General features: G+C 74.7%; 60 protein-coding genes (2 of these 60 cut by a window edge). 24 read left to right on the top strand and 36 right to left on the bottom strand.

What is annotated here, in order from left to right:
* The 8 genes from PHK61_RS02545 to PHK61_RS02510 all read right to left on the bottom strand — a co-directional run.
* Window positions 1–239, bottom strand: the beginning of a protein-coding gene (locus PHK61_RS02545) for an RNA polymerase sigma factor (RefSeq protein WP_274279408.1). The gene continues 979 nt to the left of window position 1, outside the view; the window shows 239 of its 1218 coding nt (coding positions 1–239); it begins with the start codon at window positions 237–239; the stop codon falls past the left edge of the window.
* A 62-nt stretch (window positions 240–301) separates the two neighbouring features.
* The gene (locus tag PHK61_RS02540; RefSeq protein WP_337993909.1) at window positions 302–715 is read right to left on the bottom strand and encodes a YciI family protein; all 414 of its coding nucleotides are present in this window, start codon (window positions 713–715) and stop codon (window positions 302–304) included.
* A gap of 40 nt (window positions 716–755) precedes the next feature.
* Complete coding sequence (locus PHK61_RS02535; protein WP_274279384.1) at window positions 756–1190, bottom strand: YciI family protein; 435 nt, start codon at window positions 1188–1190, stop codon at window positions 756–758.
* A 135-nt stretch (window positions 1191–1325) separates the two neighbouring features.
* The gene (gene hisH / locus PHK61_RS02530; protein WP_274279383.1) at window positions 1326–2000 is read right to left on the bottom strand and encodes an imidazole glycerol phosphate synthase subunit HisH; all 675 of its coding nucleotides are present in this window, start codon (window positions 1998–2000) and stop codon (window positions 1326–1328) included.
* Entirely contained in the window at window positions 1997–2653 is a 657-nt protein-coding gene (locus PHK61_RS02525; RefSeq protein WP_274279382.1) for a class I SAM-dependent DNA methyltransferase, read from the bottom strand. Before PHK61_RS02525 ends, hisH begins: the two co-directional genes overlap by 4 nt.
* A 115-nt stretch (window positions 2654–2768) precedes the next feature.
* Complete coding sequence (locus PHK61_RS02520; RefSeq protein ID WP_274279381.1) at window positions 2769–2933, bottom strand: hypothetical protein; 165 nt, start codon at window positions 2931–2933, stop codon at window positions 2769–2771.
* 37 nt (window positions 2934–2970) lie between these two features.
* The gene (hisB, locus tag PHK61_RS02515; protein WP_274279380.1) at window positions 2971–3576 is read right to left on the bottom strand and encodes an imidazoleglycerol-phosphate dehydratase HisB; all 606 of its coding nucleotides are present in this window, start codon (window positions 3574–3576) and stop codon (window positions 2971–2973) included.
* Window positions 3577–3597: 21 nt separating this feature from the next.
* A complete protein-coding gene (locus tag PHK61_RS02510; RefSeq protein ID WP_274279379.1) occupies window positions 3598–4221 on the bottom strand; it encodes a dihydrofolate reductase family protein in 624 nt (207 codons plus the stop codon).
* Window positions 4222–4322: 101 nt separating this feature from the next.
* Between PHK61_RS02510 and PHK61_RS02505 the strand changes: the two genes are divergently transcribed.
* Window positions 4323–4826, top strand: a complete 504-nt coding sequence (locus PHK61_RS02505) for a winged helix-turn-helix transcriptional regulator (RefSeq protein WP_274279378.1) — start codon at window positions 4323–4325, stop codon at window positions 4824–4826.
* Here the strand turns inward: PHK61_RS02505 and PHK61_RS02500 are convergent.
* The 4 genes from PHK61_RS02500 to PHK61_RS02485 form a co-directional block, all read right to left on the bottom strand.
* A complete protein-coding gene (locus PHK61_RS02500; RefSeq protein WP_274279377.1) occupies window positions 4805–5929 on the bottom strand; it encodes a histidinol-phosphate transaminase in 1125 nt (374 codons plus the stop codon). The genes PHK61_RS02505 and PHK61_RS02500 overlap by 22 nt on opposite strands.
* The gene (gene hisD / locus PHK61_RS02495) at window positions 5926–7257 is read right to left on the bottom strand and encodes a histidinol dehydrogenase (RefSeq protein ID WP_274279376.1); all 1332 of its coding nucleotides are present in this window, start codon (window positions 7255–7257) and stop codon (window positions 5926–5928) included. The genes PHK61_RS02500 and hisD overlap by 4 nt, the downstream gene beginning before the upstream one ends.
* Window positions 7258–7283: 26 nt before the next feature.
* Entirely contained in the window at window positions 7284–8060 is a 777-nt protein-coding gene (locus PHK61_RS02490) for a GH12 family glycosyl hydrolase domain-containing protein (RefSeq protein ID WP_274279375.1), read from the bottom strand.
* A gap of 199 nt (window positions 8061–8259) precedes the next feature.
* Entirely contained in the window at window positions 8260–8745 is a 486-nt protein-coding gene (locus tag PHK61_RS02485; RefSeq protein WP_274279374.1) for a GtrA family protein, read from the bottom strand.
* A 184-nt stretch (window positions 8746–8929) separates the two neighbouring features.
* On the opposite strand from PHK61_RS02485, the gene gndA reads away from it, so the two are divergent.
* The gene (gndA, locus tag PHK61_RS02480) at window positions 8930–10369 is read left to right on the top strand and encodes an NADP-dependent phosphogluconate dehydrogenase (protein ID WP_274279373.1); all 1440 of its coding nucleotides are present in this window, start codon (window positions 8930–8932) and stop codon (window positions 10367–10369) included.
* A 7-nt stretch (window positions 10370–10376) separates the two neighbouring features.
* Here gndA and PHK61_RS02475 read toward each other — a convergent pair whose 3' ends face one another.
* On the bottom strand, window positions 10377–10670 hold the full coding sequence (locus PHK61_RS02475; protein WP_274279372.1) for a YrhK family protein: 294 nt from the start codon (window positions 10668–10670) through the stop codon (window positions 10377–10379).
* A 126-nt stretch (window positions 10671–10796) separates the two neighbouring features.
* Here PHK61_RS02475 and PHK61_RS02470 point away from each other — a divergent pair, with 126 nt between their 5' ends.
* Complete coding sequence (locus PHK61_RS02470; RefSeq protein ID WP_274279371.1) at window positions 10797–11507, top strand: DedA family protein; 711 nt, start codon at window positions 10797–10799, stop codon at window positions 11505–11507.
* Here PHK61_RS02470 and typA read toward each other — a convergent pair whose 3' ends face one another.
* Both typA and PHK61_RS02460 read right to left on the bottom strand, forming a co-directional pair.
* Window positions 11508–13424: a translational GTPase TypA gene (gene typA, locus PHK61_RS02465; RefSeq protein ID WP_274279370.1), complete on the bottom strand. Its 1917-nt coding sequence runs from the start codon at window positions 13422–13424 to the stop codon at window positions 11508–11510.
* 43 nt (window positions 13425–13467) lie between these two features.
* Window positions 13468–14454 (bottom strand): NAD(P)/FAD-dependent oxidoreductase, encoded by a 987-nt coding sequence (locus tag PHK61_RS02460; RefSeq protein WP_274279369.1) that lies wholly within the window; start codon window positions 14452–14454, stop codon window positions 13468–13470.
* Between the two features lie 57 nt (window positions 14455–14511).
* Here PHK61_RS02460 and PHK61_RS02455 point away from each other — a divergent pair, with 57 nt between their 5' ends.
* Window positions 14512–14721, top strand: a complete 210-nt coding sequence (locus PHK61_RS02455; protein ID WP_274279368.1) for a hypothetical protein — start codon at window positions 14512–14514, stop codon at window positions 14719–14721.
* Between the two features lie 2 nt (window positions 14722–14723).
* Here the strand turns inward: PHK61_RS02455 and PHK61_RS02450 are convergent, their stop codons facing one another.
* The gene (locus tag PHK61_RS02450) at window positions 14724–15587 is read right to left on the bottom strand and encodes an SCO6745 family protein (protein ID WP_420791336.1); all 864 of its coding nucleotides are present in this window, start codon (window positions 15585–15587) and stop codon (window positions 14724–14726) included.
* A gap of 68 nt (window positions 15588–15655) precedes the next feature.
* On the opposite strand from PHK61_RS02450, the gene PHK61_RS02445 reads away from it, so the two are divergent.
* Together PHK61_RS02445 and PHK61_RS02440 are read left to right on the top strand one after the other, a co-directional pair.
* Complete coding sequence (locus PHK61_RS02445; RefSeq protein ID WP_274279366.1) at window positions 15656–16486, top strand: esterase/lipase family protein; 831 nt, start codon at window positions 15656–15658, stop codon at window positions 16484–16486.
* A gap of 11 nt (window positions 16487–16497) precedes the next feature.
* Entirely contained in the window at window positions 16498–16788 is a 291-nt protein-coding gene (locus tag PHK61_RS02440; protein WP_274279365.1) for a DUF1330 domain-containing protein, read from the top strand.
* A gap of 313 nt (window positions 16789–17101) precedes the next feature.
* Here PHK61_RS02440 and PHK61_RS02435 read toward each other — a convergent pair whose 3' ends face one another.
* The 4 genes from PHK61_RS02435 to PHK61_RS02420 all read right to left on the bottom strand — a co-directional run bounded on the left by PHK61_RS02435 (window position 17102) and on the right by PHK61_RS02420 (window position 21387).
* Complete coding sequence (locus PHK61_RS02435) at window positions 17102–18118, bottom strand: ABC transporter permease (RefSeq protein WP_274279364.1); 1017 nt, start codon at window positions 18116–18118, stop codon at window positions 17102–17104.
* On the bottom strand, window positions 18115–19104 hold the full coding sequence (locus tag PHK61_RS02430; protein WP_274279363.1) for an ABC transporter ATP-binding protein: 990 nt from the start codon (window positions 19102–19104) through the stop codon (window positions 18115–18117). Before PHK61_RS02430 ends, PHK61_RS02435 begins: the two co-directional genes overlap by 4 nt.
* Window positions 19101–20216 (bottom strand): hypothetical protein, encoded by a 1116-nt coding sequence (locus tag PHK61_RS02425; protein WP_274279362.1) that lies wholly within the window; start codon window positions 20214–20216, stop codon window positions 19101–19103. The genes PHK61_RS02430 and PHK61_RS02425 overlap by 4 nt, the downstream gene beginning before the upstream one ends.
* 103 nt (window positions 20217–20319) lie before the next feature.
* Window positions 20320–21387: a TerC family protein gene (locus tag PHK61_RS02420; RefSeq protein ID WP_274279361.1), complete on the bottom strand. Its 1068-nt coding sequence runs from the start codon at window positions 21385–21387 to the stop codon at window positions 20320–20322.
* A 287-nt stretch (window positions 21388–21674) separates the two neighbouring features.
* Here PHK61_RS02420 and PHK61_RS02415 point away from each other — a divergent pair, with 287 nt between their 5' ends.
* From PHK61_RS02415 to glmS, 4 genes are all read left to right on the top strand, one after another.
* A complete protein-coding gene (locus tag PHK61_RS02415) occupies window positions 21675–24602 on the top strand; it encodes an alpha/beta fold hydrolase (RefSeq protein ID WP_274279360.1) in 2928 nt (975 codons plus the stop codon).
* Window positions 24599–25435: an ABC transporter permease gene (locus PHK61_RS02410; protein ID WP_274279359.1), complete on the top strand. Its 837-nt coding sequence runs from the start codon at window positions 24599–24601 to the stop codon at window positions 25433–25435. The genes PHK61_RS02415 and PHK61_RS02410 overlap by 4 nt, the downstream gene beginning before the upstream one ends.
* A gap of 174 nt (window positions 25436–25609) precedes the next feature.
* The gene (locus PHK61_RS02405) at window positions 25610–25867 is read left to right on the top strand and encodes a hypothetical protein (protein ID WP_274279358.1); all 258 of its coding nucleotides are present in this window, start codon (window positions 25610–25612) and stop codon (window positions 25865–25867) included.
* A gap of 12 nt (window positions 25868–25879) precedes the next feature.
* Window positions 25880–27691: a glutamine--fructose-6-phosphate transaminase (isomerizing) gene (glmS, locus tag PHK61_RS02400; protein ID WP_274279357.1), complete on the top strand. Its 1812-nt coding sequence runs from the start codon at window positions 25880–25882 to the stop codon at window positions 27689–27691.
* Window positions 27692–27693: 2 nt separating this feature from the next.
* Here the strand turns inward: glmS and PHK61_RS02395 are convergent, their stop codons facing one another.
* The 6 genes from PHK61_RS02395 to PHK61_RS02370 all read right to left on the bottom strand — a co-directional run bounded on the left by PHK61_RS02395 (window position 27694) and on the right by PHK61_RS02370 (window position 33898).
* Window positions 27694–29610, bottom strand: coding sequence for an ATP-dependent Clp protease ATP-binding subunit (locus PHK61_RS02395; protein WP_274279356.1), 1917 nt, complete (start codon window positions 29608–29610; stop codon window positions 27694–27696).
* 80 nt (window positions 29611–29690) lie between these two features.
* Window positions 29691–29966, bottom strand: a complete 276-nt coding sequence (locus tag PHK61_RS02390; RefSeq protein WP_274279355.1) for a hypothetical protein — start codon at window positions 29964–29966, stop codon at window positions 29691–29693.
* Between the two features lie 224 nt (window positions 29967–30190).
* A complete protein-coding gene (locus PHK61_RS02385) occupies window positions 30191–30985 on the bottom strand; it encodes an acetoin reductase (protein WP_274279354.1) in 795 nt (264 codons plus the stop codon).
* A complete protein-coding gene (locus PHK61_RS02380; protein ID WP_274279353.1) occupies window positions 30982–32037 on the bottom strand; it encodes a 2,3-butanediol dehydrogenase in 1056 nt (351 codons plus the stop codon). The genes PHK61_RS02385 and PHK61_RS02380 overlap by 4 nt, the downstream gene beginning before the upstream one ends.
* Window positions 32038–32138: 101 nt before the next feature.
* Window positions 32139–33398, bottom strand: coding sequence for a GAF domain-containing protein (locus PHK61_RS02375; RefSeq protein ID WP_274279352.1), 1260 nt, complete (start codon window positions 33396–33398; stop codon window positions 32139–32141).
* Window positions 33399–33475: 77 nt separating this feature from the next.
* A complete protein-coding gene (locus PHK61_RS02370; protein ID WP_274279351.1) occupies window positions 33476–33898 on the bottom strand; it encodes a VOC family protein in 423 nt (140 codons plus the stop codon).
* Between the two features lie 92 nt (window positions 33899–33990).
* On the opposite strand from PHK61_RS02370, the gene PHK61_RS02365 reads away from it, so the two are divergent.
* Window positions 33991–34638 carry a UdgX family uracil-DNA binding protein gene (locus PHK61_RS02365; protein WP_274279350.1) on the top strand — a complete coding sequence of 216 codons (648 nt, stop codon included), beginning with the start codon at window positions 33991–33993 and terminating at the stop codon, window positions 34636–34638.
* Between the two features lie 21 nt (window positions 34639–34659).
* Here PHK61_RS02365 and PHK61_RS02360 read toward each other — a convergent pair whose 3' ends face one another.
* From PHK61_RS02360 to PHK61_RS02340, 5 genes are read right to left on the bottom strand one after another with little or no spacing between them, the layout of a single operon-like run.
* On the bottom strand, window positions 34660–35469 hold the full coding sequence (locus tag PHK61_RS02360) for an alpha/beta fold hydrolase (RefSeq protein ID WP_274279349.1): 810 nt from the start codon (window positions 35467–35469) through the stop codon (window positions 34660–34662).
* A gap of 20 nt (window positions 35470–35489) precedes the next feature.
* The gene (locus tag PHK61_RS02355) at window positions 35490–36197 is read right to left on the bottom strand and encodes a DUF998 domain-containing protein (protein ID WP_274279348.1); all 708 of its coding nucleotides are present in this window, start codon (window positions 36195–36197) and stop codon (window positions 35490–35492) included.
* A 24-nt stretch (window positions 36198–36221) separates the two neighbouring features.
* Window positions 36222–38429, bottom strand: a complete 2208-nt coding sequence (gene uvrB / locus PHK61_RS02350) for an excinuclease ABC subunit UvrB (RefSeq protein ID WP_274279347.1) — start codon at window positions 38427–38429, stop codon at window positions 36222–36224.
* Window positions 38430–38439: 10 nt separating this feature from the next.
* Window positions 38440–38850, bottom strand: coding sequence for a nuclear transport factor 2 family protein (locus PHK61_RS02345; protein ID WP_274279346.1), 411 nt, complete (start codon window positions 38848–38850; stop codon window positions 38440–38442).
* Window positions 38847–39572 (bottom strand): TetR/AcrR family transcriptional regulator, encoded by a 726-nt coding sequence (locus PHK61_RS02340; protein ID WP_274279345.1) that lies wholly within the window; start codon window positions 39570–39572, stop codon window positions 38847–38849. The genes PHK61_RS02345 and PHK61_RS02340 overlap by 4 nt, the downstream gene beginning before the upstream one ends.
* Before the next feature lie 87 nt (window positions 39573–39659).
* On the opposite strand from PHK61_RS02340, the gene PHK61_RS02335 reads away from it, so the two are divergent.
* The 4 genes from PHK61_RS02335 to PHK61_RS02320 all read left to right on the top strand — a co-directional run bounded on the left by PHK61_RS02335 (window position 39660) and on the right by PHK61_RS02320 (window position 41778).
* Window positions 39660–40100, top strand: a complete 441-nt coding sequence (locus PHK61_RS02335; RefSeq protein WP_274279344.1) for a DUF6069 family protein — start codon at window positions 39660–39662, stop codon at window positions 40098–40100.
* Between the two features lie 26 nt (window positions 40101–40126).
* On the top strand, window positions 40127–40537 hold the full coding sequence (locus PHK61_RS02330) for a VOC family protein (protein ID WP_274279343.1): 411 nt from the start codon (window positions 40127–40129) through the stop codon (window positions 40535–40537).
* Between the two features lie 74 nt (window positions 40538–40611).
* Window positions 40612–41118, top strand: coding sequence for a ribonuclease FAU-1 family protein (locus PHK61_RS02325; RefSeq protein WP_274279342.1), 507 nt, complete (start codon window positions 40612–40614; stop codon window positions 41116–41118).
* Window positions 41119–41205: 87 nt separating this feature from the next.
* Window positions 41206–41778: a DUF402 domain-containing protein gene (locus PHK61_RS02320; protein ID WP_274279341.1), complete on the top strand. Its 573-nt coding sequence runs from the start codon at window positions 41206–41208 to the stop codon at window positions 41776–41778.
* A 56-nt stretch (window positions 41779–41834) separates the two neighbouring features.
* Here the strand turns inward: PHK61_RS02320 and coaE are convergent, their stop codons facing one another.
* Window positions 41835–42872 (bottom strand): dephospho-CoA kinase, encoded by a 1038-nt coding sequence (gene coaE, locus PHK61_RS02315; protein WP_274279340.1) that lies wholly within the window; start codon window positions 42870–42872, stop codon window positions 41835–41837.
* A 143-nt stretch (window positions 42873–43015) separates the two neighbouring features.
* On the opposite strand from coaE, the gene PHK61_RS02310 reads away from it, so the two are divergent.
* On the top strand, window positions 43016–43210 hold the full coding sequence (locus tag PHK61_RS02310; RefSeq protein WP_274279339.1) for a hypothetical protein: 195 nt from the start codon (window positions 43016–43018) through the stop codon (window positions 43208–43210).
* 172 nt (window positions 43211–43382) lie between these two features.
* Here PHK61_RS02310 and rpsA read toward each other — a convergent pair whose 3' ends face one another.
* Complete coding sequence (gene rpsA / locus PHK61_RS02305) at window positions 43383–44900, bottom strand: 30S ribosomal protein S1 (RefSeq protein ID WP_274279338.1); 1518 nt, start codon at window positions 44898–44900, stop codon at window positions 43383–43385.
* A gap of 327 nt (window positions 44901–45227) precedes the next feature.
* Between rpsA and PHK61_RS02300 the strand changes: the two genes are divergently transcribed.
* Window positions 45228–46112 (top strand): class I SAM-dependent methyltransferase, encoded by an 885-nt coding sequence (locus PHK61_RS02300; RefSeq protein ID WP_274279337.1) that lies wholly within the window; start codon window positions 45228–45230, stop codon window positions 46110–46112.
* Entirely contained in the window at window positions 46094–47077 is a 984-nt protein-coding gene (locus tag PHK61_RS02295; protein ID WP_274279336.1) for a GNAT family N-acetyltransferase, read from the top strand. The genes PHK61_RS02300 and PHK61_RS02295 overlap by 19 nt, the downstream gene beginning before the upstream one ends.
* A gap of 3 nt (window positions 47078–47080) precedes the next feature.
* Here PHK61_RS02295 and PHK61_RS02290 read toward each other — a convergent pair whose 3' ends face one another.
* Window positions 47081–48025, bottom strand: coding sequence for a LysR family transcriptional regulator (locus tag PHK61_RS02290; RefSeq protein ID WP_274279335.1), 945 nt, complete (start codon window positions 48023–48025; stop codon window positions 47081–47083).
* Between the two features lie 140 nt (window positions 48026–48165).
* Between PHK61_RS02290 and PHK61_RS02285 the strand changes: the two genes are divergently transcribed.
* The 6 genes from PHK61_RS02285 to PHK61_RS02260 all read left to right on the top strand — a co-directional run bounded on the left by PHK61_RS02285 (window position 48166) and on the right by PHK61_RS02260 (window position 54881).
* Window positions 48166–49038: an FAD binding domain-containing protein gene (locus PHK61_RS02285; RefSeq protein ID WP_274279334.1), complete on the top strand. Its 873-nt coding sequence runs from the start codon at window positions 48166–48168 to the stop codon at window positions 49036–49038.
* Window positions 49039–49042: 4 nt separating this feature from the next.
* A complete protein-coding gene (locus tag PHK61_RS02280) occupies window positions 49043–49522 on the top strand; it encodes a (2Fe-2S)-binding protein (RefSeq protein WP_274279333.1) in 480 nt (159 codons plus the stop codon).
* A 65-nt stretch (window positions 49523–49587) separates the two neighbouring features.
* A complete protein-coding gene (locus PHK61_RS02275) occupies window positions 49588–51954 on the top strand; it encodes an aerobic carbon-monoxide dehydrogenase large subunit (protein WP_274279407.1) in 2367 nt (788 codons plus the stop codon).
* Window positions 51951–52868, top strand: a complete 918-nt coding sequence (locus PHK61_RS02270; protein WP_274279332.1) for an XdhC family protein — start codon at window positions 51951–51953, stop codon at window positions 52866–52868. The genes PHK61_RS02275 and PHK61_RS02270 overlap by 4 nt, the downstream gene beginning before the upstream one ends.
* On the top strand, window positions 52865–53746 hold the full coding sequence (locus PHK61_RS02265) for an AAA family ATPase (protein ID WP_274279331.1): 882 nt from the start codon (window positions 52865–52867) through the stop codon (window positions 53744–53746). Before PHK61_RS02270 ends, PHK61_RS02265 begins: the two co-directional genes overlap by 4 nt.
* Complete coding sequence (locus PHK61_RS02260; protein WP_274279330.1) at window positions 53736–54881, top strand: vWA domain-containing protein; 1146 nt, start codon at window positions 53736–53738, stop codon at window positions 54879–54881. The genes PHK61_RS02265 and PHK61_RS02260 overlap by 11 nt, the downstream gene beginning before the upstream one ends.
* A 6-nt stretch (window positions 54882–54887) precedes the next feature.
* On the opposite strand, the gene PHK61_RS02255 is transcribed toward PHK61_RS02260, so the two are convergent.
* A complete protein-coding gene (locus PHK61_RS02255; RefSeq protein ID WP_274279329.1) occupies window positions 54888–55499 on the bottom strand; it encodes a GTP-binding protein in 612 nt (203 codons plus the stop codon).
* Window positions 55480–55655, bottom strand: partial view of a DUF742 domain-containing protein gene (locus PHK61_RS02250; RefSeq protein WP_274279328.1) — the 3' portion only. The gene runs 205 nt beyond the window's last position; only the last 176 of its 381 coding nucleotides appear in the window; the start codon falls outside the window, past its right edge; it ends in the stop codon at window positions 55480–55482. Before PHK61_RS02250 ends, PHK61_RS02255 begins: the two co-directional genes overlap by 20 nt.

Raw genomic sequence — 55655 nt, 5'->3', positions numbered from 1 at the left:
AGCCCGGACTCGCCGGCCTCGAGGGTCTCGGTCTTGCGCGCGAGCGTCTGCTCCCGACGGATCAGGTCGATCGCGCGCCGCCGGGCGGTCGACGCCAGCCACGCCGCCGGGTTGTCCGGCACGCCCTGGGCCGGCCACTGTTCCATGGCCGCGACCAGGGCGTCGTGGGCGAGCTCCTCGGCGCGGCCGACGTCGCGCACCAGGCGCGCGACGCCGGCCACGATCCGGGCCGACTCCATCCGCCACACCGTCTCGAGGACGGCGTAGGGATCAGGACGAGCGGGATCGGTCGCGGTGAGGGTCACCCCTGCTGCTGCGCCTGGCGGGCGCGCAGTTCCTCCTCGGCCTCCATGACCTCGGGCGGCGCGATGCCCTCGAAGTCCTCGGCCTCGGCGACCTTGCGCACCTCGATGCGCTCGCCGGTGCGGAACGGTGCCCGGCGCGCCCAGGACACGGCGTCGTCGAGCGAGTCGACCTGGAGGATCCAGAACCCGCCGACGAGCTCCTTGGCCTCGGCGAACGGGCCGTCGGTGACGGTGGGCTCGTCGCCGTCGAACGCGACCAGCGCGCCCTTGGCGCTGGGCAGCAGGCCCTCGCCGGCCATCAGGACGCCGGCGTCGACCATGGCGGTGTTGAACGCGGCCATCTCCTCGAACACGGCCGGGTCCGGCGGCGTCTCGGCCTGGGCGGCCTCGTCGTACTTGAGCAGCAGCATGAAGCGCACGGGAGTCTCCTGGTGTGGGTGTTGTCGGGGGTCAGACCTGCTCGCGCTCGGCCACCCGCCGGCGCAGGGTGGCCTCGGCGTCGAGCACCTCGGCGGGAGCGATGTCCTCCAGGTCGGCCATCTCGGCGATCCGGCGGACCTGCAGCCGCACGCCCGGCCCGATCGGGCAGCGGCGCGCCCACTGCACGGCCTCCGCGCGGGAGGCGACCTCGAGGATCCAGAAGCCCGCGATGAGCTCCTTGGCCTCGGTGAACGGCCCGTCGGTGACCGTCGGGGCCTCGCCGTCGTGGGTGACGACGAAGCCGTCGCTGCTCGGCGTCAGGCCGTCGGCGGCGAGCAGCACGCCCGCCTCGACGAGGTCGGTGTTGTAGCGGCCCATCGCCTCGAAGACCTCGTCGGCCGGCGGGGCGTCGGGGCCGCCCATCGCCATGGACTCCGGGGCCTCCATGATCAGCATGTAGCGCATCGGGCTCTCCTCGCGGGTCGTCGGCGGGGCCGTCCACCCCGCCGCTCACCCCTGCGTCGAACGGGCCGGGTGGTCTTCGACACCGATCCGGAAGAATCTACGGGTCGAGCTCCGCTCCGCTTCGTCTCCCGGTTTCTACCGCAGGGCGCCGAGCCAGTTCGAGAGGAGTTCGGCCCCCGCCTCGCCCGACTTCTCGGGGTGGAACTGGGTGGCCGCGAGGGGGCCGTTCTCGACGGCGGCGACGAAGTCCTCGCCGTGGTGGGCCCAGGTGACCTTCGCCGGGCGGAAGTGCTCCGGGGCCTCCTGCTCCCAGCGCCGCGCGGCGAAGGAGTGCACGAAGTAGAAGCGGGTGTCGGGCGCCATGCCGGCGAAGAGCACGCTGTCGGCCGGAGCCCGCACCGTGTTCCACCCCATGTGCGGCAGCACGGGCGCCTGCAGCTTCTCGACGGTGCCGGGCCACTGCCCCGCGCCCTGCGCCTCCTCGCCGAACTCCACGCCGCGCTCGAAGAGCACCTGCATGCCCACGCAGATGCCGAGCACCGGTCGCCCGCCGGCGAGGCGCTGCTCGATGAGCCGCTCGCCGTGCACCGACCGCAGCCCCGCCGCGCAGGCTGCGAACGCCCCGACGCCAGGGACGACGAGCCCGTCGGCCGCCAGGGCGGCGCGTCCGTCGGCGGTGACCTCGACGTCGGCGCCCACGTGCTCGAGCGCGCGCTCGGCCGAGCGCAGGTTGCCCGACCCGTAGTCGAGGACGACGACCCGCGGGGTGCGCGTGGGCGGGCGCGGCACGGAGGGGGCGGCAGAGCTCACGGGATCCAGATTACCGAGCGGCCCGGACCCGGGACCTCGCGCGCCTCGAGCACGAGGAGCCGCCCCGGGCCGTCCCCGTCGGCCCCGTCCTCGACGACCTCGGCGTAGCCGTCGGCCGTCAGCCGACCCAGCGCGCGGTCGTACCCGCCGGCCATCCAGGCGTCCTCGGCGACGGTGGCGACGAGGAACCCGCCGGGGCGCAGCACGCGGACCAGGCCGACGAGCGCGCCGGGTCCGAGGTGGCCGGGAGCGAGCGCCCCGACGCAGGTGAGCACGCCGAACTTGCCGGACGCCCCGGGCGTGGACACGCGCAGGTCGGCGGGGCCGAGATCGTGGTAGACGCCGCGGCGCCGCGCCCGCCGCAGCATGCCCGGCGACAGGTCGAGCCCGTCGATCGACCGGAAGCCCCGCACCGCGAGCTCCGCGCCGACCAGGCCGGTGCCGCACCCCGCGTCGAGGACCTCGGTGTCGGGCCGCACGAGCGCCAGCACGCGATCGGCGACGTGCGCCGCGGTCCGGTGGCCCATGAGGGCGGCGACGTCCTCACCGTCGTAGGTGGGGGCCCACTCGTCGTAGACGCGCCGGGCCACGGACACGTCGGTGTCCGCGTCGAGGAGGGCGAGCCGAGCCGCCGCGCCCGTGGCGCTGTCCACGCTGTCCTCCCGTTCCGGTTGTGCCCGACCGAGATTTAACGGCATGGAGCGCTCCGGCTCCCGTCGGGGGCGCGCGGGAGCCCGAACCCACGAGCAGGAGTGGATAGCCGCTTCGTCAAGCGGGCAGCAGGCGCAGCACGGCGCCGCCCAGGGCGAGGAGGGCGAGCACCGCGCAGATGCCGGCCGCGATCTTGTTGCGCGACCAGAAGCTGACGACACCGCCGACGAGGAAGCCGGCGAGCGCCAGGAGTCCGACGATCAGCAGGTCGTCCCCGCTCATCGGGCCCGGCTCCGCTCCGCGTCGTGTCCCCGGGCGCTCACGACTCCAGGACGCCCTTCGTCGACGCCGGACCCTCGAGGCGGGCGTCGGGCTCGGTGGCCGCGCGCAGGGCGCGGGCGATCGCCTTGTACTCGGCCTCGGTGATGTGGTGGGGGTCGCGCCCGCCGGTGACCCGCACGTGCAGCGCGATGCCCGCGTGGAAGGCGATCGACTCGAACACGTGCCGGTTGAGCACCGTCGGGTAGTTCCCGCCGACGACGAACCCGGCCATCGACTCCGGCTCGCCGGTATGCACGCAGTAGGGCCGCCCGGACACGTCGACGACGGCCTGCGCGAGCGCCTCGTCCATCGGGACCCAGGCGTCGCCGAAGCGGCGGATGCCCGACTTGTCGCCGAGGGCCTGCTTGAGCGCCTGCCCGAGCACGATCGCGACGTCCTCGACGGTGTGGTGCGCGTCGATCTCGACGTCGCCGGTGGCCCGGACCACGAGGTCGAGCGCGCCGTGCTTGCCCAGCGCGTCGAGCATGTGGTCGAAGAACGGCACCCCGGTCGCGACCTCGGTGCGGCCCGTGCCGTCGAGGTCGATCTCGACGAGCACGCTCGACTCCTTGGTCACGCGCTCCACGCGTCCCGTGCGACTCACGGGTTCCAGGGTACGGACCGCCTACCTCCGCACCACCTGCACGTGGACCGCGCCGGTCCCGCCCGGGACCATGCTCGCCACGCGGTAACCGGCCGGCAGGTCGTGCAGGCCCTCGAAGAGCCGCTCCCCCGCCCCGGCGAGGATCGGCGCGATCACCAGGTTCAGCTCGTCGACCAGGCCCTCGGCCAGGAAGGCCCGCACGGTGGCGACGCCGCCACCGAGGCGGACGTCCCGCCCGCCGGCGGCCTCCGTCGCGCGGGCCAGCACCGCCGTCGGCGCGGCCTCGAGGAAGTGGAACGTGGTGCCGCCGTCCATCGGCAGCGACGGCCGCGGGTGATGGGTCAGGACGAACACGTCGTGGTGGTACGGCGGGTCCTCGCCCCACCAGCCCCGCCAGCTCTCGTCGGGCCACGCGCCGCGCACGGGTCCGAACATGTTCCGGCCCATGATCGTCGCGCCGATGTTCTCCTCCCCGGCGCGGAACGCGGCGTCGTCGACCCCGCTCCCCTCGCCCCGGAACGACGGCATCATCCAGTCGTGCAGCCCCTCGACGCCGTCGCCGAAGGGCGCGTCGGCCCGCTGGTCGGTCCCGGTGCCGAAGCCGTCGAGGGTGATCGTGAACGCGTGCACGCGCAGCCGGGCCATGGCGACCTCTCCGTGTGAGTGATTGCATTCCGCAACCGGTCATCGAGAAGCTAGCCCCATGCGGTGGTAAAGTGCAACCGGTTCTCGAGTCGGAGGTGCCGATGAGGCAGGACGGACGCTCGGGCTGCCCGATCAACCGGGCGGTCGAGGCGCTGGGCGACCACTGGACGCTCCTGGTCCTGCGCGACATCGTCTTCGGCGGACGCCGCCACTTCCGCGAGCTGCTGGCCGGCTCCGAGGAGGGCATCGCGTCGAACATCCTCGCCGACCGTCTGCACCGCCTGGTCGACGACGGGATGCTCACCCGTGACGACCCGGGCCGCGGGCGGCGGGCCACCTACAGCCTCACCGAGTCCTCGATCCAGCTCATCCCCGTGTTCGTCGCGCTCGGCTCCTGGGGCCTGCGCCACCGCGAGACCACCGAGGAGCTCGCCGTCCGGGCGCGGTTGCTGGAGGAGGGCGGGCCGGCGATGTGGGACGACTTCATGGCCGAGCTGCGCGTGACCCACCTCGGCGCGCCCGCCCCGGGCCACCCCCGCGAGCCGGTGCTGGAGCGCCTGCGCGCCGCCCGCGAGGCCGCCCGTCAGCCCGCCGCCAGCACCTGAGCGCTGACCTCGAGGAACCGGTCGTTCTCCTCCGGCGTGCCGACAGTGACCCGCAGCATCCCGGGGATGCCGACGTCGCGGACGAGCACGCCGGCGTCGAGGTAGGCCTGCCACGCGGCGTGCGCGTCCGCGTGCCGCGCCGGGAAGCCGCCGTAGAGCAGGAAGTTCGCGGTGCTCGGCACCACGTGCGCGCCCAGCTCGGCGAGCGCCGCGGCGATCCGGTCGCGCTCGCGGGACAGGGTGGCCACGAGCGCGAGGGTGTCGTCGGCGTGCTCGAGGGCCGCGAGCGCCGCGGCCTGGGTGAGCGCCGAGAGGTGGTAGGGCAGGCGGACGAGCATCAGCGCCTCGATCACCGCGGGCGCCGCCGCGAGGTAGCCCAGCCGCCCGCCGGCGAACGCGAACGCCTTGGACATCGTGCGGCTGACCACCAGCTTGTGACCGAGGGGCTCGAGCAGCTCGACCGCGCTCGGGCCGGACGAGAACTCGACGTAGGCCTCGTCGACGACGACCAGCCCGGTGGCCGCCTCGGCGATGGCGCGGAGCTCGTCGAGCTCGATCGACTGGCCCGTGGGGTTGTTCGGCGTCGTCACGAACAGCACGTCGGGCTGCTTCTCCCGCACGACGTCGACGGCCTGGGCGGCGTCGAGGGAGAAGTCGTCGCGGCGCGGGGCGGGCAGCCACTCGGTGCGCGTGCCCGCCGCGAGGATGGGGTGCATCGAGTAGCTGGGCTCGAAGCCCACGGCGAGGCGCCCGGGCCCGCCGAACGCCTGCAGCAGCTGCTGGAGCACCTCGTTGGACCCGTTGGCGGCCCACAGGTTCTCGGTCGCCAGCGGCACGCCGGTGGCCCGCGTCACGTAGGCGGCGAGCGCGGCGCGCAGGGCGACGTGGTCGCGGTCGGGGTAGCGGTTCAGGGTCGCGGCCGCCTCGCGCGTCGCGGCGGCCACGCTCTCCACCAGCGCGGGCGGCGGCGGGAACGGGTTCTCGTTGGTGTTGAGCGCGACCGGCACCTCGAGCTGCGGCGCGCCGTAGGGGCTGCGCCCGCGCAGGTCGTCGCGCAGCGGGAGGTCGTCGAGGGAGACGCCGCCTCCGATGACGTCGCTCACGAGCGCGGCTCCCGGCGGTCGAACCGGGCGGTGACGGCCTGCCCGTGGGCGGGCAGGTCCTCGGCGTCGGCGAGGGCGACGACGCGGTCGGCCACCTCGGCGAGCGCGTCGGCGGAGTAGTCGACGACGTGGATGCCGCGCAGGAACGTCTGCACCGACAGGCCGCTGGAGTGCCGCGCGCACCCCGCCGTGGGGAGCACGTGGTTGGAGCCCGCGCAGTAGTCGCCGAGCGAGACCGGGCTGTGCGGGCCGACGAACACCGCGCCGGCGTTGCGCACCCGCGCGGCCACCTCCCGGGCGTCCGCGGTCTGGATCTCCAGGTGCTCGGCGGCGTAGGCGTCGACCACCCGCAGGCCGTCGGCCACCGACGACACCAGGATGGTCCCGGACTGTGGCCCCGAGAGCGCCGTGGTGATCCGCTCGGTGTGCTTGGTGGTCGCCACCTGCCCCGCGAGCTCGGCGTCGACCGCGTCGGCGAGCTCCGGCGAGGTGGTCACGAGCACCGAGGCGGCCGCCGGGTCGTGCTCGGCCTGGCTGATGAGGTCGGCCGCGACGTGGACCGGGTCGGCGGTGTCGTCGGCGAGGATCGCGATCTCGGTGGTGCCGGCCTCCGAGTCGATGCCGATGCGCCCGCGCAGCACGCGCTTGGCCGCGGTGACGTAGACGTTGCCCGGGCCGGTGACCATGTCGACCGGCTCGAGGACGGTGCCGTCGGTGTCCACGCCCCCGTACGCCAGCAGCGCGACCGCCTGGGCGCCGCCGACCGCCCACACCTCGTCCACCCCGAGCAGGGCCGCGGCCGCGAGGATCAGCGGGTGCGGCCGCCCGCCGAACTCCGCCTGGGGCGGCGAGCAGACGACCAGCCCCTCGACGCCGGCCTCCTGGGCGGGCACCACGTTCATGACGACGCTGGAGGGGTAGACCGCGAGCCCGCCCGGCGCGTACAGGCCGACGCGGGCCACCGGCACCCAGCGCTCGGTGACCGTTCCGCCGGGGACCACCTGGGTCGTGGTGTCGGTGCGGCGCTGGTCGGCGTGGACGGTGCGCGCGCGCTCGATCGAGGTCTCCAGCGCGGCGCGGACGTCCGGGTCGACGCCGTCGAGCGCCTCGCGCAGGGCGGCCGTCGGCACCCGCACCGACCCGGGCCGCACGCGGTCGAAGCGCTCGGCGAACTCCAGCGCCGCCTCGGCGCCGCGCTCGCGCACCGCGTGGATCACCGGCCGCACCCGCTCGACCACCTCGTCGACGTCGACCGCCGCGCGGGGGACGATCGCCCGCAGCTCGGCGGGGGCGGGGACGGCGGCGCGCAGGTCGATCCGGGACAGCACGTCTCCAGGGTAGGCGTCCGGGCTGTTCAGCGGCCTTTCTGGGTGACCGAGTAGGAGACCGTCCGCAGGCCCGCGCCCCCGGTCCACGGCTCGAAGCCGGCCTGCACGCTGGTCAGGTACCAGGCCGGCTGCACGACGCCGGCCGACACCGCGTCGGCGACGAAGGAGTGCAGCGGCAGGTTGCTCACCGACTGCGTCGGGACCGTCCGGACGTAGGAGATCACCGGCAGGCCGTCGAGCTCGCCCTGCCAGACGTCCCAGGAGGCCCCGGCGAGGGCCACGGTGCGCGTCCTCGCCCCGATGGGCTGCACGCCGGTCGTGTTCAGCCACACCATCAGCTCGGCGCCGGTGTTGCGGCCGGGCTGGTTCGCGTTCGGGTCGAACCAGAGGTCGTAGGCGGTGTTGTACGTGCTCGCCGGGTCGGTCGGCCCGGTGGTGCTCCACGACGAGGTCACGGTGCCGAGCTGGTCCGCGCGCCGCGGGAACGGGCTCCCGCCGGTGCAGTAGCCGTAGACGCAACCCCGGTAGATCGACGGGTAGCCCGCCGGACCGGTGGTGTTGACGTGCTCGGCCGGATCGACGACGAAGCCCGAGTCGCCCCGGGCTCCGGAGTTGCTGATGCACTGGAGCGTGTCGGCGCCCCAGACGTTGTTGGCGGCCACGTACACGCCCCCGCCGAGCGGGAACGAGCCGAACTTCTCGCAGGTGCGCAGCGGCGTCGGGGCCGGTGCGGCGGCGGCCGCGCCCGCGACCAGCACCGTCGAGGCCAGCAGCGCGAGCACGGCACCGATCGTGGCGGCCACGGCCGTCACCCACCTGCGTCCCGTCGTCGTCCCCCGGTCCATCGCGCCCCCCGTCTCCTCGCGACCCCCGTGGATCGCGGTCCCGGGAGCAGAGCGACGGATACGGACGAGGCGTTACGACGCGCGCCGAGGAGCCGCTGGACGTCGGCGGCCCCTAGCCCGGGCGGCCGAGCGACGGACGGCCGAGTGCCCGGTGGCGTCATGCGCGGGGCAGCCGGGCGGCGCCGCGCGTCGAGGCCGACCCGAACACGAACCAGCGCATCGCGCCGTACATGAACACCGCCTCGCACAGCCCCGCACCCAGCCGGGCGACCTGGTAGGGCGCGCCGAGGGCCGTCACCCCGTGCGTCACGCCGAGCACGATCACCGCGTAGTTCACGGCGATCACCCCGACGTAGCGCCCGACCTGGGCTCCGACGGGGCGCTCGGGGTCGAAGTTCAGCCACCGGTTGAGCACGAAGCCCAGCGCGAACGCCGTGCCGTACGCCAGGGTCACCCCGGCCCAGAGCGGCAACCGCAGGCCGTCGACCAGCAGCGAGAGCAGCAGCAGGTCGACGGCGAAGGTGAACCCGTTGACGACCGCGAACCCGACGAGGCTCGGCGCGACGATCCGGCGCAGCGGGGCGGGCAGGACGGCGACGGCGGCCCCGCAGCCCCGTCGGAAGCGCTCGCGGGTCCGGGCCACGCCCCCATCCCAGCGGCCCGGCGCTCCGCCCCGCCGGGCATCCGGCGGCCACGGGATGACCGTCGCGTGAACTCGTCGGTCGGCCGCCCGGGTGCGTGTGGGTCGAGCACGGGGCGACACGCCACCGATCCGATCACCGCTCGGTACTGGTGTGACGGGTGGTCGGGTGGGCACTCTGCATCGCGTGAGTGCGAAAGCCGAGATCGGCGTCAGCGGCCTGGCCACGATGGGGCGCAACCTCGCCCGCAACCTGGCACGTCACGGGCACGTGGTGGCGGTGCACAACCGCAGCGCGCAGCGCACCCGGGACCTGGTGGACCACTTCTCCGACGAGGGCACGTTCGTGGGCTCGGAGTCGGCGCAGGAGTTCGTCGACGCCCTCGAGCGCCCGCGCCGGATCGTGCTGATGGTGCCCGCGGGGGCGGCGACGGACGCCGTGATCGACGAGTTCGTCCCGCTGCTCGAGCAGGGCGACGTGATCATCGACGCCGGCAACGCGCACTTCCTCGACACGCGCCGCCGCGAGAAGGCGCTGTCGGAGAAGGGCCTGAACTTCGTCGGCATGGGCGTCTCGGGCGGCGAGGAGGGTGCGCTGAACGGCCCGTCGATCATGCCGGGCGGGCCGAAGGAGGCCTACGACGCGCTGGGCCCGCTGCTCGAGGACATCGCGGCGAAGGTCGACGGCGAGCCCTGCTGCACCCACATCGGTGCCGACGGCGCGGGCCACTTCGTCAAGATGGTCCACAACGGCATCGAGTACGCCGACATGCAGCTCATCGCCGAGGCCTACGACCTGCTGCGCAAGGGCCTCGACCTCTCCCCCGCCGCGATCGCGGACACGTTCCGCTCGTGGAACTCCGGGCGCCTCGACTCCTACCTCATGGAGATCTCCTCGGAGGTCCTCTCCCACGTCGACGCCGAGTCCGGCAGGCCGTTCGTGGACGTCGTGGCCGACGAGGCCGAGCAGAAGGGCACCGGGCGCTGGACGGTCCAGGGCGCGCTCGAGCTCGGCGTCCCGGTGACCGGCATCGGCGAGGCCGTCTTCTCCCGCTCGCTGTCGGGGCACCGCGACCTGCGCGACGCCGCCCGCGACCTGCCCGGCACGTCGGGGGCGGTGCTCGAGGGCGCCGCGGCCGAGGGCTTCGCCGAGGACATCGAGCAGGCGCTCTACGCCTCCAAGATCGTCGCGTACGCCCAGGGCTTCAACCAGATCCAGGCCGGCGCGGCCGAGTACGACTGGTCGATCGACCTCGGGGCCGTCGCCTCGATCTGGCGCGGCGGCTGCATCATCCGCGCCCGCTTCCTCGATGAGATCACCGCCGCCTACCGCCGCGACCCCGAGCTGCCCACGCTGCTCACCGACTCCTCGTTCCGCGAGGCCCTGGCCGGCGCGCAGGACGCGTGGCGCCGCGTGGTGTCCGTGGCCGCGCAGCTCGGCATCCCGGCGCCGGGCTTCTCGACGGCCCTGGCCTACTACGACGCGCTGCGCTCCGAGCGGCTGCCGGCGGCGCTGATCCAGGGCCAGCGCGACTTCTTCGGCGCGCACACCTACCGGCGCACCGACCGCCCCGGCACCTTCCACACGCGCTGGGCCGAGGAGGGGCGCCCGCAGGAGGAGCGCTGACGGGCGCTCAGGTCCGGCGGTGCGCCTCGGCCGCGGTGGCGACCTCCTCCGCGACCGTCGCCGCCGCCGCGCGGCGCTGCTTCGCCTCGTAGCGGGCGAGGATCTCGCCGATGACGCCGATGAGCATGCCCCACGACGCCACGACGAACAGCCAGGTGCCCGCGCGGGTCAGGGTCGGGCTGAGGAAGAACAGGCTGCCGACCACGAAGGCGAAGTTCCCGAACAGGGCGACGCCCATGTGGACCCACGGGATGTCGTGGGCGTAGCGGCGGATGTGGCGGACATAGATCAGCAGCAGCATCCGTCGAGGGTGGTGGCGGCGCCGGGGCGGCGGGTCACCCGCCGGAGATGAACGCCGGTGGGACGGATCCGGACGGATCACACCACCGGCCGGGAGCACGGACGCCGTCCCGATCGTTGTCCCCTCATGCCGACGCTCCTCCCCGCGATCAGCGCCGCCGCTCCTCCGGCCCCACCCACCGACTCCGGCCTGGCCGGCTGGGCCGCCGAGCTCATGGCCACCCTGGGTGCGCCCGGTGCGGGCCTGATCGTCGCGCTGGAGAACCTGTTCCCGCCGATCCCGAGCGAGATCATCCTGCCGCTGGCCGGCTTCGCGGCCGGGCGCGGCGAGTTCTCGGTCCTCTCGGCGATCGTCTGGACGACCGCGGGCTCGGTGGTCGGCGCGGTCTCGCTGTACCTCATCGGCATGCTCGCCTCGGACTCCTGGCTGCGCCGCACGCTCGCGCGCATGCCGCTGGTCCACGAGCGCGACGTGGTCAAGGCCGAGCAGTGGTTCGACCGCAACGGGCGCGCGGCCGTCTTCGTCGGCCGCATGATCCCCGGCGTGCGCTCGTTCGTCTCGATCCCCGCCGGCCAGCGCCGGATGCCGTGGTGGGAGTTCGTCGGCCTCACGGCGCTGGGCAGCCTGATCTGGAACAGCGTCTTCGTCGGCGGCGGCTACGCGCTCGGGTCGCGCTGGCACCTCGTCGAGCAGTACGCCGGGTTGTTCCAGACCGTGGTGCTCGTGCTGCTGGGCTCGCTCGTGGTGGTGATGCTCGTGCGCCGCTACCGGCGCCACCGCGAGGTCAAGAAGATGGAGGCGCCGACCCAGGTGATCGAGCGCCCCACCTTCTGGTAGCTAGGCGAGCCCCTGCTTGGAGCGGTTGCGGGCCTTGTGCCGCTCCTGGGCGTCGAGGATGACCTTGCGGATGCGCACCGCGCCCGGGGTCACCTCGACGCACTCGTCCTCGGAGCAGAACTCCAGCGACTGCTCGAGCGACAGGATGCGCGGCGGGGTGAGGCGCTCGAGGACGTCCTGCGAGGACTGACGCATGTTGGTCAGCTTCTTCTCGCGGACGATGTTGACCTCCATGTCCTCCGAGCGGGAGTTCTCGCCGACGACCATGCCCGCGTAGACCGGGGTGGTCGGTCCGACGAAGAGGTCGCCGCGGTCGGCGAGCAGGCCGACGGCGTGGCCGGTGACGGCGCCGGCGCGGTCGGCGATGAGCGAGCCGGAGATTCGGGCGCGCAGCTCGCCGACCCAGGGGCCGTAGCCGTCGAAGAGCTGGTTGGCGATGCCGGTGCCCCGGGTCTCGGTGAGGAACTCCGTGCGGAACCCGATCAGGCCGCGCGAGGGCACCCGGAACTCCATGCGGACGTTCTGCGAGGACGCCGAGTGCTGCATCTCCAGCAGATCGCCCTTGCGGGCGGCGAGCAGCTGGGTGACCGCGCCGAGGTGCTCGTCGGGGACGTCGACCGAGAGGCGCTCGAACGGCTCGTGGGTCTTGCCGTCGACGATCCTCGTGACGACCTCGGGCTTGCCGACGGTGAGCTCGAAGCCCTCGCGGCGCATCTGCTCGACGAGGATCGCCAGCGCGAGCTCGCCGCGGCCCTGGACCTCCCATGCGTCGGGGCGCTCGGTGGGCAGCACGCGCATCGACACGTTGCCGACCAGCTCGGCGTCGAGCCGGTTCTTCACCAGGCGGGCGGTGAGCTTGGTGCCCGGCTTCGGGTCGCGCCCGGCCAGCGGCGAGGTGTTGATCCCGATGGTCATGGCGATCGCCGGCTCGTCCACGGTGATCCGCGGCAGCGGGCGGGGGTCCTCGGGGTCGGCGAGGGTGTCGCCGATCGTGACCTCGGCGATGCCGGCCACGGCCACGATGTCGCCGGCGTCGGCGAACTCGGTGGACACGCGCTCGAGGGCCTCGGTGCGCAGCAGCTCGGTGACCTTGACCCGGGTGACCGAGCCGTCCGCGCGGCACCAGCCGACCTGCTGGCCGCGGCGGATCCGCCCGGAGCGCACGCGGCACAGCGCGATGCGGCCGAGGTACGACGACGCGTCGAGGTTGGTGACGTGGGCCTGCAGGACGCCGTTCGGGTCGTCGGCCGGGGCCGGGACCTGGGCCATCAGCGTGTCGAAGAGCGGCTGGAGGTCCGGCGAGTCCGGCACGGCGCCGTCCGCGGGCCGCTCGGTCGACGCCTTGCCGGCGCGCGCGCTGGCGTAGATCACGGGCAGGTCGAGCAGGCCCGCGACGACGTCGTCGTCCAGGTCGAGGTCGGTGGCCAGCTCGAGCAGCAGCTCGAGCGACTCGTCGACGACCTCGGCGCACCGGGCGTCGGCGCGGTCGGTCTTGTTCACCACGAGGATCACCGGCAGGTGGGCCGAGAGCGCCTTGCGCAGCACGAAGCGCGTCTGGGGCAGCGGGCCCTCGCTGGCGTCCACGAGCAGTACCACGCCGTCGACCATCGACAGCCCGCGCTCGACCTCGCCGCCGAAGTCGGCGTGACCGGGCGTGTCGATCACGTTGATCGTCGTGCCGTCCCGGTGGATCGCCGTGTTCTTGGCGAGGATCGTGATGCCCTTCTCGCGCTCCAGGTCGCCGGAGTCCATGACCCGGTCGACGAGCTCGGCGCGCGCCGCGAAGGCACCCGACTGGCGCAGCATGGCGTCGACGAGCGTCGTCTTGCCGTGGTCGACGTGCGCGACGATCGCGACGTTGCGCAGGTCGGCGCGTCCCGCAGGGGACTCGGGACGCTCGGGGGCGGTGACGGACACGCAGGAACTCCAGCCGGAAAAGGGAGTGGACGTCTCCCCCAGGTTACGGGGCGTGATCCCGCCCACCGCCGCCGACCGGGGTGTCGCCCACCACGTCGGCCGCGACGACCTCCCCGATGCGGGGTGCGAGCTTGGCGAGGTTGTCGCCCCAGACGACGTGGACCGCACCCGCGCGGGCCCGGTGCACCCCGTCGCCGGCCCCGCGCATCGGGGTGCAGCGCAGCTCGTCGACCGGCGTCGGGTCGAGGTGGGGCAGGACGCGCCGGACGTGGTCGACGACCGCCTCCCGGGAGCGCCGGGCGACCTCGTCGGCGCCCAGCTCCCAGGCGGTGTCGGCGTCGGGCAGGTGCCCGCCGACCGCCCAGTGCCCGGCGCGCGTGCGGTGCTGGTAGGTGCTGGCGAGGTCGCCGTCGGCGCGGGCGTCGAGGTGGCAGGGCTGGTCGGCGGGGCCCGCGAACGTGAACCGCGCGTGGTGCTCGAGCGCGGCGGGGACCTCGATGCCCAGCGGCGCCACCAGGGCCGGGGTGCCGGCGCCGGCGGCGACGACGATCGCGTCCGCCCGCTCGGTGCCGCCGTCGGCGAGGTGGACCGTGCCGTCCCCGTCGAGGGCGGCGACCTCGCCGCGCTCGGGCGCGACGGCGCCGACGAGGAAGCGGCCGGTAGCGACGAGGTCGAGCACCCCGCCGGCCGGGTCGTGCAGGACGCCGTCGACCACCCGGTGGATCGCCCCGGCCGCGGCCATCGCCTCGGCCCACGCCGGCACCCGGGGCCCGCTGACCATCGCGCGCTCGGCGCCGACGAGCGTGCGGCCCGCGGTCGTCGACCAGTCGTCCCACAGCTCCGAGGCGCGGCGGGCCTCGGCGACCAGCGCGGGGTCGCCGTGGGCGACGCGGAAGATGCGCGTGTCACCGCCCGACCGCCCGGCCATGGGCTCGCCGACGTCGAGGCAGCGCACCGTCGCCCCTGCCGTCATCAGCTGGTACGCCGTCGCCAGCCCGACGATGCCCGCGCCGACCACCGTGACCCGCATGGAGTTCAGGGTCGCACCCCGAGCCCCGCGGCCGTCGCGAGGCCGACCATGGACGTCATGAGGATCGTGGTGTGGGTTCTGGTGGGCATCGGCGCGCTGGTGGTGGTCGGCGGGGTCGTCTGGCCGCTCGTGCAGTGGCTCTTCGGTGCGCTGCTGTGGCTGGTGCCGGTGGCGCTCGTCGTCGGCGGCGGCATCTGGCTGGCCCGTCGCGGGCGCGCCGAGAAGAAGGTCGACGGCGCGCCCGGCGCGCCGCAGCAGCTGTCCTGACGTCAGCCCTGCGGGGCGCGCGGTGAGCGGGGCGCGAACACGCCCTCCACGGCGAACGCCGGCAGGACCGCCTTCGACAGCGGGCGGGACACCTCGGTGAGGCGGGCGACCCCGTCGTCGCCGAGGCGGCGCCAGGGCCCGAGGGACATCCGCGTGGTGTGGTCCTCGATCTCCCGCCGCAGCTCCTCCCCCTCGGGGGTGAGCGCGTCGCCGTCCATGAGGCCGCGCTCGGCGAGACCGGCCTTGGCGTCGGCCCACTGCTCGGGCGACCAGCCGCGGCTCTGCTGGGCGAAGGCGACGGTGAAGCCGGTGCCCGTGGCGACGTGGGTGACCAGCGCCTCGATGCCGGAGAGCCCGGCCGAGACCAGCGCGTGCAGGTGCGCGTCGCCGCGGTGCTCGCGCAGCAGGGTCACCGCATGCCAGAGGACCAGGTGCGGCTCCTCGGGCCAGGGCAGGTCGGCGTGGCCGGCGTAGAGCGGGCGGTCCTCGGGCGTCGCCCCCGCGCAGGCGCGGCGGGCCAGCGTCGCCGCCTCGTCCACGGCCGCGGACGCCACCTCGTCGCCGAGGAGGCGGCGCAGCGCGCGGTCGGCGGCGCGGAGGCGGGCGTTGACGACGTCGCCGGGCGCGGCCGACGACCACACCCCGGGCACCGTGCGCGCGATCATGGCGGGGTTGAAGTTGAAGAACGTCGCGGCGACCAGCCCGGGCCCGACCGCGCCCATCGGAGCGGCGCGCTGGGCGAAGTACTGGTCGCGGGGGCGGACCCCGATCTCCTTGAGCTCCTCGCCCGCCTCGGGGACGAAGTAGATCATCGAGTGGAGGGGCTCGAGACGCTTCGCGAGGGCGGCGGCCGCCGACGCGTCGATGCTGGGGGCGATCACGCGCCCCACCGTCTCACGCGGTTCACCGCAGCACCCGGGGCACACTGGAGGTCATGACGTCCTGGCCCGAGCGGGCTCCGCTCGGCGGGCTGGCCCCGCGTCGCCGGGCCTTCGTGCTCGCCCTGCTCGCGGTCGCCGCGGTCGTCGCGGTGCTCGTGGGCCTCGGCGTGGCCCGCGAGTACCGGGTCCCGCCGCGTGCCGACCCCGGGGTCCCGGGGGCGGTCGTCCTGGTCCCGGGCTACGGCGGCAACCGCGCGGCCTTCATCGGGCTCACCGAGCGGCTGCGCGCGGAGGGCCGCCGAGCGGTGATCGTCGAGCTGCCGTCGGGCGGCACCGGCGACCTCGTGGCCCAGGGCGCCGCGATCGACGACACCGTGCGCGGGCTCCTCGACGACGGCGCCCCCTCGGTCGACGTCGTCGGCTACTCGGCGGGCGGGGTCGCCACCCGCGTCTACCTCGACCGCGGTCGCACCGCCCCCGCCGTGCGGCGCGTGGTGACCCTGGGCTCGCCGCTGCAGGGCGCCGAGCTCGCGGCCGCCGGCGGCGCGCTCGTGCCCGGGGCCTGCCCGCGCGCCTGCCAGCAGCTCGCGCCGGGCAGCGCGCTGCTCAGCGGGATCGCGACCGCGCCGCCGGGCGTGCCGTGGCTGTCGCTGTGGACCGCCGACGACGAGACCGTCACGCCGCCCGACTCCGCGGAACTGCCCGGCACCGACGCCGTCCGCCTGCAGGACGTGTGCTCGGACGCGAGCGTCGCCCACTCCCGGCTGCCGAGCGATCCGCTCGCGGTCGGGCTGGTGCTCCGCGGCCTCGGCACCGGGCCGCTGCCCACCGCCGACCCCGACCAGTGCGACGCGCTGCGCTCGGAGGGGTCGTCGGGCGCCTAGATTCCGGTGGCGTGCCCGCCTACTGGATCAACACGTTCACCGCCGTCCACGACGCCGGCAAGCTCGCCGCGTACGTGGAGCTCGCCGGTCCCGCCATGCTCGCCGGTGGCGGGCGGTTCCTCGCGCGGGGTGCGCCCGCCGCCGTGCTGGAGGGCGACGAGGTCCCGCGGATCACCGTCATCGCGTTCCCCGACGTGGCCGCTGCCGTGGCCGCGTATCACTCGCCCGCGTACCAGCGGGCGCTGGCCGCGCTCGGCGACGGCGCGACCCGGGAGATCCGGATCGTCGACGGGGTCGAGTGAGGCGCGTCAGAAGGGTGGCTGGTCGGGGTCGGGGCGCATCGCGGTGCCGGCCGCGGGGTCGCGGTGTCGGCGCAGGCTGTGGCGTTGGGCGTCGGTGCGGGGGGCGGGGCGGTTCCTGGGTCTGTCGGGTGTCGGTGGGCGTGGTCGGAGCGCGGCGAGGGGGTCGTCGTGCTCGGTGTCGGTGCACGGTCAGGACCGGTGCGAGGCCCGGCGTGTCGCGCCACGAGGATGTGGCGATCCTGGCGTCACACGCCAGCGATGCCGCATCGCTCGCACCACCCCGCACCACCCCGGACACGCCGCACGACGGTGCCTAGCTCGTGACGTCTTTCGTCGTGAAGTTCGCCCAAGCCGCGAGCATGAGCACGAGGACGTAGCCGGCCTGGAGCCACAGGCCCGCGGTGATGTCGCGCAGGAAGATCGGGTCGCGGAAGAAGTCGACCCACGCCAGCCAGTAGCGGGTGGGCAGGTACGGGGTGACGGAGGCGGCCGCGTCGAGGCTGACCAGCACCTGGCTCGTGATCAGCGCGGCCAGCGCGCCGAGCGTGGCGCCCAGCGACGACGTCGTGACCGTCGAGAGGAACAGCGCGATCGCCCCGACGCCGAGCATCGACACCGTCACGTAGCCCATGGCGCCGAGCAGGCGGGCCGCGAGGTCGGCGGGCGAGAGCGCCTCGCCCGACAGCGACGACACCGACGACTGCGCGCGCTCGCGGGCGGCGTCGGGGTCGACCGCGGTGGCGTCGCCGGTGTCCGCGCCGGGTCGCTGCGCGCCGGCCTGCCCGCCCGACGAGGCGTCCGAGCCCCCGACCTGCCCGCCCGGCGGTGCCGCCGCCTCCGGTCCGGTGCCCGCCACGGCGTCGCTGCCGCCGGTGACCTCGGGCAGCGCCCGCACCACCGCCACCGGGTCGCCGGCCCCGAACAGCGACACCCCGACCACGTAGGAGCTGCCCGCCACCGCGAGCACCGACCCCACCACGAACACGACGACCGCGACGAGCTTGGCGAGCAGCAACGACGTGCGCCGGACCGGGCGCACCAGCAGGTAGCGCAGGGTGCCCTGGGACGACTCGCCGGCCACGGAGTCGCCCGCGATCACGGCCACCGCGACCGGCAGGAAGATCGGCAGCACCAGCGCCAGGGCGGCCGCGGGGTAGAGCGAGCCGGACTGCAGGACCGCCGACAGGAACGCCGCGCCCTGCCCGGGCGGCGGCGAGATGCGGGTCGTCGCGAGGAAGACCGCCACGATCGTGGGCAGCAGGCACAGCAGGCCGACCGCCACCCATGTCCGCGGACGGCGGACGAGCTTCTGCAGCTCCACACCGATCACGGGCCCGCCCCGTTCCGACGCGAGCGAGAGGTGTCCGACCCCGGCCCCGTCAGCGACACCACCACGTCCTCCAGGCTCCGGCGCTGCTCGACCAGCCCGTCCAGCGGCACCCCGTGCTCGACGAGGTGGCGCGCCAGCGCCGGCGGCCCGCCCGGGGCGGCGTCGACGACCAGGGTGTGGTCGTGGCGTTCGGCCACCGCGCGCCCGAGCAGCCGGGCCGCCGCGTCGGGGTCCGGCGTCCGCACGACCAGGCGCCCCGTCGGGCCGCGCACCGCGTCCAGGTCGTCCTCGAGCACGAGCCGCCCGCGGTCGACCACGCCCACCGTGGTGCACAGCGCCTCGATCTCGGCGAGCAGGTGGCTGGACAGGAACACCGTGGTGCCGGCCTCGTTCAGCTCGATCAGCAGGTCCCGGACCTCGCGGATGCCGTGGGGGTCGAGCCCGTTGGTGGGCTCGTCGAGCACGAGCAGGCGCGGCTGGTCCAGCAGCGCCCCGGCCAGCCCGAGGCGCTGGCGCATCCCGAGCGAGTACGCCCGCACCGGGCGCCGGTCGATCGCGCCGAGCCCGACGCGCTCGAGCACCTCCTCGATGCGGTCGCGGCGCCGTCGCCCGCCGGAGCGCCGCCGGGGACCCGCCGCGTCCAGCAGGGCGAGGTTGGCCCGCCCGGACAGGTGCGGGTAGGCGGCCGGGCCCTCGACCATCGCGCCGATCTCCGGCAGCACCTCGGCCACCCGCGACGGCACCGGCCGGCCCAGCACCGTGATCTCGCCCCGCGTCGCGTAGACCAGGCCGAGCAGCATCCGGACCATCGTCGTCTTGCCCGACCCGTTGGGGCCGAGGAAGCCGTAGCGCGCACCCTGCGCGACGTGCAGGTCGACGTCGTCGACGGCCACGTGGTGGCCGAAGCGCTTGGTCAGCCCGCGGGTCTCGATGACCAGGGCGGTGTCGATGGGTCGAGCTCCGCTCCGCTCCGTCTCCCGGCTCACGACCGGCCCCCCGCCAGCAGGTCGGTGGCGCCGCTGTCGATCGTGGCGGGCGGCACGAGCCCGGCGAGCGCCCACGCCCGCGCGCCGTCCTCGCTGCGGATCACCGCGAGGGTCAGCAGCGGGGTCTCCAGCGCCGAGGCCTGCCCGTCGACCGGCAGGGTGCGTCCGGCTCCGGCGCGGCCGATGCCGGCGAGCAGGGTCCCGGCGAGCTCGGGGGGCAGCGGCACCGCGATGAGCTGCCCGACCGTCGTGCCGTACTGCCCCAGCGCCGGGAACCCCCGCTCCGGGGTCTCGCGGTCCCGCCCCGCCAGGGTGTCGGGCAGCGACCGGCCGTCACCCCGGCCCAGGACGCCGAACAGGTCCGAGGTCGGGCTGCGCGTCGCGCCGGCGCCCGGTCCCCGCCGCGGCGTGAGGGCGGCGGGGTCGGGCGGTCCCTGGTCCAGCTCGCCGAACGCGGTGGTGATCAGCGGGTCGGCGACGCCCTTGGCGCGCACCTCCACCGCGACCGGCAGCCCCGTCTCCGGGTCGGCCCAGATGTCGAGGGCGCCGACCGTGGTCCCGGGGTCGGCCACGGTGACCCGCACCCCCGCCGCGTCCACCCCGGCGACCCGCCGCGCGGGCAGCTCCGTCGCCGGGTCGGTCGCGGCCGTCCCCGACAGCAGGCGGCGCGCCAGCTCGGGCGGCAGCAGGTCCTCGGGGCGGGGCAGGCGGACCTGCGGGTCGCGGGCGACGACGGTGAGCAGCTCGGCGCCGTAGTCCCACACCGCCTGCCCGTCCGGGGTGACGTAGCGGTCCCGCTCCCCCACCGGCGAGAGCACGTCGTAGCGGGCCCGGTCGGGCGCGGCGTACCAGCCGCGCATCCGGGTCACGCCCGAGAGCAGCGTCGTCACGTCGGAGAGCTGCGCGATCCGCGGCAGCCCCAGCGCCGCCCGGGCCTCGGCGTAGCCGGTCCACGGGCGGTCGGCCGACGCGGCGACGAGGTCGCGCAGCTGCTGCGGGTCGGCGCGGGCGTCACCGGGCCGGGCCGCGACCGCCGCGGGGATGCCCACGAGGAGCGCCGCCACCACGGTCACCACGGCCCAGCGCCACGCGCGTCCCGACAGTCCCGCCACCGGCGTCCCGACTCCCCTCACCGACCTCCCTCACCGACTGCTGTCGAGGGTGCCACCGAACCGCGCCGGCGGTGGCTCCCCGGTGAGGACGGCGGGTCGGGGATCAGGACCCGGACGACCGCGAGGCGCCGGACGACGCCGTCTCGTGGTCGGCCCCGGTGTCCCCGCCCTGGTCGGGGGCGTGCTCGGTACCCGGGAAGAACCGCACCTTGACCAGGCTCGCGACCGTGGTGAGCAGCAGCACACCGACGATCACGCCGAGGGAGAGCTCGATCCCGATCGTCGGGACGCCCAGGGGCTCGCCGCCGTTGACGAACGGCACGGTGTTGGTGTGCAGGGCCTCGAGCACGAGCTTGACGCCGATGAACGCCAGGATCACGCCGAGCCCGTACGACAGGTAGACGAGCTTCGTGAGCAGCCCGCCGAGCAGGAAGTAGAGCTGCCGCAGACCCATCAGCGCGAACATGTTCGCGGTGAACACGATGTAGGGGTCACGGGTGAGCCCGAAGATCGCGGGGATCGAGTCGAGCGCGAACAGCAGGTCGGTCATCCCGATCGCGATCATCACCATGAGCATCGGCGTGACGAACCACCGCAGCTTGCCCCGGCCGTCGCGGCGGCGGATGACCGAGCGCGAACCGACGAAGTCGTCGGTCACCGGCAGCACGCGGCGCACGAGGCGCAGCGCGGCGTTCTCCCGGAACTCCTCGTCCCCGTCGCCCTCCATCACGACCTTGATCGCGGTGAGGACGAGGAACGCGCCGAACAGGTAGAACACCCAGCTGAAGCGCTCGATGACCGCGGCGCCGGCGAGGATGAAGGCGCCGCGCAGCACGAGCGCGATGAGGATGCCGAAGAGCAGCACGCGGTGCTGGTGGACCTTCGGCACCGCGAACGCGCTCATGATCAGCAGGAACACGAAGAGGTTGTCGACCGAGAGCGAGTACTCGGTGATGTACCCGGCCACGAACGCGGTGGCGGGGTCCCGTCCGGCGACGAGGAACAGGCCGACCGCGAACAGCGCGGCGAGCCCGATGTAGACGCCGACCCAGCGGGCGGCCTCGCGGACGCCGACCTCGTGGGGCCGTCGGCCGACGATCGCCAGGTCGAGGGCGAGGACGGCGAGCAGGCCCACGATGGTCGCGGCCCAGACCCAGAAGGGCACGTACATGGCGAGGGGTCTCCATCTCCGGCGACGTCAGGACAGACGTGCGAACCGGAGGTCTCTCCCGCCGCCCTGCTGGCCGATCCGGCCGGGCGACCACCGGCCCCGGGCACCGGCTCCGGTCTGGCGACCGGCCCGGCGGCCGTGTTGACGAGGCCGACGCGCGGGGATACTCCCCTCCGCCACCGAGTGTGGCACCCACGTGAACTCAGCGCGACAGCGCCCCGGGTGTCGCTGCGCACCCGGACCGGTTGCTCACGACGGACACAGACCGTGAGGGTTAACGTGCGCGGGTGATCAGCCGCCCGCTCCGGGTCCTCGGGGTCGTGCTCGCCGTCGGACTGCTCGGGCTCTCGACGGTCGCCGCCGCTCCGGCTCCCGGTGGCTCGGGAGGTGGAGTGCGCAGCGAGGACGTCCGCATCGACGTGCGCGACGGCCCGGCGCGCGACCAGCCGCAGAGCCTCGACGCCACGCTCTGGCTGCCGGCGGCGGCGGGCCCGGCGCCCGCGGTGCTCGTCGCGCACGGCTTCGGCGGGAGCAAGCAGACCGTTGCGGACGAGGCACGCACCTGGGCCGAGCGGGGCTACGTCGCGCTGGCGTGGTCGGCGCGCGGGTTCGGCGCGAGCACCGGCCAGATCGCGTTGAACTCCCCCGAGTACGAGGTCGCCGACGCCCAGCAGCTCGTCGACTGGCTCGCCGCCCGTCCCGAGGTCCGCCAGGACGCGCTCGGCGACCCGCGCGTCGGCGTGACCGGGGCGTCCTACGGCGGGGCGCTCGCGCTGCTGCTCGCGGGCTACGACCGCCGCGTCGACGCCACCATCCCGATCATCACCTGGAACGACCTCGGCCAGGCTCTCTTCCCCGACCGGGCCGGCCCGGCGCCCGCGTCCACGCCCGCGGCGAGCGCCGCCGAGGGCGACGGCGTGTTCAAGCGGGCGTGGGCCTCGCTGTTCTTCGGCAGCGGGTCCCGCCCGGCGCCCGGCCAGGAGCAGGCCGCGCCGCAGGTGTGCGGGCGGTTCCTGCCCGAGGTGTGCGCGGGCTACGTCGCGGCCATCACCACCGGCCGCGAGCCCGCCGACCTGGCGAGCTTCTTCACCCGCGCCTCGCCGGCCAGCGTCGCCGGCCGCATCACCGCGCCGACCCTGCTGGTCCAGGGCGAGCGGGACACCCTCTTCGGCCTCGACCAGGCCGACGCCACGGCCCGCCAGATCGCCGCGGGCGGGGGCACGGTGGCGGTGAGCTGGTTCGCCGGCGGCCACGACGGCGGGGAGCCCGACCGGCGCACCACCGAGCGCATGCAGGCGTGGTTCGACCACCACCTCGCCGGCACCGCGCCCGACCCGGGCACCGCGTTCACCTACGTCGTGCCCTCCGGGGTGCAGGCGCGCAGCGCGCCGACCCAGCGCACGATCACCGCCAGCGTCTACCCCGGTCTCGACGGGTCCGGCGGCGCGGTGCGCACGCCGCTGGCGCTGCGGGGCGACCCGCAGGACGTCGTCGCCCCGGCCGGCGGGGCGCCCGCCGCGATCTCGTCGGTGCCCGGTCTCGCCGGGCTCGCCGGGGGCGCGGCCGGCGGGTCGGGGGACGACGAGGACTCCGAGAGCGACACGGGCGGCGGCTCCGGTGGTGGCGGCGGCTCCGGTGGTGGCGGCGGTTCCGGCGGCGGCGCCGGTGGGGGCGGCGCGGGGGGTGCGAGCGCGCTGCTCGGCCGGCTCGCGTCCGACCTGCCCGGCCAGTCGGCGCGGTTCTCGAGCGACCCGCTGCCCGCCCGCACGGTGGTCGCCGGGGCCCCGCAGGTCCGCGTGACGGTCTCGTCGGTGCCCGGGCGGCCCACGGGCGAGCCGGTGCTGTTCGCCAAGGTCTACGACGTGGCCGCCGGGGACGGCGCGCCGGGCACCCGCACGCTGCTGGGCAACGCGGTCTCGCCGGTGCGCCTGCCCGCGCCGGGCCCCACGCCCGGCGAGGTGACGGTCAGCCTCCCCGCCGTGGTGGCCACACTCGCCGCGGGCCACCGCCTCGAGGTCGTCCTGTCCACCACCGACCAGGCCTACTCCGCGGCCACCGCGCCCGCCGTGCACCGCATCGGGCTCGCCGGGGACGCGTCGCTGTCGGTGCCGACGGTGCCCGGCGACGTGCGCAGCGGGACCTCGGTGCCCCTCGCCCCGCTGATCGCGGCCGGCGTGCTGCTGCTCGGCGTGCTCGTCGCGTGGCTGGTGGCGCGGGTCCTCGCGGTGCGCCGGCGCCGCCGCGACCTCGAGCCCGGCGGCGCGCTCGCCCTCGAGGAAGGGCTGGCCGACACGCCGCTGGTGGTCCGCGGGCTGTCCAAGTGGTGGCCCAGCGGGCTCGTCGCCGTCGACGACGTCTCGTTCACCGTCGGACGCGGCCAGGTCCTGGGCCTGCTCGGGCCGAACGGAGCCGGCAAGACGACGACGCTGCGCATGCTGCTGGGTCTGATCGCCCCGACGGCGGGCGAGCTGCGCATCTTCGGGCGCCGGGTGGTGGCGGGCGCGCCGGTGCTGAGCCGCGTCGGCGCGTTCGTCGAGGGGGCGGGGTTCCTGCCGCACCTCACCGGGCGCGACAACCTCGAGCTCTACTGGGCCGCGACCGGACGCCCGCGCGCGGACGCGCACCTCGAGGAGACCCTGGAGATCGCCGGTCTGGGCGGCGCCGTCGACCGGGCCGTCCGCACCTACAGCCAGGGCATGCGCCAGCGCCTCGCCATCGCCCAGGCCATGCTCGGGCTCCCCGACCTCCTCGTGCTCGACGAGCCCACCAACGGCCTCGACCCGCCGCAGATCCACGCGATGCGGGAGGTGCTGCGGTCGTACGCCCGCGATGGGCAGCGGACCGTGCTCGTGTCCAGCCACCTGCTCGCCGAGGTCGAGCAGACCTGCGACCACGTGGTCGTCATGCACCGCGGCGAGGTCGTCGCGACCGGCGAGGTCGCCGAGCTGGTCGCGGGCGGGCAGGTCGCGGTCAACGTCGACGCCGGTCGCCGCGACGAGGCCGTGTCCGTGCTGCGCGGGCGCAACGGGGTGCGCGGGGTCGAGGCCGACGCATCGGACACCGAGGTCGTGCTGGTCGACCTCGGTGACGTCGACCGCGCCGACGTCGTGCGCTCGCTGGTGGAGTCCGGGTTCGACGTGCGCGGGGTCGGCCCCCGGCGCCGCCTCGAGGACGCGTTCCTCGCGCTGATCGGTGAGGAGGGCCCGCGCCCGTGACCACCACCCTCGACGGCACCCACACCCTGCCGGTGCGTGTCGAACTGCTGCGCCAGTGGCGGCGCCGGCGCACGCAGGTGACGCTGGCGCTGTTCGCGCTCCTGCCGGTGATCCTCTGGATCGCCTTCTCGGTCGGCGACGACCCGACCCCCGGCGCGGCCGCCACCAGCCTCACCGACCTCGCCCAGGCCTCGGGGCCGAACTTCGCGGTCTTCGCGCTGTTCTCCTCGGCGAGCTTCCTGTTCGTCGTGGTCGTGGCGCTGTTCTTCGGCGACACGGTCGCCAGCGAGGCCTCGTGGTCGTCGCTGCGCTACCTGCTCGCGATCCCGGTGCCCCGCGTGCGCCTGCTGCGCCAGAAGGCCGTCGTCGCCGCGCTGCTCTCGCTCGCGACGCTCGTCGTGCTGCCCGCGGTGGCCGTCCTGCTGGGCACCGCCGTCTACGGGGCGGGCGACTACCTCTCCCCCACCGGGGAGTCCCTGCCCTACGGCGCGGCGCTCGTGCGCATCCTGCTCGCGGTCGCGTACCTGGCGATCCACCTGCTCTGGGTGGCGGGCGTGGCCACCCTGCTCTCGGTGGTGACCGACGCCCCGCTCGGCGCGGTCGGCGGCGCGGTGCTCGTGTCGATCCTGTCCCAGATCCTCGACACGGTCGACGCGCTGGGCAGCCTGCGCAACCTCCTGCCCACCCACGAGGTGTTCGCCTTCGCCGACCTGCTCACCCTCGACGTCGACGGCACCGACCTTGCCCGCGGCGTGCTCTCGGCCCTGGTCTGGTGCATCGCCTTCGGCGCCACGGCGGTCTGGTGGTTCCGCCGCAAGGACATCACCAGCTGACCCGGACGGCGCCGGCCGACCGTGCCGGTCGACACGGGCGAGCCGTCGATCCGGGCCGCTCCCGTGCGTGGTGGGGCCGCTCCCCACCCGAGGAGCTCGTCGCGTGACCCTTTCCTGCCCGGTATCGGGCAGGGAACTGGCCCCGACGAGCCCGATCCGGCATTCTGTATCGATATGGACCCCGAGCTGGTGCGCCACGTCGCCGCCTCGACGGGTCTTCCCGGAGAGGTCGCCGCGCGCGTGGTGGCCGACGTCGTCGCCTACTACTCGGAGACCACCGAGGAGTTCGTGCGCCGGCGGCACCGGGAGCTGCAGGCCCGCGACCGTCGCAACGCCGAGATCTGGACGGTGATCGCCGACGAGCTCGCGCACCGCCCGGTCGCGCCCGGCGAGGTCAGCGAGCGGCGCCTGCGACGGATGGTCTACGGATAGAGGGGGAAGATCATGTGCGGCATCGTGGGGTACGTCGGCCAGAGACCGGCGACGAAGATCCTGGTGGACGGGCTCGCGCGGCTCGAGTACCGCGGCTACGACTCGGCCGGCCTGGCCGTCGCGCACCGCAAGGCGCTGCGCATCACCCGCTCCGCCGGCCGCGTCGACGACCTGCGCGCCGCGGTCGGTGAGGACGAGCAGCCCGGGCGCACCGGCATCGCGCACACCCGCTGGGCCACCCACGGCGAGCCGAGCGAGCGCAACGCCCACCCGCACACCGACGCGTCCGGACGCATCGCCGTCGTGCACAACGGCATCCTCGAGAACGCCGACGAGCTGCGCGCCAAGCTCGTCGCCGACGGCGTCGTGCTGAAGTCCGACACCGACACCGAGGTCCTCCCCCACCTCGTCGCCCGCGCCCTGGACGGCGGGTCGAGCTCGCTCGAGGAGGCCGTCCGCGAGACCCTGCGCGTCGTCGAGGGCACCTACGGGCTCGTCGTGCTCGACGCCCGCAACCCCGACGAGCTCGTCGTCGCCCGCAACGGCAGCCCGATCGTGCTCGGCCTCGGCGACGGCGAGATGTTCGTCGCCTCCGACGTCGCCGCGCTGGTCCGGCACACCCGCCAGGTCGTCTTCCTCGCCGACGGCGAGCTCGCGACGCTGACCGCCGCCGGCTACGAGGGCTCCCGGCTCGGCCCGCCCACCACGGTCGACGTCGACGACGCCGACTACGAGCTCGACGGGCACGAGGACTTCCTCTCCAAGGAGATCCACGAGCAGCCCGCGGCCCTGCGGCGCGTGCTGGCCGGACGCCTCGACACCCGCTTCGCCACCGCGCGCCTCGACGGCCTGCGCCTCGACCCCCGCGAGCTGCGCGGCATCCGCCGCGTGACGTTCCTGGGCTGCGGATCCGCGCTCTACGCCGGGCAGATCGGCGCCGGTCTGGTCGAGGAGCTCGCCCGCATCCCCGCCGACGCCGAGCAGGCCAGCGAGTTCCGCTACCGCAACCCGCTCGTCGACCCCGAGACGCTCTACGTCGCGGTGAGCCAGTCCGGCGAGACCATCGACACGCTCGCCGCGGTCGAGGAGCTCCAGCGCAAGGGCGGGCGCGTCGTCGGCGTCGTCAACGTCATCGGCTCGGCCATCGCGCGGCAGTGCGGCGCCGGGATGTTCCTGCACGCCGGGCCCGAGGTCTCGGTGGCCTCGACCAAGGCGTTCAGCTCGATGGCGACGTCGTTCACGCTGCTCGCGCTGCTGCTGGGCCGCGTCCGCGACCTCTCCTCCGCGCACGGCGCCCGGCTCGTCGAGGGCCTGCGCCGCCTCCCCGACGCCGTGGAGACCGCGCTGCAGTCGAGCGACCAGGTCGCCGAGGTGGCGCGGCGCTACGCCGACGCGCGCTCGATGTTCTACCTCGGCCGGGTCCGCGGGGCGGCCGTCGCCCGCGAGGGCGCCCAGAAGCTCAAGGAGATCTCCTACGTGCACGCCGAGGCGTACGCGGCCGCGGAGCTCAAGCACGGGCCGCTCGCGCTGGTCGACGCCGCCATGCCGTGCGTCGTGGTCGTCCCCGACGACGAGCTGCTCGCCAAGAACATCAGCACCATCGAACAGATCCGCGCCCGCGGCGGGCCCGTGATCGCGGTGACCAACGCCGAGCTCCCCGACGGGCTCGCCGACGCCGTGCTGCGCGTGCCGCGCCTCGAGCCCGAGCTCGACCCGATCCTGCTCGGCGTGCCGCTGCAGCTGCTGGCCTACCACTGCGCCGCGGTGCTGGGCCGCGACATCGACAAGCCCCGCAACCTCGCCAAGAGCGTGACCGTGGAGTAGCGCTAGCCGCTGACCTCGACGGTCAGCGGGCCGTCCGGGTCGGGCGCGTCGATGGTGGCGTGCCCGCCCGGGCGCAGCGCCCCGGCCACGATCCGCCGGGACAACGCCCGGTCGACGTCCCGGGTGACCGCGCGGCGCATCGGCCGGGCGCCGAGGGCCGGGTCGTGGCCCCGGGCGACGAGGACGTCGACGGCGGCGGGCGTGACGGTCAGCCCGACGTCCTGCGCGGCGAGGCGCTCGCGCGTCCCGTCGAGGAGCAGCTCGACCACGGCGCGCCGGGCGTCCTTGTCGAGCGGGGTGAAGAGCACGACCTCGTCGACGCGCCCGAGGAACTCCGGGCGCAGGGCGCGCGCGAGGGCGGCGAGCACGCTCGCGCGGGCGTCGTCGGGATCGCGGCCCTCGGTCAGGGCGGCGGCGCCGAGGTTGCTGGTCATGATCACGACGGCGTCGGCGAACGACACGGTGCGCCCGCGCCCGTCGGTGAGCCGCCCCGCATCGAGGACCCCGAGCAACAGGGCGAGCACGTCGGGGTGCGCCTTCTCGATCTCGTCGAGCAGCACCACGCACGACGGGGTGCGCCGCAGCGCCTCGGTGAGCTCGCCGGGCCGGTCGTGCCCGACGTAGCCGGGCGGCGCGCCGGTCAGGCGGCTGACGGTGTGGGCCTCGCGGAACTCGCCGAGGTCGAGGCGCACGAGACGCTCGTCCGACCCGTGCAGCGCCTCGGCCAGCGCGCGGGCGAGCTCGGTCTTGCCGACCCCGGTCGGGCCGGCGAACAGGAACGACGCGACCGGACGACCCGGCTGCCCCATGCCCGCCCGCCCCGCGAGCACGGCGTCGGTGACGGCCTCCAGCGCGTGGTCCTGGCCGACGACCCGGCGGCGCAGGTGGTCGGCGAGGCCGAGCAGGCGCGTGCGCTCCGAGTCGGTGAGGTGCGCGACCGGGAGGCCGGTCCGGTCGGCGACCACCTGGGCGACGTCGCTGACCGACACCGTCGCGGACGCGCCCGGGTCCTCGCCCCGACGCAGCCGGACGCGCGCGGCCGCGGTGTCGAGGGCGTCGATGGCCTTGTCGGGCAGGAAGCGGTCGCGGACGTGGCGGGCGGTCAGCTCGACGGCCGCGCGGCGGGCGTCCTCGGGGAGCCGCACGCCGTGGTGCTCCTCGTAGCGGGCGCGCAGCCCGTCGAGGATGGCGACGGTCTGCTCCACCGACGGCTCGTCGACGGTGATCGGGGCGAAACGTCGTTCCAGCGCGGGGTCGGACTCGACGTGACGCCGGTACTCCTCCAGCGTCGTCGCCCCGACGACCTGCAGCTCGCCCCGCGCGAGGGCGGGCTTGAGGATGTCGGCGGCGTCCATCGTGCCCTCGACCCCGGCGCCCGCCCCGACGACCGTGTGCACCTCGTCGAGGAAGAGGATCACCGCGCGCTCGGTGGCCGTGACCTCGTCGACCAGGCGCCGCAGCCGCTCCTCGAACTCGCCGCGGTACTTCGTGCCCGCGACGAGCCCGGCGAGGTCCAGCGCGACGACCCGCCGCCCCGCGGCACCCGGCACCGTGCCGGCGGCGATCTTGGCCGCGATGCCCTCGACGATCGCGGTCTTGCCGACGCCCGGGTCGCCCACCAGCACCGGGTTGTTCTTGGTGCGCCGCCCGAGGATCTCGAGGACGGCAGCGACCTCGCGCTCGCGGCCGACGACCGGGTCGAGGCGCCCGGCGCGCGCCGCGGCGGTGAGGTCGCGACCGAAGCGGTCGAGGACGGGCGTGCGGCTGCTGCCCTGCGGACGCCCCGGGTCGTCGTCCTGCTGACCGAGCCCACCCAGGTCACCGAAGCCCTCGACGAGCCGCCCGATCAGCTGCTCGAGGGGATTGGTCCAGTCGCCGGGCCCGTCGGGTCCCCGGTCGCGCCGGGCGTCGTCGCTCACGCCTCCACTATGCGCTGTAGCGACGGTCCGGCTCCGCCTGCGCTCCGTGTCCTCAGGAGGGTGTCCTCAGCAGGGTGTCCTCAGCAGGACGGCTCGACCGACAGGACGCCCGGGAGCGTCCGCACGCGGTCGGCGAACTCCGTGCACTCGGCGCTGGTCAGCGCCACGGTGCACTGGATGCACGAGCACGAGACGCCCTCGTGGACGTCGACCGAGAAGTCGGGGATGCGGTAGCCGAACGAGCACAGCGCCGACGCGAGATCCATGACCCCGGTCATGCCGCCGGTCGTGAGGATGGTGAACGGGCGGGGCAGGCGGGAGAGGCGGCGGGTGGGGGCCGGCTCGAGCATGGTCACGACGGGCTCCTGGGGGATCCGGTGGGGTGATGGATCCGAGCCAGGTCTCGGCGTGTCCGCTACGAGCCCCCTCGGGGCGAGCGGCGGTGCGCGCCGGGGCCCTGGCTCACCCGGCGCGCCGAAGTACTACCTCTCGACGACGCGGTGCCTGCACGTCGGTCATGTTACCCCCGCCACTCCGATGGTCAACTCGGGCCCGCCCCGGCGCGCCCCCACCCGCTCGCTCAGACCATGACGATCCCGCCGTCGATCATCACTGCCTGCCCGGTCATGTAGTCGGCGTCGCGGCTGGCCAGGTAGGAGACGAACGACGCGACGTCCTCGGGCGTCTGCACCCGGCCGAGCGCGATGAGCTGCGAGTACTGCTTCAGCGCCTCGCCCTTGCCGGTGCCGAGGTAGCCGCCGAGCCCCTCGTCGATCTCGTCCCACATGGTCGTGCCGACGATGCCCGGGCAGTAGGCGTTGACGGTGATCTGGTGGCTCGCGAGCTCCTTGGCCGCGGCCTGGGTCAGGGCGCGCACGGCGAACTTCGACGCGGAGTAGTGCCCGAGGTGGTCGAAGCCCTGGTGCCCGGCGATCGACGCCGCGTTGATGATCTTCCCGCCGTGCCCCTGCTCGATCATCGCCTCGGCCGCGGCCTGCAGGCACCACATCACGCCGCCGACGTTGATCGACAGCATCCGCTGCAGGTCCTCGGGCGTCACCTCGAGCAGCGTCTTCACCTGCGCGATGCCCGCGTTGGCGACCATCACGTCGATCGACCCGAACCGCTCCCGCGTGGCGGCGACCAGGGCGAACACGGCGTCGCGGTCGGCGACGTCGGTGGCGGTCGAGGCGGCCTGGCCGCCGGCGTCGGTGATCTCCTTCGCGACGCCCTGCGCGGTCGCCGCGTCGATGTCGGACACCATCACCGCGAGTCCGTCGCCCGCGAGCCGCCGCGCGATCGCGGCACCGATCCCCCGGCCGGCGCCGGTCACGACGGCGACGCGCGTCCCGGCGGCGTTCTGCGCGGCGGTCACGGGTGCACCAGGATCTTCACGTTGGTCTCCTTGTGGTCGATGAGCTCGCGGAAGCCCTGGTCGACGATGTCGTCGAGGGCGATGCGGCCGGTGATGAACTGCTCGACGTCGACGACGCCGTCGCGCACGAGGTCGATGACCTCGGGGTGCCGCCCCGCGTAGGCGAGCGAGCCGATCAGCCGGATCTCGGAGAACACCAGCGAGTTGACGTCGAACGTCGCCGGGTGGCCCCAGATCGAGACGTTGATGCAGGTCCCGCCGGGTCGCGTCGACGCGACCGCCTGAGCGAGGACCGGGTCGAGCCCGGCGCACTCGAACGTCACGTCCGCCCCGGCGCCGTCGGTGAGCTCGCGGATCGCCTCGGGCACGTCGACCTCGGTCGGGTCGAGCACGTGGTCGGCGCCGGCGCCCGGCGCCTTGGCCTTCCGCGCGTCGGCGGGCTCGATGACGATGACCTGCCCGGCACCGTTGGCGCGCAGCGCGGCGGCGGTGACCAGCCCGATCGGACCCGACCCGAACACCGCGGCGGTCTGTCCCTGCTGGATCCCCGACAGCTTGGTCGCGTGGTACCCGACCGCCAGGGGCTCGATGAGCGCGCCCTGCTCGGCGGTCAGGCCGCCGATCGGGTGCACCCAGCGCTGGTCGACGACCATCTTCTCGGCGAACCCGCCCTGGTCGCCGTCGAGACCGATGAAGCCCAGCGACCGGCAGATGTTGTAGCGGCCGGACCGGCACGCGACGCACGTCCCGCACACGTCGTAGGGCTCGACGACGACCCGGTCGCCCTCGGACACGCCCGTCACGCCCTGGCCGACCTCCGCGACGACGCCGGAGAACTCGTGCCCGAGCGTGATCGGGATGGCGCCGCCGGTCAACGGGTGCGGCGCCTGGGGCGTCGGGGTGAAGATCGGGCCGTCGAGGAACTCGTGCAGGTCGGTGCCGCAGATCCCGCACCACTCGACCGCGACCTGCACCTGGCCCGGGCCGGGGTGCGGCTCCGGGACGTCCTCGATCCGCACGTCCTCGCGGCCGTGGAATCGGGCAGCCTTCATGGGTCCTCCTGCGGGAGACGGAGCAGTAGACGAGCACACCGGGAGGGGGCTCGACCCATCCGGCCGATGGGGCGGCCCTCATCACACGGGAGTGAGCCGGGTCACGGCCAGGGTTGCAGGGGTGTTGCACGCGCGCCGAAGAGGTGCGCGGTGTCCGCCGCCGTCGGCGGGAGGACCTCGACGCCCGGCGCGATGCGGTAGGGGCGCGCGGCGAGCAGGCCCCCGAGCACGCGGCGCAGCCGGGAGAGCTCGGCGCGCACGGTGACGAGGTGGTCGGCGTCGTCGTAGAGCGCGCGGCTGATCGCGGCCGCGTCGAGCCCGGCGCTCCCGGCCGCCATGAGCAGGGCGACGATCTGCAGGTGGCGCCGCCCGAGGGCGTGGCGCCACACCTCGTGGCCCTCGACCAGCACCGCGGGCGGGTCGGCGGCGAGGTCGAGCCGCAGGCGGGTCCGGCTCGGGCCCGTCGCGTCCGAGGGGCGCAGCAGCCAGCCGCCCGGCACGCGGTCGGGCAGGCAGGCGCCGAGCCCGTGGATCAGCATCGCCTCGCCGGCCCGGGGCACGCCGACCCGGTCGCGCGGGGCGAGGCCCGTGGCCGCGGCGACCCAGCCGTGGTCGTCGACGACCAGCGCCGGCCCGGTCTGGCGGGCGAGCACCGGCGCCGCCACCGCCCGCAGGCTCTCGAGGCGGGTCTCGTGCGCGGCCCAGAGCCCGGTCTCGGCGAGGCGGACCGCCGTGTGCACGAGGGCCACGGTCGTCGGGTGGACCGTCGGGGCGGGCCCGGACAGGTCGACGACACCGAGCATCTCGCCCGTGCGCGGGTCGTGGATCGGGCTCGCCGTGCACGTCCACGGATGCTGGGCGCGGACGAAGTGCTCGGCGGAGAACAGCTGCACCGAGGCGTGCTCGGCGAGCGCGGTGCCGATGGCGTTCGTGCCGACCGACGCCTCGGTCCAGTCGGCACCGGGCAGGAAGCCCAGCGAGTCGGCGAGGCGGCCCACGCGCACCGCACCCTCGCGCCAGAGCACGAACCCGTCGGCGGCGGTGATCACCATGACGTGCTCGGCGTCCTCGGCCACCGCGGTGAGGCTCGCGCGCAGCTGCGGCAGCACCCCGGCGATCGGGGACGCGGCGCGCCGCTGCTCCACGATCTCCGGCGGCGCGGGGTCGTCGAGCGTGCGCCCGTCCGGCGCGACGCCGTAGGACAGGACGCGGTCCCAGGACCGGCTCACGACCCGCCGCAGCGGCGTGGTCGGGCGGCTCCCGGACAGGCGGGCGTCGTGGGCCTGGTGGAGCAGGCGTGCGTGCTGGCGCAGGTCCGTGCTGCGCGTGACCGCGCAGACCCCGTCGTCAGCATGAGGCACGAGGACCTCCTCGACGTCGACGGACCACCCCGCCGCAGCCTAAGCAGGCCCGGTGACGGGCGCCATAGAGCCGGGCGTCACTGCAGACAGAACTCGTTGCCCTCCGGGTCGGTCATGACCAGGCACCACCCGGACGGCTCGTCGACCTCGCGCACGAACCGCGCGCCGGCCGCCTCGAGCTTCTCGCGGTGCGCCTGCGCGAGCTCGCGACGGTTCTCGGCCAGGCCGCCGACGTTGACGTCGAGGTGCACGCGGTTCTTCACCGTCTTGTCCTCGGGCACCTTCTGGAACAGCACGCGCGGGCCGACGCCCTCCGGGTCGATCACCGCGTTCAGCCGGTCCCACTGGTCGCGCGGGATACCGACCTGCTCGGCGAACGCCTCCCAGGAGTCGAAGCCCGGCGGCGGGGGCTGGAGGACGTAGTCCAGGGCGAGCGCCCAGAACGCGGCCTGCCCCGCCGTGTCGTGGGCGTCGAACGTGATCTGCACACCGATGGCCATGGCGGCCAGTCTGGCGACCGTGGCGGACAGGACGCGTCCGGCACTCGGCGCGCCGCGTGTTCTCCGCGCCGGGCAGTGGGCACCCCCGCTCGGTGACCGAGCCGCTCGACGTGTTCGGCGACGCCGCCGACACCGCCACGGACCTGCCGCCGGACCTCGACGCGCTGCGCGCCCGGGCCGCCGGGTGCACCGCCTGCGAGCTGTACCGCGACACCACCGGCACCGTGTTCGGCTCCGGCCCGCCGCGGGCGCGCCTGGTGATGGTCGGCGAGCAGCCCGGCGACCAGGAGGACCGGCAGCAGGCGCCGTTCGTCGGGCCGGCCGGGCGCCTGCTCGACGAGGCCCTCGACGAGGCCGGGATCGCGCGCGACGACGCCTACGTCACCAACGCGGTCAAGCACTTCAACTTCCGCTACCAGGGCAAGCGGCGCATCCACGAGACCCCGAAGGCCGGCCACATCAAGGCCTGCCGGCCGTGGCTCGACGCCGAGCTGGCGCTGGTCGAGCCGCAGGTGCTGCTGACGCTCGGGGCGACCGCGGGCAAGGCGCTGCTCGGGTCGTCGTTCCGGATCACCGCCGAGCGCGGCGAGCCGCGGACGTGGAACGACATGGCCCTCGTGCCGACCATCCACCCGTCCGCGATCCTGCGCGCCGACCCCGCCCGCGGGCAGGACCGCGACGAGATGTTCGCGGGCTTCGTCGCCGACCTGCGGGTCGCGCGCGGGCTCCTGCGCGACTGACCTCTCCGTCCACCCCGCCGGTCACGCTCGTGCCGTCGCCGGACCCGGCGCGGGGGCCTCGCCGGCGCCGAGCAGCGCCCGCACGGCGTCGGCGATCGCGTCCGGGCGATCGATGGTCACCAGGTGCCCGGCGTCGTCGAGCAGCTGCGGCTCGGGTGCGCCGAGACGACGCGCCAGGTCCCGCTGGAGGGCGACCCACCGCGCCCGTCCGCGGCCGGCGCCCGCGGCGCCGACCAGCAGGCGCACCGGGACCTCCGGCGCGCCCCGCTCCCGCTGCCGGGCCAGCACGCCGGCCTGCAACGGTCCGTGCCCGAACCATGCGTCGAGCGTCGACGCCGCCCAGGCCCGCGAGGCGAAGGCCCGCACCGCGGCCGGTGTCATGCGGTCGCGCCCCCGCACCGAGGCCAGCCGCACGCCGAGCGCGCGGGTCCACGGACCGACGAGCGTCGCGATCCCGCTCGCCAGGACCAGCTCCGCGACGGCCCTGCCCACGCGGCTGACCGGAGCGGGCGCGAGCCGCACCCCCTGCTCGTGGGACGCGTCGACGAGCAGCGCGCCCCCACAGTCGCCCGGCCCACCGGGCCGGGCGGGACCGGCGTACAGCAGGGCCTGCACCTGCAACCCGCCCGACGAGTGACCGACGAGCAGCAGCGGCCGCGCCGCGCGGGCGACCCGGGCGGCGAGGCGGGCGGCGACGGCCTCCGGCGTCCAGTCGTCGCGCGAGCGCAGGCGCGGGGCGTCGGCCGGATCGACCACGATCACCGCGACGTCCGGGGGAAGCGCCGCCACGACGGCTTCCCACTCCCCCGGTGTCGACCCCAGTCCGGGCACGATCACCACCGTGCGCGCTCTCACCTGCGCCTCCGGACCCACCGCGACCCTCGCAGCACGACGAGCCCGATGGTCACCAGCACCCCCGAGAGCGTCAGGACCTGGACCCGCTGGACGTAGCCGACGACGCCGTCGAGCCCCAGGCCCACGGTCTCCTCGAGGACGACCAGCAGCCCCGGCACCGCGACCAGCGGGAGCCCGACCAGCATCGCGCCCTCCAGCGGCGACGCCGGCTGGTCGGCGGTACGCCCGCGGGACCGCGCGATCGCGAGCAGCAGCACGGCGAGGACCGCGGCGCCGTTGGCCGCGACGCTGGTCACCTCGTGCACCCCGAACGAGAACGCCGACCGCGACGCCTCGGCGGCGGCGCAGGCGGGGTCGGCGGAGGGGGCGCAGGCCATCGGCGCGACCGCGTCGAGCAGCGTCGCCGCGCCGAAGAGCCCGAGCGCGACGCCGGCCCACCGCACGGCCCGCACCCGGGCGCCCCGGACCACGTGCACCCCGGCGGCGACCACGACCAAGCCCACGACGCCGTCGACGGTGCGGAACACCAGGTCGTGGGGCTGGTCGAGCGCGGCGAGCTCGCTGACGTACGAGCGGGCTGGGTCGAGCGCCGTACCGAGCAACGGGGTCACCAGGAACGCGGAGTACACGACACCGGCCACCACCGTGGCCCAGCCGAGCACCCGGTCCGTGATCGTCGCGCTCCGGGTCGCGATGCCGCGCACCCGACGACCCTAGTGGGCGGCCGATCAGCTGACCCCGGCCGCGTCCATCCCCCGCATCTCCTTCTTGAGGTCGGCGATCTCGTCGCGCAGCCGCCCGGCGAGCTCGAACTGCAGGTCGCGCGCCGCGGCCATCATCTGATCGGTGAGCTGCTGGATGAGGTCGGCCAGCTCGGCGCGCGCCATGCCCGAGGTGTCGCGGTGCTCGACGATGCCCGAGCTGCCCCGACCGCCGGCCTCGCCCGCCGCGCGGCGCCCGCGCGAGCTGTTGCGCGCCGACCCGCCGACCCCGACCGACTCCTCGGTGTCCTCCGCCTCGCGGTAGACGCGGTCGAGGATGTCGGCGATGTTCTTGCGCAGCGGCTGGGGGTCGACGCCCCGCTCGGTGTTGTAGGCGATCTGCTTCTCGCGGCGCCGGTTGGTCTCGTCGATGGCGTAGCGCATCGAGTCGGTGACCGTGTCGGCGTACATGTGCACCTGGCCCGACACGTTGCGGGCCGCGCGGCCGATCGTCTGGATCAGCGAGCGCTCGCTGCGCAGGAAGCCCTCCTTGTCGGCGTCGAGGATCGCGACCAGCGACACCTCCGGCAGGTCGAGGCCCTCGCGCAGCAGGTTGATGCCGACCAGCACGTCGTACTCGCCGGAGCGCAGCTGGCGCAGCAGCTCGACGCGCCGCAGCGTGTCGACCTCGGAGTGCAGGTAGCGGACCTTGATGCCGAGCTCGAGCAGGTAGTCGGTGAGGTCCTCGGCCATCTTCTTGGTCAGCGTGGTGACCAGGACGCGCTCGTCCTTGTCGACCCGCGTGCGGATCTCGCCCACGAGGTCGTCGATCTGGCCCTTGGTCGGCTTGACGACGACCTCGGGGTCGACCAGGCCGGTGGGCCGGATGACCTGCTCGACGAACTCGCCGCCGGCCATCCGCATCTCGTAGTCGCCCGGTGTCGCCGACAGGTAGACCGTCTGGCCGATCCGGTCGGCGAACTCCTCCCACGTCAGCGGGCGGTTGTCGGTGGCCGAGGGCAGGCGGAACCCGTACTCGACGAGGTTGCGCTTGCGCGACATGTCGCCCTCGTACATGCCGCCGATCTGCGGCACGGTCACGTGCGACTCGTCGATGACCAGCAGGAAGTCCTGCGGGAAGTAGTCGATCAGCGTGGCCGGCGCGGTGCCCGGGCCGCGGCCGTCGATGTGGCGCGAGTAGTTCTCGATGCCCGAGCAGAACCCGACCTGGCGGATCATCTCGATGTCGTAGGTGGTGCGCATCCGCAGCCGCTGGGCCTCGAGCATCTTGCCCTGGCGCTCGAGCTCGGCGAGGCGCTCCTCGAGCTCGGCCTCGATCGCCTTGACCGCCTTCTCCATGCGCTCGGGCCCGGCCACGTAGTGGGTGGCCGGGAAGATGCGCACGTCGTCGACCTGGCGCACGACGTCGCCGGTGAGCGGGTTGAGGTAGTAGAGCGACTCGATCTCGTCGCCGAAGAACTCGATGCGGACCGCGAGCTCCTCGTAGGCCGGGATGATCTCCACGGTGTCGCCGCGGACCCGGAACGTGCCGCGGGCGAACGACATGTCGTTGCGGGTGTACTGCACGTCGACCAGCGCGCGCAGCAGCTGGTCGCGGTCGAGCTCGTCGCCGACGTTCAGCTGCACCGAGCGGTCGAGGTAGGACTGCGGCGTGCCGAGGCCGTAGATGCACGACACCGACGCGACCACGACGACGTCGCGGCGCGAGAGCAGGTTGGACGTCGCGGAGTGGCGCAGCCGCTCGACGTCCTCGTTGATCGAGGAGTCCTTCTCGATGTAGGTGTCGGTCTGCGCGATGTACGCCTCGGGCTGGTAGTAGTCGTAGTACGAGACGAAGTACTCGACCGCGTTGTTGGGCAGCAGCTCGCGCAGCTCGTTGGCCAGCTGGGCCGCCAGCGTCTTGTTGGGCGCCATCACCAGCGTCGGGCGCTGCACCCGCTCGATCAGCCAGGCCGCCGTCGCCGACTTGCCGGTGCCCGTGGCGCCCAGCAGCACGATGTCGTGCTCGCCGCCCTTGACCCGCCGCTCGAGGTCCTCGATGGCCGCCGGCTGGTCGCCCGCCGGGTCGTACGGACTGACGACCTCGAACGGGACACCGGTGCGCTCGATCTCGCCGACGGGTCGGAACTCGGAGTGCGCGAGGGCGTCCTCGGGGAGCCCCTCCGGGTTCTCCCCGTCGCGGGCCGAGCCCGGAACCTCTGTCGCGAAGGCCATGGGATCGAGGTTAACCGCGCCCCCCGACAGCGTCCGTCCCGCCGGCCGCCACCCGCTGCCACGAGCTCCGCAGGGGCGCGGTGTCGTAGCAGATGACCAGGCGCGCGATGCGGTCACGGTCGTCGGTGAGGGTCACGAGGTCGACCACGTCGAACGGGGCCGGCGTGCCGTCGCCGAGGACCCAGGAGTAGTGGAAGGCCAGCGCGACCTCGCGGTCGTCGGCGGGGTCGACGTAGACGCGGCGCAGCTCGGTGCTCGACGGCGACGAGTCCGCGAACAGCTCCGGGTAGAACCGCTCGGCGGGCAGCGTCCCGTACAGCGGCGACGCCACCTCCCCGCCCGGGGCGAAGCAGGCGAGGACGTCCTCGACCGAGCCGGCGTCCAGCGCGGCGAGGTAGCGGTGCACGACCTCCGGGGTCATCGCGACCTCCGCTCGGCGGCCGCCGCGAACCCGTCGAGCAGGCACTGCAGGCCGAAGTCCCACCGGGAGCCGACGGGGCCGCCGGGGTCGGCCATCACCGCGGTCAGGGCCGGGTAGCGGTCGGCGTGGGCCGCGACGAGGTCGCGCATCGTGCTCCCGCCCTCCGGGTCCGCGGTCCACGGCCGGGTGCCCGCGGTGGCCGCCGCGAGGGTGGTCCGCAGGTGCCCGAACAGCATCGTCACCGCGTCCATCCGCTCGTCGGGGGCCAGCCCGAGCGGCTCGACGACGCGGACCGCGGCCTCGACCCAGCCGACCTCGCGCGGGCCCATCACCCGCTCGCCGACGGTGATCCAGGGGATCCACGGGTGCCGCGTCCAGACGTCCGAGACCATCCTGGCGAGCTGCACGGCCTGCTCGCGCCACGTCCCGGTCAGCGCGTCCGGACCGGGCGGCTCCTCGACGGCGGCGTCGATCATGAGCGCCTCGAGCTCCTCCTTGTTCGCGACGTACCGGTAGAGCGCCATCTTGGTCAGCCCCACCTCCGCGGCCACCCGCTGCATCGACAGCCCGGCCAGCCCGTCCCGGTCCGCCACCCCGACCGCCGCCCACGCGACCTCGTCGAGCGTCAGGGCGCGGCGCGGACCGCGGCTCGGCTCCTCCGGGGCACGCCAGAGGACGTGGCCCGGCGGTCCCGCGTCGTCCGTCCCGGTCGTGCTGCTCATCCGATCCCGCCCTTGCCTCGTCGCGTCTTCTGTGTCTACCGTACACAGTGTCCACAGGACACAGTTTCTCCGACGACGGAGGTCACCATGTCGCTCACCGCTCCGGCCCCCACCCCGGCCACCGTCACCGCTCCCGTCCGTGGCCGGGCCGCGGTGCGGCGCCGCCGGCGGACGCTCGGGATCGTCGCCACGCTGGTGGTGACGCTCGCCGTGTGGTGGGTCGGGCAGCTCGCCGGCGCCGACTACTGGATCTCCGACAGCCAGGGCACCGTGCGCATCGACGCCCTGGTCACGACGCAGGTCACCGTGGTCCTCGGCCTCGTCGGCTGGGGCGTGCTCGCCCTGCTCGAACGCCTCACCCGCCACGGGACGGCGATCTGGACCGTGCTCGTCGCGGTGATCGTGGTCGCCTCGATGGTCCCCGTCCTGCTGGTCGAGGCCACGACGGCCACGCGCGTCGCCCTCGCGGCGGTCCACCTCGCCGTCGGCGCCGTCCTCGTCCCCGCCCTCGTCCGCGCCCGTTCCTGACCCGACACCGTCCCCGGAGGACCACCGTGCGATCGATCTTCGTCAACCTGCCCGTCGCCGACGTCGCCGCCAGCCGCGCGTTCTTCGACGCCCTGGGGTTCACCTTCAACGAGCAGTTCTGCGACGAGAGCACCGCGTGCCTCGTCATCGAGCAGAACGTCTTCGCCATGCTCATGACGCACGAGCGCTTCGGCGACTTCGTGATCGGCGAGGTCGCCGACCCCCGGAAGACCACCGAGGTCCTGCTGGCCCTCTCCGCCGACAGCCGCGAGGAGGTCGACCGGCTCAAGGCGGCGGCGCTCGCGAACGGCGGGGCGGAGTGGAAGGAGGACCAGGACCACGGGTTCATGTACGGCGCCTCGTTCACCGACCCGGACGGCCACGTCTGGGAGGCCGTGTGGATGGACCCCGCCGTCGTCGAGGGCTCCGCGTCCTGATCACCGTCCCCGGCACCCGCTCCCCGTCGCACGTGGGAGCGGGTGTCGTCGCGTGTGACCTAGGGTCACGCACCGTGGGCCTGCACCCGCCGAAGATCGAGACGTTCGACGTCGCCGCCGGCACCAACACCGACCCCAAGGGCTTCGTGCGCGCGGTCGACCTGTACCGCGAGGAGCCGTTCGGGCTCTACCTGAGCCGCGCGATGGTCGACCACCCGACCCTGACCCACCTGCGGTCCTGGCTGCTCCCGGCCCTCGGCATCCGCGTCACCGACTTCACCTGGCGACCCGGCCACGAGCGGCTCCAGGACCACTACATCGACGTCGTCGACGTCACCCGCGACGGCGCGACGTGGTGGACCGAGGACCACTACGTCGACCTCGTCGTGTACACGGGCGAGCGCACCGACGTCCTCGACCTCGACGAGCTCGCCGAGGCCGTCGCCGCCGGGCTCCTCGACGTCGTGCGCGCCGAGCGGGCCCTGACGACCAGCCACCGCACCCTCGCGGGCCTCGCGTCGCAGGGCCACGACCTGGACCGTTGGCTCGCGCGGCACGACGTTGTCCTGACGTGGACATGACCTGTGTCACATCGCGAATGACAGGGGTGGTATTCGGGTAGGGGTCGGCGTCGGGCCACCCGGTCGGGTGTCCTAGGGTCCACCGCCGTGAGCCCGGTCGTCTCCCGCCAGCTGGTCGAGGTCGTCGACATCCACGCCGCGACCCGCACCCTCCCCCTCGCGCCCGCGCACGTCGTCGAGCAGGAACCCGACGTCCTCGAACAGGTCCTCGAGCAGGTCCTCGAACAGGCCCTCGACCGCTGCCACGTCGCGGACGGGCACCTGCGCACCACGGTGCTGAGCCCCGAGGACCCCTTCGTGCTGGCGGAGACGTGCTGGTACGTCGCCGACCACGGCCTGCGGATACGCCGCCGCCTCCCGCGCGACGGCGACGCGGCCGGGGCGACCACGGAGATCGGCGCGGTACGGATCGTCGTCGACGGCCCGCAGTGGCGCTCCACCGATCTCCTGCTCGGCCTCGAGGTCGTGCCGGGGCGGCCGGCCCGCGTCGTGCACGACGCCGACTTCGCCGCCGCCGTCGCGGGCGGCGTGCTCTCCGGCGCGGACGCCGACGAGGCGATGAGCACCGTGCACCGCGTGCTCGGCGAGCTCGTCGACGCCCGCCACGACCTCGACACCTGGACGTGCGCGCTCGGGACGGGGTCCCTCACGCGCTTCTAGGGACGGGCCGCGGGCAGCGTGCTGATCGTCGTCCGTGCCGGCTTCGTGCGACATGATCAGGGCAGGGCGACCTCGGCGCGGACCGCGTCCGGGTCGGCGGCGACGCGGTCCGGGTCCCGACGCGCCCGCTCGCGGGCGTCGACGATCGCCTGCGCCTGCTTCGCCTCCCGGCGCTTCTTGCCGTTGAGGACCAGCACGCGGGCGGGACGGGCGGGGTCGGCGGAGCCGTGGCGCCCGGGCCCGGTGCGCGGGAAGCCGGCGGCGAGGAAGGCCTCGGCGAGGTCGTCGTCGGGCCGGGCGGCCTCCACGAGCAGGTCGACGACGTCGGGGGCGGGCAGGTCGGGGATCGCGCCCGGGCCGACGAGCTCGACGCGCCGGACGCGCTCGCCCCCGGCGGCGGCGAGGCGGGCGGCGAGGCGACGACCGACGAGCGCGCGGTCGTCGGCGGGCGCCACGATCTCGGTCGGCGCGGGGACGGCCCGCCCCTGCTCGATGTTCGCCGCGAAGGGCACGAGGCGCTCGTGCCACAGGCGCTCGACCTGCTCGCGCAGGGCGCCGGCCGCGCCCGCGTTCTCGAGCCACACGTCGGCCGCCGCGCGCCGGGCCTCGTCGTCGGCCTGTGCCGCCATGCGCGCCCGGGCGTCCTCGACGGTCATGCCGCGGGTGTCGACGAGGCGCGCGACCCGCACGTCCACCGGCGCGTCGACCACCACGACCAGCGCGAACGCCGCGCCCATCCCGTTCTCGACGAGCAGCGGGACGTCGTGGACGATCACGGCGTCGTCGGCGGCCTCGGCGGCGATCTCCGCGGTCCGGGCGCCGATCCGCGGGTGCAGGATCCCGTTCAGCTTCTGCCGCTTCGCGTCGTCGCCGAACACGATCCGCCCGAGCGCGGGACGGTCGAGCGCGCCGTCCGCGTCGAGGACGTCCTCGCCGAACGCGGCGACGACGTCGGCCAGGCCCTCGGTGCCGGGTTCGACGACCTCGCGGGCGATCCGGTCGGCGTCGATCACCACCGCGCCCAGCTCGGTGAGCGTCTCCGCCACCGTCGACTTCCCCGCCCCGATCCCACCGGTGAGCCCCAGCCTCAGCACGCCCGCAGTGTGCCCAGCGGGTGGAGGAGTCACTCGACCCGGGGTCGAGACCCGCCGGTGAGTCACTCGTGTCACGTACGCAACAGCGGTACGGTCGCGCCTCGCCCGCACCAACCGCACCACCCGTACCGAGGAGCCGCCGCGTGTTCCGTTCGCGTCGCCCCGCAGGACGCCACCGCCTCGGCGACCCCGGTCTGGTCTGGTGCCGGGCCCTGCCGCCGATCGCTGCCGCCCTCGCGGCCCCGCACATCGCCCGCCGCGGCCTCGTCGAGCGCTTCCTCGCCGGCTCGCGGCACCTGCGCCCGGCGTTCGAGCCCGCGCCCGTCGCCTTCGGGTAGCGCGCCTCCGCCGGCGCGAGCCCGCCCCGCCCGGATGAGCGAGGGCGTCCCTCGCTGCGCGTGGAGCAGCGAACGCGTCCCTCGCAGCGCACCAGGCGACCACCCGCGCGCGACGACGGGCCCCCACCCCGCGAGGGGTGAGGGCCCGTCGGTCGAGCTCAGCAGCTGGTGATCAGCCGCCCGACAGCTTCTCGCGGAGCGCCGCGAGCTGGGCGTCGCTGGCCAGCGCACCGCCGCCGCTCTGCGAGGGCGGGCCCTGGCCCGGGTCGGGCGTGTCCTCGTCGCCGCCCTCGTCGGCGGACGACGGACCGCCCGAGGAGTAATTGGCCGGCGCGGCCTCGGCCGCCTCCGCCTCCTGCTCCTGGGTGCGCTGCAGCTGCGCGATGTGCTGCTCGTAGCGGGCGTAGGCCGCCTGGTACTGGCGCTCCCACTCCTCGCGCTGCGACTCGTACCCCTCGCGCCACTCGCCGGTGTCCGGGTCGAAGCCCTCGGGGTAGATGTAGTTGCCGGCGTCGTCGTACTCGGCCGCCATGCCGTAGAGCGCCGGGTCGAACTCCGTCTCCGGCGTCATGCCCTCGTTGGCCTGCTTGAGCGAGAGCGAGATGCGGCGACGGTCGAGGTCGATGTCGATGACCTTGACCATGACGTCGTTGCCGACCTGGACGACCTGCTCGGGCACCTCGACGTGGCGCTCGGCCAGCTCCGAGATGTGGACCAGTCCCTCGATGCCCTCGTCGACGCGGACGAACGCACCGAACGGCACCAGCTTCGTGACCTTGCCGGGCACGATCTGGCCGATCTGGTGGGTGCGGGCGAACTGACGCCACGGGTCCTCCTGCGTCGCCTTCAGCGACAGGGAGACCCGCTCGCGGTCGAGGTCGACGTCGAGGACCTCGACCTTGACCTCCTGGCCCACCTCGACCACCTCGGACGGGTGGTCGATGTGCTTCCAGGACAGCTCGGAAACGTGCACCAGACCGTCGACGCCGCCGAGGTCGACGAACGCACCGAAGTTGACGATCGACGAGACCTGGCCGGACCGGATCTGGCCCTTGGCGAGCTGGTTGAGGAACTCGCTGCGCACCGCCGACTGGGTCTGCTCCAGCCACGCACGGCGGGAGAGGACGACGTTGTTGCGGTTCTTGTCCAGCTCGATGATCTTGGCCTCGATCTCCTTGCCCACGTAGGGCTGGAGGTCGCGGACGCGGCGCATCTCGACCAGCGAGGCCGGGAGGAAGCCGCGCAGGCCGATGTCGAGGATGAGGCCGCCCTTGACGACCTCGATGACGGTGCCCTTGACGGGCTCGTCGTTGTCCTTGAGCTGCTCGATCGTGCCCCAGGCGCGCTCGTACTGCGCGCGCTTCTTGGACAGGATCAGCCGGCCCTCCTTGTCCTCCTTCTGGAGGACGAGGGCTTCGACCTCGTCGCCGACGGCGACGACCTCGTTGGGGTCGACATCGTGCTTGATGGACAGCTCACGCGAGGGGATGACGCCCTCGGTCTTGTAGCCGATGTCGAGGAGGACCTCGTCCCGGTCGACCTTGACGATGGTGCCCTCGACGAGGTCGCCATCGTTGAAGTACTTGATCGTCTGGTCGATGGCGGCGAGGAAGTCCTCTTCCGACCCGATGTCGTTGATCGCGACCTGCGGGCTGGTCGACGTCGGGGCGGTGTGGGTGTCGATGGACATACGGTGGACGGCTCCGGGAACATGGTCAGATCGAGCGTGCAGGGACACCACGCGGGTGGCGTCGTCCTGACGCGCGCACCGTCGATCCCGACGAACGCCGAGGTGGAGACGAGAATCGCCGCCCACCGCTGCCTGGGTAGCGGAACGCGGACAGGGCGAGACCACTCACGTGGACCTTCATCGTAACCGCGCCCGACACGGCCCGGCAATCGGGGCACCCCGTACCGGTCCCCGGCGTGTCGCAGGCGGAACCCCCGGCGTGTCGCCGTCGCGGGGAGCCCGCCCGGGGGACGCGGACCCCGCGTCCGGGCGTGTCAGGATGCCCCGGTGCCGACCCCGCCGCCCCTCCCCGACGCGGAGGGACGCGCGGGCGCGTCGGCGGAGGAGCTGCTCGGGGCGGCCGGGGTCGCCCGGCGGGCGGTCGGGGCGGCGGAGTCGAGCGCGGCGAGCCGGGCCTGGTGGGACGCCGACGCCGACGACTACCAGGCCGAGCACGGCGCGTTCCTCGGTGACGACGACTTCGTCTGGTGCCCCGAGCGCCTGCGGGAGGCCGACGCCCACCTGCTCGGTGACCCCGCGGCGCTGCGCGGCGCCCGGGTGCTCGAGGTGGGGTGCGGGGCGGCGTCGTGCTCGCGCTGGCTCGCCGGTCGGGGCGCGCGGGTGCTCGGGCTCGACCTGTCGGCGGGCATGCTGCGCCACGCCCGCGAGGCCGACGCCCGCACCGGCGTCACCGTCCCGCTCGTGCAGGCCGACGCCGACGCGATCCCCCTGGCCGCCGCGAGCGTCGACGTCGCCTTCTCGGCGTTCGGGGCGATCCCGTTCGTCGCCGACCCCGGCGCGGTGATGCGCGAGGTGGCGCGCGTGCTGCGCCCCGGGGCGCCGTGGGTGTTCGCGGTGAACCACCCCATGCGCTGGATGTTCCCCGACGACCCCGGCCCCGACGGCCTGACCGTGTCGCAGTCGTACTTCGACCGCACGCCCTACGCGGAGGTCGACGAGCACGACCGCGCGGTCTACGTGGAGCACCACCGCACGCTCGGCGACCGGGTGGCCGACGTCGTCGGGGCCGGGCTGGTGCTGGAGCGCCTCGTGGAGCCCGAATGGCCGGAACAGTGGCCGGACGACCTCGACGCGGTGTGGGGCCAGTGGTCGCCGCTGCGCGGGCGGCTCTTCCCCGGCACCGCGATCTTCTGTTGTCGGCGGCCGGGATGATCGGGCGCTCGCGGACGACCGGCCGCTCCCCCGAGATCGTGCTCACCGAGCTGCTGCGCGACCAGCAGGCACGCTTCACCGAGATCGACGCCGGCCTGCCGCCCGCGGTGATGCCGCCGCCCGGCGACGTCCTGATCGTCGGCGGCCCCGGCGAGCAGGCCGCCGCCGTCGTCACCCACCACAGCTGGCCCGCGGGCAGCGCCCCCCTGCTGTGGTCGGCCGCCGAGGTCACCGAGCTGCACCCGGTGCTGGGGCACGCCGGCCGCGCGGCCGCCGACGCGCTGGTCACCGAGTGGCGCGCCCGGATCCCGGCGCGCGCCCTCGCAGCCGCCGACTCCGCGGCGGTGGTGACCTGGCCCAGCCGCGACGTCGCCGCCGCGCGCGCGTTCCTCGACCACGGGCTCCTGCCCCTCGCGGTGCTCGCGGTGCGCCCGCCGGGCCCGCTGCCCACGATCGCCGACCCCGACCCGGCGCTGATCCTGCGACCCGCCCACGACGACGACCTCGAGGCCTGCGTGGAGCTGGCGATGCACGAGATCGCCTACTCCAGCCTGGTCGGCGGCAGCGTGCTGCGTCCCGACGCCGAGGCGGTCAAGCGCGCGGCCCTGCGCGAGCGCCGGGCCCGCGGCGAGCCCATCTGGGTCGCCGAGCGCGACGGCGGGCTCGTCGGGCTCCTCGAGTGCGGCCTCACCGACGCGACCCCGGGCACCTGGCTCGCGGGCCTGCTGCCCCCGGGCCGCTGGGGCTACGTCAACTGCGCCTCGGTGCTGCCCGACCAGCGCGGCCGCGGGGTCGGGCACGCGCTCGTCACCGCCGCCCTACCCGGTCTCCAGCCGCCCGGCGCGCGCGGGACCTACCTCTACTACAACCCGCCGAACCCGGTCTCCTCGGTGTTCTGGCCCCGCCACGGCTATCGGCCGCTGTGGACGCTCTGGGAGGTCCGCCCGGCGTCGGCGCTGCGCTGATCCTCAGTTCCAGATCGTCACGTACACCGGCGGGCGGAAGCGGGACGGGACGACGCCGGCGTGCGGCGAACGCATGATGGCCATCGCCTCCGGGGTCGTGAGGAAGCGCGCGAAGGCCGCCGCGCCCGGGCTGCGGATCTCGGGGCGCAGGGTGGTCGCGTGCCACGGGCTGTCCCGGGGCGTCACGGCCGTCGGGACGACCCGCAGGTCGCCGCGCCGGAGCTGGTTGATCACGAGGTGCGCGGTCGCGATCGTCACGCCGCCGCCGGCGACCGCCGCCTCCCAGGCGCCCGCGTGCGAGCCGAAGACCCGGATGCGCTTCTCGGGCACGGCGAGCTCGCGCAGCAGGTCCGCGGTCGCGCTGTGCTCGTCGCCCGCGCTCGGGTCCACGAGCCAGGGCCACCCCAGCGGGCGTCCCGCCAGGCTCAGGCTCGGGGCGGCGACGACGACCAGCTGGGCGCGAAGCACCGGTTCGCTGACCAGGCGCAGCGCCGGGTCGCCGCCGATCGCCGGGCCGAGGGCGATGTCGGCGAGACGGTTGGCGACCAGGACCTCGAGCTCGGCCGTCGACGCCACGCTCGTGGAGACCTCGTAGCCCCCGGAGCGCGTGTCGAACGCGGCGGCCAGCGGGCTCGCCACGAACTCGGCCATCACCGACGCCGTCACCACCCGCAGCTCCTGCGCCCGTCCCTGGACCGATCGGACGGTCGCCTCGGCCTCCGCACCGAGCGCCACCATCTGCGAGGCCAGACCGAGCAGGCGGGATCCGGCCGGGGTGGGTTCCATGCGACCCTCGACGCGCACGACGAGCGGATCGTCGAGGTGCTTGCGCAGCACCGCGAGAGCCTGCGAGACGGCCGAGTCGGAGACCCCCAGCGCCTCCGCGGCCGCACGCACCGTGCCCAGGCGGGCCACGAGCACGAACGTGTGCAGCTGAGTGAGCGTCACCCGATCGAGTGTGGGCGCAACCCGATCGGGTCGCCAGCACCCGATGAAGCGATCGCTCAACGTCGCCTACCGCCCCCCTCCCGGCTGCACGACCATGACGGTCCGGCCGCCACGGGCGGCTCCAGCGAGGGGGGAAGGTCATGCAGGTCCCTGCCCAGTTCGCCTACGAGAAGGCCGCCACGGTCGACGAGGCGCTCGCCCTGCTCGCCCGGCACGGCCCGGAGTCCCTCGTCATCGCCGGTGGCCACAGCCTGCTGCCGATGATGAAGCTGCGGCTCGCCGAGCCGTCGACGCTCGTCGACATCAACGGACTGGCCGAGCTGGCGCACATCCGGGTGGCGGGCGACGAGGTCCGGTTCGGCGCATTGGTCCGGCACGCCGCGCTGCTCGCATCGCCGGTGGCGCGCGAGCACTTCCCGATCCTCACCGACGCCGAGCGCGTGATCGCCGACCCGATCGTGCGCAACCGCGGCACCGTCGGCGGGTCCCTGTGCCAGGCCGACCCCTCCGAGGACCTCTCGGCGGCGTTCTCGGCGCTGCGCGCGTCCGTCGTGATCCGCTCGGCGGGCGGCGAGCGCGTGGTGCCGGTCCGCGAGTTCCACCGCGGGCCCTACGAGACGGCCGTCGAGCACGGGGAGCTCCTCGTCGAGGTGCGGGTCCCGATCCGCCCCGGGATCGGCAGCGCCTACCTCAAGGTCGAACGCCGGGCCGGGGACTGGGCCGTCGCGTCCGCCGGCGCGGTGATCTCCCTGGAGGGCGACACCGTCCGCGACGTCGGCATCGGGCTGAGCGCGGTGGGCGCGCCGCACTTCGTCGCCCCCGAGGCCGAGGACGCGCTGCGCGGGGGCCCCGCCACCGACGAGGCCTTCGCCGCCGCCGGGCGGGTGGCCGCCGAGCACTGCTCACCGAGCGCCGACCAGCGGGGCCCCGTCGACTACAAGCGCCATCTCGTCTCCGAGCTCGTGACCCGGACGTTGCGGCAGGCCACGGCCCGTGCGCGGGGAGAGGACTGAGGACATGCAGATCACCGTCACCGTCAACGGAGCGCCGACGACCCGCGACGTCGAGCCGCGGCTGCTCCTGACCCACTTCCTGCGCGACGAGCTGCGGCTCACCGGGACGCACTGGGGATGCGACACCACCAACTGCGGGGCATGCGTCGTGCGCCTCGACGGCGTGCCGGTCAAGTCGTGCACCGTGCTCGCCGTGATGGCCGACGGCGCGGCCGTCGACACCGTCGAGGGCCTCGCGCACGGCGCCGAGCTGGACCCCGTCCAGGAGGGGTTCGTGACCTGTCACGGCCTCCAGTGCGGGTTCTGCACGCCCGGGATGCTGATGACCACCCGGGCCCTGCTCGACCGCGAGCCCGACCCTTCCCCCGCGACGATCCGCGAGGCGATCTCCGGGCAGATCTGCCGCTGCACCGGCTACGAGAACATCGTGCGATCCGTCCGCTGGGCCGCCGAGAAGCAGCACACCGCGGAGGTGGCACCGTGACCGGCGTCCAGGACCCCTCGGTCCAGATCCACGCGGCCGCCGAGACGCCGCGCGGCTACGGCTCGATGAAGCGCAAGGAGGACGCCCGCTTCGTCCGCGGGCGCGGGCAGTACGTCGACGACGTCGTGCTGCCGGGGATGCTCCACGGCGCCGTGCTGCGCAGCCCGGTGGCGCACGCCCGGCTCACCGCGGTCGACACGAGCGCCGCCGAGGCCCACCCGAAGGTCCACGCCGTCATCACCGGCGAGACGCTCGCGGGCCTTGGCTTGGCCTGGATGCCCACGCTGTCGCAGGACACGCAGGCGGTGCTCGCGACCGACAAGGTCCGCTTCCAGGGCCAGGAGATCGCCTTCGTGGTGGCCGACGACAAGTACGCGGCCCGGGACGCGCTGGACCTCATCGACGTGCAGTACGAACCGATCGACCCCGTCATCGACGCGCGGAGGGCACTCGACCCGGGCACCCCGGTGGTACGAGACGACCAGGAGGGCCGGACCGACAACCACATCTTCGACTGGTCCAGCGGCGACGCCACGCGCACCGACGCGGTGTTCGCGGAGGCCGAGGCGGCCGACGACCAGCTCGTCGTCGCCGCCGACGTGCTCTACCCGCGCGTGCACCCCGCCCCGCTGGAGACGTGCGGCGCGATCGCGGACATGGACCCGGTCACCGGGAAGCTCACGCTCTGGACGACCACCCAGGCGCCGCACGCGCACCGCACGCTCTACGCGATCGTGGCGGGCCTGCCCGAGCACAAGATCCGCGTGGTGTCCCCCGACATCGGCGGCGGTTTCGGCAACAAGGTCGGCATCTACCCGGGCTACGTGTGCGCGATCGTGGGCTCCATCGTCACCGGGCGGCCGGTGAAGTGGATGGAGGACCGCTCCGAGAACCTCATGAGCACCTCCTTCGCCCGCGACTACCACATGCGCGGGGAGGTGGCGGTCACCCGCGACGGGCGCCTGCGGGCGGTGCGCGTCCACGTCCTGGCCGACCACGGTGCCTTCAACGCGACCGCCCAGCCCACGAAGTTCCCGGCCGGGTTCTTCGGGGTGTTCACCGGGTCCTACGACCTCGAGGCCGCCCACTGCACGGTCACCGGGGTCTACACGAACAAGGCGTCCGGCGGCGTCGCGTACGCGTGCTCGTTCCGCATCACCGAAGCCGTCTACCTCATCGAGCGGATGGTCGACGTCGTCGCCCACGACCTCGGTATGGACCCGGCCGAGCTGCGGAAGCGCAACCTGCTGCGCCCCGACCAGTTCCCCTACCGCAGCCCGACCGGGTGGGAGTACGACTCCGGCGACTACCTCCACACCCTGGAGGTCGCGCTCGAGAAGGCCGGCTACCCGGAGCTCCGCGCCGAGCAGGCCGACCGGCGCCGCCGGCGGGAGGCGGGCGAGCGGGTCGACCTCATGGGCATCGGGCTGAGCTTCTTCACCGAGGCCGTCGGGGCCGGGCCGCGCCGCACGATGGACATCCTCGGGCTCGGCATGGCCGACGGGGCGGAGCTGCGCGTGCACCCGACCGGCAAGGCCGTGCTGCGGATCTCCGTGCAGAGCCAGGGCCAGGGCCACGAGACGACGTTCGCCCAGATCGCCGCCGCCGAGCTGGGGATGTCGCCCGACGACATCGAGGTCGTGCACGGCGACACCGACCAGACCCCGTTCGGGCTGGGCACCTACGGCTCGCGCTCCACACCGGTGTCGGGCGCGGCGACGGCGATCGTGGCGCGCAAGGTGCGCGAGCGCGCCCGGATCGTCGCCTCGGCGATGCTCGAGGTCTCGCCCGACGACCTGGAGTGGAACGACGGGCGCTGGCAGGTCGTCGGCGACCCGGAGGCGTCCCGGTCGCTGGCCGAGATCGCGATGGCCGCCCACTCGAACCTCGAGCTGCCCGACGGCGTCGAGGGTCACCTGGACGCGACGTGCGTCTACAACCCGCCGAACCTCACCTACCCGTGCGGCGCCTACGTGTGCGTCGTCGACGTCGATCCCGGCACCGGCGCCGTGCACATCCGGCGGTTCGTCGCCGTCGACGACTGCGGCGTGCGGATCAACCCCATGATCGTCGAGGGGCAGATCCACGGCGGGCTCGCCGACGGTGTGGGCATGGCCCTGATGCAGGGGATCGCGTTCGACCTCGACGGCAACTGTCTCGGCGGCTCGATGATGGACTACCTGCTGCCCACGGCGCTGGAGTGCCCGTCGTGGGAGCTGGGCGAGACCGTCACGCCCTCGCCCCACCACCCGATCGGCGCGAAGGGTGTCGGGGAGTCGGCGACGGTCGGCTCGCCGCCCGCCGTGGTGAACGCGGTGATCGACGCCCTCGCTCCCTTCGGGGTGCGGCACGCCGACATGCCGCTCACCCCCGCCGCCGTGTGGTCGGCCTCCCGGGGACGGCCGTTGCGCACCGACCTCGCGATCACGTGACGACCGCGCACGTCCTGCGCCGCGCCGGGGCGCTGCGCGACGCGGGGACACCCTTCGTCCTGGCCACGGTCGTGCGTGCCGCGAGCCCCACCAGCGCGCGGGCCGGCGACAGCGCGCTGGTCCTCCCCGACGGCACCCTCGAGGGATTCGTCGGTGGGACGTGCGCGGAGTCGACGGTGCGGGTGGAGGGCCTGCGGCTGCTGCGGGACCGTGCGACGACCCTGCTGCGCATCGTGGCCGGCGCGCCGGAGGCGGCCGGGGCGACCGAGGAGCGGGAGGGGGTGATCACGGTCGAGAACCCGTGCCTGTCCGGCGGCACACTCGAGATCTTCCTCGAGGCGATGGTGCCGCCGACCGTGGTGCACGTCCACGGGGACGCCCCCGTGGCGCGGGCCCTCGTGCGGATCGGGAAGGCGATGGACTACGACGTCCGCAGCGGCGGTGCGCCCGGGCCGGGGACCGCGGCCGTCGTCGTCGCCTCGCACGGCCGCGACGAGGAGGAGGTCCTCGCGGGCGCGCTGCGGGCGGGCGTGCCCTACGTCGGGCTCGTCGCCAGCCGGGTCCGGGGGGCGGCGGTGCTCGCCGCGCTCGAGGCCACCCCCGAGCAGCGCGCCCGGGTCCGGACCCCGGCGGGGCTCGACCTCGGCGCGACGACCCCGGCCGAGATCGCCCTGTCGATCTACGCGGAGATCGTCGCGGGGCGGGAGCGCGTGGCCGCCCCCGCTCCGGCGCCGGAGCACGGCACCGGGCCGGGCCCGGTCGCGGACCCGGTGTGCGGGATGACGGTCGCGGGCACGCCCGCCGACCCGTCGGCCGTCGTCGACGGCACGACATGGTGGTTCTGCGGGTCGGGGTGCCGCCAGGCGTTCCTGGACGAGCCCGCGCGGTTCACCACGCCGGCGGGGCGCTCGTGACGGGCCTCCCCACCGACGTCGCGGCGGTGCGCAGCGCGCTGTCCGCCACCGGCTACCTGGCCGACGACGGCCTGGCGACGGCGCTCTTCCTCGCGGTCGCCCTGCGCCAGCCGCTGCTGCTCGAGGGCGAGCCCGGCGTCGGCAAGACCCGCGCCGCGATCGCGCTCGCCGAGGTGCTCGACACCCCGCTCCTGCGCCTGCAGTGCTACGAGGGGCTGACGGCGGCCGAGGCGCTCTACGAGTGGAACCACCCCCGGCAGCTCCTCGCGATCCGGCTGGCCGAGAGCCGCGGCGAGGTCCTCGGCGACGACGACCTGTTCGGCGAGGACTTCCTGCTGGCCCGGCCGCTGCTCGCGGCGGTCACGCACCCCGGGCCACGCCCGGCGGTCCTGCTCGTGGACGAGGTCGATCGGGCCGACGACGAGTTCGAGGCGCACCTCCTCGAGCTCCTCGCGGACGGCGCGGTGACGATCCCGGAGATCGGCACCCGGCGCGCGGTCCACCGTCCGGTCGTCGTCCTGACGTCGAACCGGACCCGCGACCTGCACGACGCGCTCACCCGGCGCTGCCTGCACCACGCCATCCCGCACCCGGACACCGCCGCCGTCGAGGCGATCATCCGGGTGCGGGTGCCGGAGGTGGGCGACGTCCTGGTCGACCAGGTCGCCCGCGCGCTCGGACGGCTGCGCGAAGCCCCGCTGCTCAAGCCGCCCGGTGTCGCGGAGGCGATCGACTGGGTGCGGGCCCTGCACGCCCTCGGCGTCACCCGCCTCGACGTCGCCCAGGCCCGCCGCACGCTGGGCGCCGTGCTCAAGCACGACGAGGACCGCGAGCTCGTCGGGGCGGCGGGGCTGGAGCAGGTCGTCGGTGGACCCTGACCTCGCCACCGTCGCCGCCCGCCTCACCGGGGCCCTGCGGGCGGCCGGGGTGCCGGTCGGCGTCGGGCAGGCGGCGCGGTTCGCGGCCGCGACGGTCGCCGCCGCGCCGGCGAGCACCGGGGAGCTGTACTGGGTCGCCCGCGTGACCCTGCTGGCCGACACGGCGGCCCAGGCCGTGTTCGACGCCGTGTTCGCCGCGGTCTTCGCCACCGGGCCGGACGGCGTCGAGGACCCCGCCGACGCGCGCGGCGACCCGCACGGCCCGCCCGCCGTGTCGGGGGTCCCGACCCGGAGCGGCGTCGCCGGGACGGCGCGGGGTACTCCGGAGGGCCCGGGCTCCGGGACGCCGGACGGCGCCCCGCACGCCGTCCCGACCGCGGCCGCGGCCGCCGAGCGCCTGGGCGGCCGCGACTTCGCCGAGCTGTCCGCCGCCGAGCTCGCCGAGCTGCGCGTGGCGATGCGCCGGTTCCGGGTGGCGACACCGCCGCGCCCGTCCCGGCGGTTCCGGTCGTCGTCCCGCGGGACCGCCGTGGACCTGCGCACCACGCTGCGACGGGCCCGGCGCACCGGTGGACACCCTGTGGACCTCGCCCGCCGGGCGCGCCGCGTCCGGCCGCGGCGCCTCGTGGTGCTCTGCGACATCTCGGGGTCGATGGAGCCCTACGCGCGGGCCCTGCTCCAGATGCTGTGGTGCGCCCGTGTCGCGACGCGCGCCGAGGTGTTCACGTTCGCCACCCGCCTGACCCGCGTGACGCCGGCCCTGACACGGCGCCCGGAGATCGCCCTGACCCGGGCGGGGGCGCTCGCCCCGGACTGGTCGAGCGGCAGCCGCATCGGCGCGTCGATCGGCGAGTTCTCCCGCCGCTGGGGCCGGCGCGGGATGGCCCGTGGCGCCGTCGTCCTCGTCGTCTCCGACGGCTGGGACACCGGCGATCCCGCCGAGCTCGGTCGCGAGATGGCGCGCCTGCGGCGGGTGGCCCACCGGATCGTCTGGGCCAACCCACGCACCGCGCGCCCCGGCTACCGCCCCCTCGCGGGTGGGATCGCGGCGGCGTGGCCGTCCTGCGACGCGGTCGTCAGCGCCCACCGGCTCGACGCCCTCGACGAGCTCCTCGCCGCCCTGCGCGCGGAGTGACGCGGCTCAGGTGGAGCGCGCCAGCGCGTGCTCGACCAGGACGATCAGCGCCCGCGTGCAGGAGGCGTCGTCGCGGGCGTCGACGTGCACCAGCGGGTGGCCGGGCGGGACGGCCAGGGCGTCGCGCACGAGATCGTCGTCGACGCCGTCGGTGCCCGGGAACGCGTTGAGGGCGACGACGAACGGCAGGCCGCGGTTCTCGAAGTAGTCGATCGCGGCGAAGCAGTCGTCGATGCGGCGCAGGTCGACCAGGACGACCGCGCCGACGGCCCCGCGGGCCAGCTCGTCCCACATGAACCAGAACCGCGACTGGCCGGGGGTGCCGAACAGGTAGAGGACCAGCGAGTCGTCGATCGTCACGCGGCCGAAGTCCATGGCCACGGTCGTCGTCGTCTTCTCGGGCACGATGCTGGCGTCGTCGACGCCGTCGGACAGGCTGGTCATCTGCTGCTCGGTCGACAGCGGCGGCACCTCGGACAGCGCCGCCACGAGGGTCGTCTTGCCGACCCCGAACCCGCCCGCCACGAGGATCTTCAGCGGCAGCAGGTCGCGCCGCGCCCCGGGGGCGACGCCCGTCGTCGCCGTACCCGCCCGGCCGTCAGCGTGCACGGAGTCCATCGAGCAGCCTCTCCAGGAGTTCGCGTCGGGGGCGACCGTCGGTCCCGACCAGGGGCAGGTGGACAGCGAGGTGGTCCTCGGCGGCGAGATCGCTGACGAGGACCCGGGCGACACCGATCGGCACGCCCAGCAGGGCGCCGATCTCGGCGAGCGACT

This window comes from Actinomycetospora lutea, assembly GCF_028737205.1.
GTDB classification, from domain to species: Bacteria; Actinomycetota; Actinomycetes; order Mycobacteriales; family Pseudonocardiaceae; genus Actinomycetospora; species Actinomycetospora lutea.
This window is presented reverse-complemented; position numbering and strand designations above follow the sequence as displayed.

Coding starts and splice junctions, on each gene's coding strand:
- PHK61_RS02255 (WP_274279329.1), bottom strand. CDS start 55,499: ATGGACTCCGTGCACGCTGACGGCCGGGCGGGTACGGCGACGACGGGC.
- PHK61_RS02405 (WP_274279358.1), top strand. CDS start 25,610: ATGGACCCCGAGCTGGTGCGCCACGTCGCCGCCTCGACGGGTCTTCCC.
- PHK61_RS02540 (WP_337993909.1), bottom strand. CDS start 715: ATGCTGCTGCTCAAGTACGACGAGGCCGCCCAGGCCGAGACGCCGCCG.
- PHK61_RS02520 (WP_274279381.1), bottom strand. CDS start 2,933: ATGAGCGGGGACGACCTGCTGATCGTCGGACTCCTGGCGCTCGCCGGC.
- PHK61_RS02470 (WP_274279371.1), top strand. CDS start 10,797: ATGCCGACGCTCCTCCCCGCGATCAGCGCCGCCGCTCCTCCGGCCCCA.
- PHK61_RS02455 (WP_274279368.1), top strand. CDS start 14,512: ATGAGGATCGTGGTGTGGGTTCTGGTGGGCATCGGCGCGCTGGTGGTG.
- PHK61_RS02475 (WP_274279372.1), bottom strand. CDS start 10,670: ATGCTGCTGCTGATCTATGTCCGCCACATCCGCCGCTACGCCCACGAC.
- PHK61_RS02370 (WP_274279351.1), bottom strand. CDS start 33,898: ATGGCCATCGGTGTGCAGATCACGTTCGACGCCCACGACACGGCGGGG.
- PHK61_RS02535 (WP_274279384.1), bottom strand. CDS start 1,190: ATGCGCTACATGCTGATCATGGAGGCCCCGGAGTCCATGGCGATGGGC.
- PHK61_RS02420 (WP_274279361.1), bottom strand. CDS start 21,387: ATGTACGTGCCCTTCTGGGTCTGGGCCGCGACCATCGTGGGCCTGCTC.
- PHK61_RS02340 (WP_274279345.1), bottom strand. CDS start 39,572: ATGAGCAGCACGACCGGGACGGACGACGCGGGACCGCCGGGCCACGTC.
- PHK61_RS02445 (WP_274279366.1), top strand. CDS start 15,656: ATGACGTCCTGGCCCGAGCGGGCTCCGCTCGGCGGGCTGGCCCCGCGT.
- PHK61_RS02335 (WP_274279344.1), top strand. CDS start 39,660: ATGTCGCTCACCGCTCCGGCCCCCACCCCGGCCACCGTCACCGCTCCC.
- PHK61_RS02345 (WP_274279346.1), bottom strand. CDS start 38,850: ATGACCCCGGAGGTCGTGCACCGCTACCTCGCCGCGCTGGACGCCGGC.
- PHK61_RS02280 (WP_274279333.1), top strand. CDS start 49,043: ATGCAGATCACCGTCACCGTCAACGGAGCGCCGACGACCCGCGACGTC.
- PHK61_RS02460 (WP_274279369.1), bottom strand. CDS start 14,454: ATGCGGGTCACGGTGGTCGGCGCGGGCATCGTCGGGCTGGCGACGGCG.
- PHK61_RS02380 (WP_274279353.1), bottom strand. CDS start 32,037: ATGAAGGCTGCCCGATTCCACGGCCGCGAGGACGTGCGGATCGAGGAC.
- glmS (WP_274279357.1), top strand. CDS start 25,880: ATGTGCGGCATCGTGGGGTACGTCGGCCAGAGACCGGCGACGAAGATC.
- PHK61_RS02505 (WP_274279378.1), top strand. CDS start 4,323: ATGAGGCAGGACGGACGCTCGGGCTGCCCGATCAACCGGGCGGTCGAG.
- PHK61_RS02285 (WP_274279334.1), top strand. CDS start 48,166: ATGCAGGTCCCTGCCCAGTTCGCCTACGAGAAGGCCGCCACGGTCGAC.
- PHK61_RS02510 (WP_274279379.1), bottom strand. CDS start 4,221: ATGGCCCGGCTGCGCGTGCACGCGTTCACGATCACCCTCGACGGCTTC.
- PHK61_RS02275 (WP_274279407.1), top strand. CDS start 49,588: ATGAAGCGCAAGGAGGACGCCCGCTTCGTCCGCGGGCGCGGGCAGTAC.
- rpsA (WP_274279338.1), bottom strand. CDS start 44,900: ATGTCCATCGACACCCACACCGCCCCGACGTCGACCAGCCCGCAGGTC.
- uvrB (WP_274279347.1), bottom strand. CDS start 38,429: ATGGCCTTCGCGACAGAGGTTCCGGGCTCGGCCCGCGACGGGGAGAAC.